This is a genomic window from Schaedlerella sp., from assembly GCF_056796775.1.
The window spans coordinates 1-43,901 of the sequence record NZ_JBQIKP010000039.1 but is presented as its reverse complement, the minus strand read 5'-3'; the positions used below and the strand labels follow the sequence as shown (position 1 = coordinate 43,901).

General features: G+C 52.1%; 40 protein-coding genes. 9 read left to right on the top strand and 31 right to left on the bottom strand.

The genetic code is table 11. From position 1 onward, the window contains the following. The 4 genes from ACTOY7_RS16040 to ACTOY7_RS16025 form a co-directional block, all read right to left on the bottom strand. The coding region (locus ACTOY7_RS16040; RefSeq protein WP_482670815.1) for a carbohydrate ABC transporter permease at positions 1-724 on the bottom strand (724 nt) is incomplete at its 3' end. Continuing rightward, positions 721-1,596 (bottom strand): carbohydrate ABC transporter permease, encoded by an 876-nt coding sequence (locus ACTOY7_RS16035; RefSeq protein ID WP_482670816.1) that lies wholly within the window; start codon positions 1,594-1,596, stop codon positions 721-723. The genes ACTOY7_RS16035 and ACTOY7_RS16040, both read right to left, overlap by 4 nt. A 158-nt stretch (positions 1,597-1,754) precedes the next feature. After that, complete coding sequence (locus ACTOY7_RS16030) at positions 1,755-3,119, bottom strand: ABC transporter substrate-binding protein (RefSeq protein WP_394684023.1); 1,365 nt, start codon at positions 3,117-3,119, stop codon at positions 1,755-1,757. A 188-nt stretch (positions 3,120-3,307) separates the two neighbouring features. Further along, positions 3,308-4,810 carry a response regulator transcription factor gene (locus ACTOY7_RS16025; protein ID WP_482670817.1) on the bottom strand — a complete coding sequence of 501 codons (1,503 nt, stop codon included), beginning with the start codon at positions 4,808-4,810 and terminating at the stop codon, positions 3,308-3,310. A 355-nt stretch (positions 4,811-5,165) separates the two neighbouring features. On the opposite strand from ACTOY7_RS16025, the gene ACTOY7_RS16020 reads away from it, so the two are divergent. Continuing rightward, entirely contained in the window at positions 5,166-6,749 is a 1,584-nt protein-coding gene (locus ACTOY7_RS16020) for an AAA-like domain-containing protein (protein WP_160283536.1), read from the top strand. Positions 6,750-6,918: 169 nt separating this feature from the next. On the opposite strand, the gene ACTOY7_RS16015 is transcribed toward ACTOY7_RS16020, so the two are convergent. From ACTOY7_RS16015 to ACTOY7_RS15975, 9 genes are all read right to left on the bottom strand, one after another. Further along, the gene (locus ACTOY7_RS16015) at positions 6,919-7,629 is read right to left on the bottom strand and encodes a PD-(D/E)XK nuclease domain-containing protein (protein WP_330690632.1); all 711 of its coding nucleotides are present in this window, start codon (positions 7,627-7,629) and stop codon (positions 6,919-6,921) included. After that, complete coding sequence (locus tag ACTOY7_RS16010) at positions 7,617-8,273, bottom strand: AAA family ATPase (RefSeq protein WP_482670818.1); 657 nt, start codon at positions 8,271-8,273, stop codon at positions 7,617-7,619. The genes ACTOY7_RS16015 and ACTOY7_RS16010 overlap by 13 nt, the downstream gene beginning before the upstream one ends. A gap of 74 nt (positions 8,274-8,347) precedes the next feature. Next, positions 8,348-9,571, bottom strand: a complete 1,224-nt coding sequence (locus tag ACTOY7_RS16005) for a peptidase U32 family protein (protein ID WP_482670819.1) — start codon at positions 9,569-9,571, stop codon at positions 8,348-8,350. A 161-nt stretch (positions 9,572-9,732) separates the two neighbouring features. Continuing rightward, positions 9,733-10,395 (bottom strand): O-methyltransferase, encoded by a 663-nt coding sequence (locus ACTOY7_RS16000; protein ID WP_482670820.1) that lies wholly within the window; start codon positions 10,393-10,395, stop codon positions 9,733-9,735. Between the two features lie 193 nt (positions 10,396-10,588). Then, positions 10,589-12,253 (bottom strand): ribonuclease J, encoded by a 1,665-nt coding sequence (locus tag ACTOY7_RS15995; protein WP_160283533.1) that lies wholly within the window; start codon positions 12,251-12,253, stop codon positions 10,589-10,591. A gap of 41 nt (positions 12,254-12,294) precedes the next feature. Then, complete coding sequence (locus ACTOY7_RS15990; RefSeq protein ID WP_160283532.1) at positions 12,295-12,555, bottom strand: DUF1292 domain-containing protein; 261 nt, start codon at positions 12,553-12,555, stop codon at positions 12,295-12,297. An 80-nt stretch (positions 12,556-12,635) separates the two neighbouring features. Then, positions 12,636-13,091, bottom strand: coding sequence for a Holliday junction resolvase RuvX (gene ruvX, locus ACTOY7_RS15985; RefSeq protein ID WP_300884886.1), 456 nt, complete (start codon positions 13,089-13,091; stop codon positions 12,636-12,638). Between the two features lie 6 nt (positions 13,092-13,097). Then, positions 13,098-13,361 (bottom strand): IreB family regulatory phosphoprotein, encoded by a 264-nt coding sequence (locus ACTOY7_RS15980; protein WP_160283530.1) that lies wholly within the window; start codon positions 13,359-13,361, stop codon positions 13,098-13,100. Positions 13,362-13,574: 213 nt separating this feature from the next. Further along, positions 13,575-14,960, bottom strand: a complete 1,386-nt coding sequence (locus ACTOY7_RS15975; RefSeq protein ID WP_394683551.1) for a MiaB/RimO family radical SAM methylthiotransferase — start codon at positions 14,958-14,960, stop codon at positions 13,575-13,577. Between the two features lie 323 nt (positions 14,961-15,283). Here ACTOY7_RS15975 and ACTOY7_RS15970 point away from each other — a divergent pair, with 323 nt between their 5' ends. Next, a complete protein-coding gene (locus ACTOY7_RS15970) occupies positions 15,284-15,517 on the top strand; it encodes an HPr family phosphocarrier protein (protein ID WP_044984597.1) in 234 nt (77 codons plus the stop codon). 161 nt (positions 15,518-15,678) lie between these two features. Here ACTOY7_RS15970 and thiI read toward each other — a convergent pair whose 3' ends face one another. The 7 genes from thiI to ACTOY7_RS15935 all read right to left on the bottom strand — a co-directional run bounded on the left by thiI (position 15,679) and on the right by ACTOY7_RS15935 (position 21,728). Then, on the bottom strand, positions 15,679-16,860 hold the full coding sequence (gene thiI, locus ACTOY7_RS15965) for a tRNA uracil 4-sulfurtransferase ThiI (protein ID WP_160283528.1): 1,182 nt from the start codon (positions 16,858-16,860) through the stop codon (positions 15,679-15,681). 94 nt (positions 16,861-16,954) lie between these two features. After that, positions 16,955-18,112, bottom strand: coding sequence for a cysteine desulfurase family protein (locus ACTOY7_RS15960; protein WP_482670821.1), 1,158 nt, complete (start codon positions 18,110-18,112; stop codon positions 16,955-16,957). A 137-nt stretch (positions 18,113-18,249) separates the two neighbouring features. After that, positions 18,250-18,984, bottom strand: coding sequence for a 16S rRNA (uracil(1498)-N(3))-methyltransferase (locus tag ACTOY7_RS15955; RefSeq protein WP_482670822.1), 735 nt, complete (start codon positions 18,982-18,984; stop codon positions 18,250-18,252). A gap of 125 nt (positions 18,985-19,109) precedes the next feature. After that, a complete protein-coding gene (gene prmA, locus ACTOY7_RS15950; RefSeq protein ID WP_482670823.1) occupies positions 19,110-20,060 on the bottom strand; it encodes a 50S ribosomal protein L11 methyltransferase in 951 nt (316 codons plus the stop codon). A 66-nt stretch (positions 20,061-20,126) separates the two neighbouring features. Beyond that, the gene (moaC, locus tag ACTOY7_RS15945) at positions 20,127-20,645 is read right to left on the bottom strand and encodes a cyclic pyranopterin monophosphate synthase MoaC (protein ID WP_160283524.1); all 519 of its coding nucleotides are present in this window, start codon (positions 20,643-20,645) and stop codon (positions 20,127-20,129) included. Positions 20,646-21,030: 385 nt separating this feature from the next. After that, complete coding sequence (locus ACTOY7_RS15940) at positions 21,031-21,213, bottom strand: (2Fe-2S)-binding protein (RefSeq protein WP_300825618.1); 183 nt, start codon at positions 21,211-21,213, stop codon at positions 21,031-21,033. A gap of 2 nt (positions 21,214-21,215) precedes the next feature. Then, the gene (locus ACTOY7_RS15935) at positions 21,216-21,728 is read right to left on the bottom strand and encodes a ferritin (protein WP_160283546.1); all 513 of its coding nucleotides are present in this window, start codon (positions 21,726-21,728) and stop codon (positions 21,216-21,218) included. A gap of 241 nt (positions 21,729-21,969) precedes the next feature. Here ACTOY7_RS15935 and ACTOY7_RS15930 point away from each other — a divergent pair, with 241 nt between their 5' ends. From ACTOY7_RS15930 to ACTOY7_RS15920, 3 genes are all read left to right on the top strand, one after another. Continuing rightward, on the top strand, positions 21,970-22,266 hold the full coding sequence (locus tag ACTOY7_RS15930) for a zinc-ribbon domain-containing protein (RefSeq protein ID WP_160283522.1): 297 nt from the start codon (positions 21,970-21,972) through the stop codon (positions 22,264-22,266). 4 nt (positions 22,267-22,270) lie between these two features. Beyond that, positions 22,271-22,636: a DUF2085 domain-containing protein gene (locus ACTOY7_RS15925; RefSeq protein ID WP_482670824.1), complete on the top strand. Its 366-nt coding sequence runs from the start codon at positions 22,271-22,273 to the stop codon at positions 22,634-22,636. Positions 22,637-22,714: 78 nt separating this feature from the next. Beyond that, the gene (locus ACTOY7_RS15920) at positions 22,715-23,566 is read left to right on the top strand and encodes an SDR family oxidoreductase (protein WP_482670825.1); all 852 of its coding nucleotides are present in this window, start codon (positions 22,715-22,717) and stop codon (positions 23,564-23,566) included. 44 nt (positions 23,567-23,610) lie between these two features. Here ACTOY7_RS15920 and ACTOY7_RS15915 read toward each other — a convergent pair whose 3' ends face one another. Together ACTOY7_RS15915 and ACTOY7_RS15910 are read right to left on the bottom strand one after the other, a co-directional pair. Beyond that, on the bottom strand, positions 23,611-26,748 hold the full coding sequence (locus ACTOY7_RS15915) for a YfhO family protein (RefSeq protein ID WP_482670826.1): 3,138 nt from the start codon (positions 26,746-26,748) through the stop codon (positions 23,611-23,613). Between the two features lie 51 nt (positions 26,749-26,799). Then, on the bottom strand, positions 26,800-27,846 hold the full coding sequence (locus ACTOY7_RS15910) for a glycosyltransferase family 2 protein (RefSeq protein WP_482670827.1): 1,047 nt from the start codon (positions 27,844-27,846) through the stop codon (positions 26,800-26,802). A 435-nt stretch (positions 27,847-28,281) separates the two neighbouring features. On the opposite strand from ACTOY7_RS15910, the gene ACTOY7_RS15905 reads away from it, so the two are divergent. Further along, complete coding sequence (locus ACTOY7_RS15905) at positions 28,282-29,151, top strand: phosphoribosylaminoimidazolesuccinocarboxamide synthase (protein ID WP_482670828.1); 870 nt, start codon at positions 28,282-28,284, stop codon at positions 29,149-29,151. Positions 29,152-29,267: 116 nt separating this feature from the next. Here the strand turns inward: ACTOY7_RS15905 and ACTOY7_RS15900 are convergent, their stop codons facing one another. The 3 genes from ACTOY7_RS15900 to ACTOY7_RS15890 all read right to left on the bottom strand — a co-directional run bounded on the left by ACTOY7_RS15900 (position 29,268) and on the right by ACTOY7_RS15890 (position 31,787). After that, positions 29,268-29,498, bottom strand: a complete 231-nt coding sequence (locus ACTOY7_RS15900; protein ID WP_160285200.1) for a hypothetical protein — start codon at positions 29,496-29,498, stop codon at positions 29,268-29,270. Positions 29,499-29,815: 317 nt separating this feature from the next. Then, on the bottom strand, positions 29,816-31,003 hold the full coding sequence (locus ACTOY7_RS15895; RefSeq protein ID WP_482670829.1) for a DUF4317 domain-containing protein: 1,188 nt from the start codon (positions 31,001-31,003) through the stop codon (positions 29,816-29,818). Between the two features lie 25 nt (positions 31,004-31,028). Beyond that, entirely contained in the window at positions 31,029-31,787 is a 759-nt protein-coding gene (locus tag ACTOY7_RS15890; RefSeq protein ID WP_482670830.1) for an alpha/beta fold hydrolase, read from the bottom strand. Positions 31,788-32,312: 525 nt separating this feature from the next. On the opposite strand from ACTOY7_RS15890, the gene ACTOY7_RS15885 reads away from it, so the two are divergent. From ACTOY7_RS15885 to ACTOY7_RS15875, 3 genes are all read left to right on the top strand, one after another. After that, a complete protein-coding gene (locus tag ACTOY7_RS15885) occupies positions 32,313-33,224 on the top strand; it encodes an AraC family transcriptional regulator (protein WP_160284039.1) in 912 nt (303 codons plus the stop codon). Positions 33,225-33,341: 117 nt separating this feature from the next. Then, positions 33,342-35,006, top strand: coding sequence for an alpha-glucosidase (locus ACTOY7_RS15880; RefSeq protein ID WP_482670831.1), 1,665 nt, complete (start codon positions 33,342-33,344; stop codon positions 35,004-35,006). Between the two features lie 286 nt (positions 35,007-35,292). Beyond that, on the top strand, positions 35,293-36,960 hold the full coding sequence (locus ACTOY7_RS15875) for a glycoside hydrolase family 13 protein (protein ID WP_160284037.1): 1,668 nt from the start codon (positions 35,293-35,295) through the stop codon (positions 36,958-36,960). Between the two features lie 72 nt (positions 36,961-37,032). Here the strand turns inward: ACTOY7_RS15875 and ACTOY7_RS15870 are convergent, their stop codons facing one another. The 6 genes from ACTOY7_RS15870 to ACTOY7_RS15845 all read right to left on the bottom strand — a co-directional run. After that, positions 37,033-38,598, bottom strand: coding sequence for an alpha-amylase family glycosyl hydrolase (locus ACTOY7_RS15870; protein ID WP_482670833.1), 1,566 nt, complete (start codon positions 38,596-38,598; stop codon positions 37,033-37,035). Positions 38,599-38,795: 197 nt separating this feature from the next. Continuing rightward, a complete protein-coding gene (locus ACTOY7_RS15865; RefSeq protein ID WP_300826073.1) occupies positions 38,796-39,896 on the bottom strand; it encodes an ABC transporter ATP-binding protein in 1,101 nt (366 codons plus the stop codon). 60 nt (positions 39,897-39,956) lie between these two features. Continuing rightward, positions 39,957-40,772, bottom strand: a complete 816-nt coding sequence (locus tag ACTOY7_RS15860; protein WP_160284035.1) for a YesL family protein — start codon at positions 40,770-40,772, stop codon at positions 39,957-39,959. 193 nt (positions 40,773-40,965) lie between these two features. Further along, positions 40,966-41,826: a carbohydrate ABC transporter permease gene (locus tag ACTOY7_RS15855; RefSeq protein WP_160284034.1), complete on the bottom strand. Its 861-nt coding sequence runs from the start codon at positions 41,824-41,826 to the stop codon at positions 40,966-40,968. Further along, the gene (locus tag ACTOY7_RS15850) at positions 41,826-42,893 is read right to left on the bottom strand and encodes a carbohydrate ABC transporter permease (RefSeq protein ID WP_160284033.1); all 1,068 of its coding nucleotides are present in this window, start codon (positions 42,891-42,893) and stop codon (positions 41,826-41,828) included. Before ACTOY7_RS15850 ends, ACTOY7_RS15855 begins: the two co-directional genes overlap by 1 nt. A gap of 93 nt (positions 42,894-42,986) precedes the next feature. Beyond that, the coding region (locus ACTOY7_RS15845) for an extracellular solute-binding protein (RefSeq protein ID WP_482672485.1) at positions 42,987-43,901 on the bottom strand (915 nt) is incomplete at its 5' end.

Below are 43,901 nucleotides of genomic sequence, written 5' to 3'. Positions count from 1 at the left end.
GATTGAAGCTGCTGGCCAGCTGTCCCTGATAGCTGTACAGCGTCAGCTGAACTGTCGTATTCTCGGAACCCGGCAGGAAATACAGCGGATTCGTAAAGTCGTTGAAGGTCTGCACGCCGACCAGGATGATGAGCGTCGCCTGGATGGGCTTGAGCAGAGGAAAGATCACCTTCCAGAAAATCTGCCATTTGCTGCAGCCGTCGATCCGGGCCGCTTCCTCCAGTTCCTTCGGGATGGAGGCCATATACCCCCGGTACAGCATGATCGCAAACGGCGTCTGCAGAGCGATCTCGATCATCACCATAGAGAACATGGTCTTGTAAATGTGCATGCTCTGCAGCAGATGGATCGTAGGCAGGATCGCCGCCGGGATCATCAGTCCCAGCATGATCATGGCCTGGATGCCTGTCATCAGTTTGTCGCGTCTTCTCTGGATCACATAAGCCGCCATGGCCGCGGTCACCAGAAGTCCCAACACGGTGAAAAATGTCAAGATCCCGCTGTTCTTGAATGCGGTCACCAGCTGGTAGTTCCCATGCTTGAACACTTCGATATAATTTTCAAAATGGAGCTCACTGGGCCAGCTGATGGACAGCTTGTTGGCCTCTGCCTTTGATTTCAGGGACTGCACCAGCATAAAATAAAACGGGACCAGGAAGATGACGCAGGTCACCAGCACGCCCAGGATATCTCCCAGGAGAAGAAGTCTTTTTTTCTTTTTCATCCCTGGATCGCCTCCTCTCTCTTATTCAGGAAATGCTGCAGCGGGAATGCGATCACGGAGATCAGGATCAGCATGACCACGTTGCCTGCCGTAGAAAGTCCATAGAATCCGGCCGCATACTGCTTGTAAATGACGGATGCCAGTACGTCCGTGGAAAATCCGGGACCGCCGCCTGTCATCGCCCAGATCAGGTCGAAGGAACGCAAGCCTCCGATCAGGGAGAGGATGATGATAGAATTCTGGGAAGGCGCCACCAGAGGAAGGGTGATGTGCTTCAGCTGCTGCCATCCTGTCGCTCCGTCGATGGAGGCCGCCTCATAATAGGTCTTGTCAATGGACTGGATCCCCGCGATATAAATGACGACGGAAATGGAAAGTCCCTTCCACACGTCCGTCAGGATGATGCTCAGAAGCGCGGTCTTGGGATCCCCCAGGAAATCAATGGGTGTCCCGCCCAATGCCTGGATCGGCATGTTTAAAAGTCCCTTGGTGGGGTGCATCATGTACGAAAAGGCAAGGCCCACCGCCATCATGGACACCAGGTTCGGGAAAAATACGGCCGAACGGATGAAGCCCTTGGATTTGATCTTGCTGGTCAGGAATATGGCGATAAAAAATGCCAGAATGACTTTTAACGCGCTGGTCCCGAACGCATAGATCAGGGTATGTATCACGGAAGAGCTCATGGAATGTTCGGAAAAGAAAAGCTTATAGTTATCAAGTCCGCAGAATTTCGCGGTCTCAAAGTTCCATACGGTCAGACTGTAATACAGGGAAGATATGATCGGCCACAGGAAAAAGACCACGAAAATGATCAGGGACGGAAGGACAAACCAGACGGGGTACATGCTCCGTTCTTTTTTTGTCTTCATAGTAAAACCTCCTAATAATTTATAACCTATTTGCACGGTTAATGGATTGCCTGCTGGATGGAATGCCCCTCCCCCGGGAGGTGACGGCATTTGCTTTTTAAAAATGGCCGCCCGGCACATCCAGGCGGCCACACTTTTTTCTCTCAGGCTATCCGGTTTTATTCCCAATCGTAGCCAAGCTGTACAGCGGACTTCTTGCAGTCATCGTCATACATCGCGGCCGCTTCCTCCCCGGACATCTGTCCAAGGCCCACTGCCGTGGTCATCTGCTCGCAGGTGGTTCCTTTGATCGGAGACTGGTATTCCAATGCCGGAACGGTCTTTCCGTCGTCAAAATATTTCTGCATGTCTACACGTACCGCGCTGCATACGGAATCCGGCAGCTCATAGCCCTTGATACAGGACGGTCCGTTTGCTCCGTAGGTTCCGAAGTACAGATCCAGCGCTTCCTCGGAATAGTAGAACTCGAAGAATGCCTTGATCGCGTCCACATTCTCGGTATCTTTGTTTACATACCAGCTCATCGGCTCCCAAACAGTCAGGCCGTGATCGTCCGCATCGTCTCCGGGAACCCCGAATACGCCGATATCGTCCGGATCTTCTACATTTTCCAGGATCAGCGGAAGCTGCTGGGTCAGGATGAACCAGTGGGTCGCTTCGCCTGTCGCGATGGCAAAGTTTCCGTCTGTAACCGTTGCCGCAGATTTGTCAGCGTTCAGATAATCTACCAGATCTTCGTACTTGGTCCAGCTTCTGGTTGCCTCGGGAACGTCCGCGTATTTTGCTTTTCCTTCTGTGTAATCATCTGCGAAAGTCGGGTTGGCCGCCGCAATGTTGTAGTAGTCGCCCAGGAACAGTACCTGTGTTGCCCAGGTCTCGCCGCCGGTGAAGTATACCGGAGTCTTGCCCGCGTCTGCCAGAGTCTTGCAGTTGTCTACAAATTCATCCCAGGTGTGGGGAACTTCCAGCTTCAGTTCTTCATAGTCCGGCTTGTAATAGATGACCGCGCCTGCCTGTGTGGAGGACTGGGGAGCACCGTATACCGCGCCGTCAATGGTAACAGAGCTTAAGAACGCGTCGTCAAATTTGTCCACAATCTCCCAGTCGGAAATGTCCATGAAGCCCCGGGACGGGTTCAGGTCATACAGCTTGGAGCCGGAATTGTAAGCCATAAAGTCCGGAAGGTCGCCGGATGCCATCCTGGTCTTGATGATATTATCGCCCTCGGATCCGCCCGGGTTGACTTCTACTTCGAATTCCATACCCAGCTTCTCGGTAGCCGCTTCCATCACCGCCTGCGTGCCCGGGTTGTTCTCCGCGTTGCCTGCCCACCATTTCAGGGTAACTCCTGCGTAGGGCTTATCTCCGCTGTCTCCGGAGCTCTCGTCGGAGCCTGCGTCCTCTGCTGCCGGAGTTCCCTCGCCGGAGCCGGATCCGCCGCCGTCAGATCCGCCGCACCCGGTCAGAGCCAGGCCCAGTGTCATCGTACCCGCAAGAATCAGTGACAAAACTTTCTTCTTCATAAATTGAATCCTCCTTGTTCGTTTTCTTGTTTCAACATGGGTTTATTTTACCCGCTGAACTTCGAAAAGTACATGGAGGATTCAAAACAATGCTCTTGAAAAATCGAAACACTTTTATCTGCCGCGCGGCAGACGGTCTTCCCCTGCTGTCTCTTGGAAACGATCGTCCGGCGCCCTGACAGGTCATTCTACTTAATATAGTCCGCCGGACTCTTCCCTGTATAGGAATGGAAGATCCTGCTGAAATAAAACTGATCCCGGTAGCCCACCATCTCCGCGATATCCTTCACAAAGAGCTCGCTGTTCTCTTCCATGAGCGCTTTTGCCCGCTCCATGCGGATCCCGGTCAGATACTGGTTGTAGGACTGCCTGGTGTACTTGCGGAACAGCTTGCTCATGTACGCCTGGGAGATGGCAAACAGGTTGGAGATGGCCTGGAGGGAGAGTGGTTCGGAAATGTGGCCGCTTAAGTAGACCTTGATCTTTTCAAAAAATTCCGGGGAGTCTACCTTTATGTTTTCCTTCTCCTTTTCTGTCAGCTGATGGATCGGCGTGTACAGATTCTGCCGCAGCATCTCCATGCTTGTGGAATAGTAAAAGGCATCCTCAAACTGGTACTCGCTCTCAATCAGGGATTCCTCGCTCTTGGTCTGCATGCGGATGAAGTTCAGTGTCCGCCTGGCCGCCTGCTCCAGCCAGATCTGCGGCCGCTTCTCCTCCTCCCACCTGGAAAATGCTTTCCCAATGCATTTCTGGATCTGATCGTATCTGCCGGTCTTGGCATACTGCTCCATCTCCTGCAGGATGCCGGAAAGCTCTGACGTATCCGGAGAGGGAACCCTTTCCATCAGGAGCCGCTTTTGATCCAGGTCCACCACCTGGGAAAGCCCCACCGTGCTGAGCGTATTCAGCCAGTAGTACAGATCCCGGATTTTTTCAGAGATCTCCGGTCCGGAAAATGCCTCCCCATAATAGAGAAGGGTGGTATAAGACCCTTCCGTCTTCTGCCGGCGCTCAACCCTGGTCATGTAGTCGATCAGGGGCTGCGCCCCCAATACCTCTTTCGGGATCAGAAACAGCTCTTCCATGTTATCCCGCCCAAAGACCATGTAGGCTTCGTCAATGGTGCCGTACAGCTCCGGCTCCCTGGCCGGGGAATACCTTCTCGGAAGTCCGTTTTCCCGCAGGAGCGCCGCGTAAAACTCTTTATATGGAAAGAACGCCTGAATCTCTTCCAGGGAAATGCTCTCCCCCACGCAGATCTTCCGGAAGATCCCGACCCGCCTGTCATAATAAAACTTCCTCAGCTTTTCTTCCACATTTTTCATGGTGCGCAGCATCTGGGAAGGAACAATGGGCTTGGTCAGGTAATCCAGCACCCCGCCCCGGAAGGCGTCCCTGGCATACTCAAAATCCTGGTAGCCGCTGATAATGCAGAAGCACAGATCCGGCCGCATCCCGCTGGCCTCCCGGACCAGCTCCAGACCGTTTTTCACCGGCATCTCCACGTCCGTCAGCACCAGATCCGGGGACGTCTTCTTGATCAGCTCCAGCGCCTCGCTCCCGTTCCCAGCAGTGCCCACCACCTCAAATTCCGGGCATTGATTTTCTATGATGCAGCAAATGGCCTTGACTGCCATGACTTCGTCGTCTACTACCACGACTTTATATCGGTTTCCGTTTGGTTTCATTATGCCGCTCCTCCCTGACATGACGCGGAAAGCCCGCCGCAGGCAGCCTTTCCGCATATGTTGATATGAATAGCACCCGCATTGCCGCCGGGTGCTATTCAAAGTCTTTCAATATATCCTTTTTCTTTTCACTATACATTACTCCATAATTTTATGCAATATTTTTGTGAAAACTTTGTGATGCACAAAGTTTGCCTGAATACCAACTTTTATGTGCATCCTCCTGGCCAATCAGCGTGGTGATTGGTCAGGAGGTGACATATAACGATTGCCTGCACGCTTTCCCTATGCTACAATAACATTACAGCTGCCATAAAAAAAGACACCAACATCATTTCACCCGGGAGGGAGCCTTATGCCAAAAAGATTTAATATCACCGGAGTCTGCATACCAGAGCTGCATTATATGGTAAATATTGAAAAACGCATTGACCGGATTGTCCGGGATTATATCACGAACGGAAGCTATTTCACGATCAACCGTGCCCGTCAGTTTGGGAAAACGACCACTCTGTATCTCCTGGAAAAACGTCTGAAAGAGCAGTACACGGTGATCCGTCTCAGCTTTGAAGCGGCAGACGAATTGTTTCGTTCTATGGATATCTTTGCCAGGGGGCTCATCCGCAATATCAGACGGGAATTGAAGCTGCAGGGAGCTGCTCCTGCGCTCATAGATGCCTGGTCCCAGCCCGTTTCCTCTGAGTTTCCTTTTCATGATCTGAGCGACCGTATCACAGATTTATGTACATCCAATGCGAAAAAGATCATTCTCATGATCGATGAAGTGGATAAAAGCTCTGATAATCAGATTTTTTTATCTTTCCTTGGTCTGCTTCGAAATAAATATCTGGATCAGCAGCAGCAAAGAGACGCCACATTTCACTCTGTCATACTCGCAGGAGTCTATGATGTCAAAAATCTGAAGCTTAAGCTCCATCCGGGGGAGGAGTCAAAATATAACAGCCCCTGGAATGTAGCCGCTGACTTTACGATGGATCTGAGCTTCCGGCCGGATGACATTGCCGGAATGCTTGCCGCATATGAGAATGACTGTCATACCGGCATGGATATCCCTGCTTTTGCCCAATGGCTCTATGATTATACGGACGGATATCCTTATATGGTATCTCGTCTCTGTATGCTGATCGATGAACAGGTCGCCGGCAGTGACGATTTTCCTCTGCAGAAGGATGCCTGGACGAAGGAAGGATTTCTGAAAGCAGTCCGAATCTTTTTGCAGGACTCCAATACACTTTTTGATGATGTGGTGAAGACATTGGAGCAATATCCGCTGCTGAAAGACCGCATGAAGGATATCCTGTTCCGTGGAACCCGGTATTCCTTTGAAAACAGCAGCCCGATCATCAATATGGGGGTCATGTTCGGATTCCTGAAAAATATGGATGGTTCTGTGGCAATTGCGAACCGGATTTTTGAGACAAAGCTGTACAACCTGTTTCTCTCAGAGGATGAGTTGGCCTCTGCCTCCCTGCCGGAAAGCTGGGACGGCAAAAACCAGTTTATTGTACATGGAATGCTCCAGATGAAGCTCGTCATGGAAAAGTTTTTTGAATATTTTGTGGAAATCTGCGGAAATGCCGATGAAAAATTCATTGAAAACGAGGGCCGCCGGATTTTTCTCATGTATCTCCGTCCGATTATCAACGGCGCCGGAAATTACTATATCGAAGCCCAGACCCGCGACCGGACGCGGACAGACGTCATCGTAGACTACAGGGGACAGCGCTTCATCGTTGAACTCAAGCTATGGCGGGGAAACGCTTATCACAAGCGCGGGGAGCGGCAGCTTCTTTCTTATCTGGATTACTATAATGAGGATACCGGGTATCTTCTGAGTTTTAATTTTAATAAGAAAAAGCAGACCGGTATGCATGAAATTTTGCTGGATGGGAAGAAGATTCTGGAAGTGGTCGTGTGATTCCAGCTTATTTTCACAAAATCCTGCTCGAAATAGGTCTGTCGGAAAATCACTGTATACCTGCAATATGCTGCTGTGATTCATCGAATCTCAAAACAATATATTGCAGATAAACCGTATGTTCCGACAGCCTCTTTCATTTACCTATGGAACATATTTTATAAATACTTCAAGGCTGTTCTGCCTCCATTTCGCATTCTTCCAGCACTTCTATTTTACAGCTGTGCTTTTTACTCCCTTTATCATATGCAATCCCGACTCCAAGGATCCGTCCCTGATACATCCGCTTTTCCGCCAGTTTTCCCTGGAAACGCAGCAGATATCTTCGGTTTTTGATCTGCTGGATCGCCTCCTCAGGGGTGTCGTTAACCTTCAGCTCCAGAATGATCCCATCCGCCTTCTTATCCTTTGGATAGAATATAAAATCCACATAACCGATCCCTGCTTTATCCTCCCGTTCAATCCGATAGGAATCCCTTGCCGAAAGATAAACCAGATTCACCACGGCTGTCAGATCTGTTTCATTGCTGTAGCTGAGCAGCGGAATCTCCGTATTGTGCGCATATTCCAAAATAGACAGCATCGTATCCGTATCCCCTGAAATGGTTGCCGCAAGCATCCGGTCTGATTCTTTCGCAAGGCGGTACACGTATCCCAGAGACGGCTCTTTTAACAGCATTTCCTCAAATTGATCCATCAGTTCCTTATTCGGGATAAATATCTTCCCCTGTTCGCTGCTCAAAAAACCATAGACCACCATCGCGGAAAATATTTCTTCCTTTGTAGTCAGGCTCATGGATGAGGCCGCATATTCCCGGATCTTTGCCCGAACCGGCACTCCGGATACCATCAGTGCAAGCGCGTCCCTCACATCGTCCACATTTTTCTCGACATAGTAAAATAAAAGGGCTGGTCCTTTAACAGACTGCTCAGGAAGGCGATATACTCTTTCTTGTCCTGATCCGTCACAAAACTTCTGTGGAAAATGAAATCCCATTCATCCAGCACAAAGATAAATTTGACCTCTTCCTCCAGTTCATAAATATTATTGAACGCATCCCAAAGCGCATCCTTTTTATCAATGCACGCATCCGGGTAGGCGCGCGTCAAATCTGCTAGAAGCCTTTTCTGAATCCTGAAAATATACTGTTCGTAAGTCCTGCATCCTCCGGGCATCTCGTTAAACGTAATATAGATCACATTATGCTGGTTCAGATGCTCTTCAAACTGCTCACAGGCCCGAATCTCCAATCCGTCAAAAATTTTATGGCCATCATACCCTTTGCCGAAATAAGCGGCTATCATATTTGCCGCAACGGTCTTTCCAAAACGGCGGGGTCTTGTAATGCAGATATACTTGTTTCCCTGGCCTGCCAGGAGTCCGTTTTCACTGCCTGTCCGCTTTCCGGGTCCAACGATCGGGATCAGTTCTTCCAGAAGCCCGGTTTTATCTACGAAATACACGGAGTTCACTGTTTCCTGAAAATTGTTCTGCGGTTTCCTGCTGTTTAAATAAATTCCCATCCTGCCATCCCCTTCCGTTACTGACATTGCATCAAAATATTCTGAGCGGCAGATTTATTCGGTTCTCAGTATGTCTATTCCGCTCTCCGCAGGATATCATACCTCTCGGCCTTCCCTTCCAGATCCACATACACGATCTGCTTCGCATGGGGGGCGCTCTCCTGCTCCTCCCCGTCCTCATTGATGATTCGGCCCACCCGGACCTCCACGTTCCTGCCGTCCGGCTTCATGATCTCGATCCGTTCTCCCACGGAAAACTTATTCCTCTGCTCGATCCGGTACAGCCCGTCCCGCGTTTCCCCCACAGTTCCCAGATAGGTGTACTCCTTCACATACGTACTCTCATCGTAGATCTGGGTATTCTCATCCGGCCTTCCGAAGAAAAATCCAGTGGTAAACTGCCGGTAGGTGCAGTTCGAGATCTGCTCCTGATACCAGGGCATCTGTTCCTGATATGTTTCCGGGCTTTCCCGGTAATCATCCAGCGCCTTCCGGTAGGTCCGGGCCACCGTAGCCACATACAGCGCCGTTTTCATGCGCCCCTCGATCTTTAAGCTGTCCATCCCCGCTTCCACCAGCTCCGGGATATGTCCGATCATACACAGGTCCTTCGAGTTAAATATATAAGTCCCCCGGTCATTCTCATAGACCGGCAGATATTCTCCCGGCCTGGACTCCTCCACCACCGCGTATTTCCAGCGGCATGGATGGGTGCAGGCCCCCTGGTTGGCGTCCCGCCCTGTAAAATAATTACTCAGCAGGCATCTTCCGGAATAGGAAATGCACATGGATCCGTGGATAAACACCTCGATCTCCAGCTCTTCTGGAATCCTCCCGCGCAGCTCCCTCAATTCCTCCAGGGAAAGCTCCCGCGCCGCCACCACCCGGCTGGCCCCCTGCCGGTGCCAGAAGCGGTACGTTCCGTAGTTCGTGTTATTGGCCTGGGTGCTGATATGCCGCTCGATCTCCGGGCAGACCTCCATGGCAATGTCATAGACCCCCGGGTCCGCAATGATCAGAGCATCCGGCCGCAGCTCCTTCAATTCCAGAAAATATTCCCGCGCCCCGTCCAGATCCCGGTTGTGCGCCAGGATATTGGCCGTTACATATACCTTGACACCGCGGGCATGCGCAAAGGCAATTCCCTCTTTCATATCCTCCATCGAGAAATTTTTCGCTTTCGCACGCAACCCAAAAGTTTCTCCGCCGATATAAACCGCATCCGCACCGAATATCACTGCCGTCTTCAAGACCTCCAGGCTGGCCGCCGGGATCAATAATTCCGGATAATCTCTCATGTCATAATTCCTTTCCCATACACCTCTTGCAACTGTTCAAACCAGCAGACCACAGACCCATGTGCCGCTCAGACGATCCGCTGCTACTATCATTTTCTGCTTCTCGCTGTTCTGAATCGTTGCTTCATTTTCTCCTGCTGTTCTGAATCACTGCTTCATTTTCATACACTTCTGTCAGCGGTCCCCGCCTTCACGCTTACCGCCACACCGTCTCCGAGCGGCAGGATGGATGTCACAAGCTCCCCATTGTGCTTGATCTCATACAGGTATTCCCGCATCCGGGCATGGATCGTCCGGTCCCGCCGTTCCACCGCAAACCGGGACTCGAACACATCCCCGCCCTGCAGCACGTTGTCCGACACCAGAACTCCGCCTTCCCTGAGGAGCCGGAGCACCTCCGGCAGATAATGGATATACTGCGCCTTCGCCGCATCCATAAACACAAAATCAAACTTCCCTTCCAGCCTCTTAAGCACCTCCAGAGCATCCCCTTCCATCAGGGTGATCTGCTGCTCCCTCCCCGCGCGGCGGAAGTTTTCTCTGGCCGCAAGGATCCGCTTTTCATAATTTTCGATCGTTACAAATCGGCAGCCCTCCGGCGCGTATTCACACATCAGCAATGCGGAAAAGCCTGCTCCCGTTCCGATTTCGAGAACTTTTTCAGGTCTTTGTAAACTTATCAGTGTCTTTAAAAAACTTTGTGTTTCTTTGCGGATGATTGGAACCCCCTCTTCCAGAGCTTCCCTCTCGATCTCCTCCAGCATCGGACACTCCTCCGTCTCCAGAGACCGGATATACGTAACCACTCTCTCCTCTGTGATCATCTTCCCATCCCCCTTTCCTGAAAAACCCATACCAATGGTCGAAAATTTCCACCTGTACGGTTGCTTATCCAAGCTCTCAGTTTCTTGCGATAAATTGCATAAAACTGAGATTCCGGATTGCAGCCGTAAAGGCGGAAAAAGTTCAGACAGACCGATATCCGGCCTGCCTGAATCCATTTCTTCCATATCCTTTTTACACATCCATAATGATCGGAATGATCATCGGCCGTCTCTTCGTCTTCTTCCAGATAAAATCATTCATGGTATCCCGGATGGATGTCTTGATCTTGTTCCAGTCTGTCCTCCGGCCTGCCAGACATTTATCCAGGCTGTCGGAGATGGCGTGTCTCGCTTCCTCCATCAGCCCTTCCGACTCCCGCACATACACGAATCCGCGGGACACGATATCAGGACCTGCCAATAAACGGTTGCTTCCCCGCTCCAGGGTGAGCACTACGATGATAATGCCGTCCTCTGCCAGATGCTGTCTGTCGCGGAGAACGATATTTCCTACGTCTCCGACGCCCAGACCGTCTACCAGGATCGCGCCCGTATGCACCTTGTCCACGACCTTCGCCGATTCACTGGTCAGCTCCAGCACATCGCCGGACTGGATGATAAAGATATTCTCCTTCGGAATCCCCAGGGAGCGCGCCACCTCCGAATTGGCCTTTAAGTGGCGGTATTCCCCATGTACCGGGATGGCATACTTCGGCTTCACCAGAGAGTAGATCAGCTTCAATTCCTCCTGGCAGGCATGTCCGGACACATGCGCCTCCTGGAAGATCACATTGGCTCCCTTTGCAGACAGCTCATTGATCACGCGGGAAACAGACTTTTCATTTCCCGGGATCGGATTGGAGCTGAAAATGATCGTGTCCGTAGGCTGGATCGTCACCTTACGGTGCACATCTGCCGCCATACGGGACAGCGCCGCCATGGATTCCCCCTGGCTTCCTGTGGTGATCAATACCATCTTTTCCGGTGGATAGTTGCGCATCTCGTCAATCTCGATCAGCGTATTTTCCGGCACATTCAGATATCCCAGCTCAGACGCGGTGGAAATGATATTCACCATACTCCGTCCTTCCACGACCACCTTCCGTCCATACTTATATGCAGAATTGATGATCTGCTGTACACGGTCCACATTGGACGCGAACGTGGCGATGATGAGCCTGCTGTTCTGATGCTCCGCGAAAATATGGTCAAAGGTAATTCCTACTGTCCGTTCCGACTGGGTAAATCCCTTCCGCTCCGCGTTCGTGCTGTCTGACATCAGCGCCAGCACGCCTTTTTTTCCGATCTCCGCAAAGCGCTGCAGGTCAATGGCATCTCCGAATACCGGTGTATAATCCACCTTAAAGTCGCCCGTATGCACCACGATCCCTGCCGGAGAATACAGCGCCAGCGCCGACGCGTCCTGGATGCTGTGATTCGTCTTAATAAACTCAATGCGGAACTGCCCCAGATTGATGGACTGTCCGTGATGGACGACCCTTCTTCTTGTCGTCCGCAGCAGATTATGCTCCTTTAACTTATTCTCTATGATTCCCATAGTCAACTTCGTCGTATAGATTGGAAGGTTCATCTCCTTCAAAATATACGGAAGCGCGCCGATATGATCCTCATGTCCATGAGTGATCACAAATCCCTTCACTTTCTCAATATGATCCTTCAGATAACTGACATCCGGTATCACCAGATCAATCCCCAGCATATCATCCTCGGGAAAGGCCAGACCGCAGTCCACCACAATAATACTGTCTTCATACTCAAAGGCAGTAATATTCATTCCGATCTGCTCCAGCCCTCCAAGAGGAATGATACGCAGCTTTCCAATATTCTCTTTTTTCAAAAACACACCTCCATCTTTATATTATGTATCATGTATTTATATCACATTGTAATATCCGTATTCTCCAGCAGTTCCTCAAACACGCCGGAAACAGCCTTCAATTCCGTGTCTTCTTCTACGATCTCATAAATACAGTCTCCGTCTTCCCCATTGCCGGACTCCCGCAGGATCAGACATTCCGCGTCGCCCTCCTCGGAATCCGTCACAAGGATATATGTAGAACCGTTGATCTTCGTCTGCTCCAATACAAAAAATTCAACCGCTTCATCCGTATCATCGAAAGTAAATTCAATCTTTTCCATTCTGCTTCCCCTTACTGCCGTAACTCCAATACTGATTCCAGTTCGCGCCCTGGCCGATAATCCGCAGGCGCGTCATCTGTTCACTCCCTCACCGATGTCTCCGCGGATGCATCTCCTGTCCGCAGAGAATCCAGGTATCCCTGCAGGATAAAGACCGCCGCGATCTTATCGATGTACTTCTTCCTGTCCTCCCGCCGAACCTGGCTCTCGATCAGCGTCCGTTCGGCAGCCACGGTCGTCAGACGCTCGTCCCACATGACCACTTCCAGGCCGGTCCGCCGAATGAGCATTTTCTGAAACTCCAGAGACTTCTCCGCCCGTTCCCCGATATCATGATTCATGTGCCTGGGCAGCCCCAGTACGATCCTGCCCACCTCATATTCCCGGATCAGCTCCTCCAGCCTTGCGCAGGTCCGTCTGAGCTTGTTCTCCTCTTTTCGTTCAATCGTCTCAATCCCCTGGGCAGTCAGAAGCAAGGCATCGCTGATCGCGACACCTACTGTCTTCTCCCCATAGTCCAATCCCATGATCCTCATAACAGATTATGCCCAGGAATTGTGCTCGATATACGCTTTTAACAATTCTTCCACCAATTCGTCCCGCTCCACCTTCATAACCAGGCTTCTGGCTCCGTTATAGCTGGTAATATATGTCGGATCGCCGGACATCACATACCCCACGATCTGATTCACTGGATTATATCCCTTTTCCTTCAATGCCTTGAACACGATCTCCAGAATGTCCTTCGCTGAGATCTGCGGTCCCGGCTCCACCTGAAAGAATTGGGTATTACTTAAATCGCTCATGTTTTTTCCCTCCATTTCACTTCTGTTCTTTCTGTCAGTCTCGAAACAAAACACTCAGCAACGCCGTACTTTTCACTTTGATTCCACTGCCGCCTGAGCAAAAGACGTCCACAGTCACTGACACTTCCTGCTGCCTATTGTAGTTTCAATCCTCCATGAGGACATATTTCAAACACACTCTATCTACTATTCTAATATAAACCCATCCAAAATTCAATGAATAATTTGTAAATCCTCATTTATCCGGATTTTTCTAATCTGATTCTGCAGATTTTCCTCTGCTTCCAGCGCAATCTTCAGATATTCCCGGGTGTGGCCCACCTGATATTCCCTGCCGCCCTCGGTCATGCCTTCCTCCACCAGAACTTCCACTTCCTTTCCCAGAAAGCTCCTCTCATACGCCGCCTGCTTCCTCTTCCCCAGTTCGATCATCCTCCGGCTTCGTTCCGCCTTCACAGGCTCCGGCACCTGGTCCGGCATGGCGGCAGCCCTGGTCCCCTCTCTCCTGGAATATTTGAAAATGTGAGTCTCATAAAAATCAACCTGATCCACAAATTCCATGGAAGCGGCAAATTCCTCCTCCGTCTCCCCCGGAAAACCTACGATAATATCCGTGGTCAGTGCCGGATTCCGAAAATATTTCCGCAGAAGGGCGCATTTTTCCAAGTACTCCGCCGTCGTATAGCGCCGGTTCATCCGTTTCAGAGTCGCGTCACAGCCACTCTGCAGCGACAGATGGAAATGCGGACACAGCTTCACAAGCCCCGCCGCCGTCCGGACAAATTCCTCCGTAATGATCCGGGGCTCCAGGGAACCCAGCCGGATCCGCAGGATCCCGTCCACCTCGTGGACCGCCCGGATCAGAGCCAGAAGGTCCGTTCCTTCCTGTCCCGCAGTGAAATGTTCCTCCCTGTTTAATATTTCCCCGGACGCTTCCGAGCCTTCGTGATTAGGAGCCTTTTCCCGGAAATCCGCCCCGTAGGAGCTCAGATGGATCCCGGTCAGCACCACTTCCCGGTAGCCGTTTCGGGCCAGCTCCCGCACCTCTTCCACGACGCTCTTCAGGCTCCGGCTTCGCACCCGCCCCCGGGCAAAAGGAATGACGCAGTAGGAGCAGAACTGGTTGCACCCGTCCTGCACCTTGATATAAGCCCGGGTATGCTCCCCCGGTTTTGTCAGATGGAGCTCCTCATATTCGCCGGTATGGTTGATATCGATCACCCGGCTCATCTGCCCGTCTTCCTCCGCGCCGTCCTGCAGATATTCTTCCAGGATCCGCGCCAGGTCTTTCTTCCGGTTATTCCCGATCACAATATCCACCGAAGGATCCATCGCGAGATGCCCCTCCTCCCGGGCCTGCACGTAGCATCCCGCCGCGACCACCACCGCGTCCGGATTCATTTTCCTGGCGCGGCGCAGCATCTGTCTGGACTTCCTGTCCGCAATATTAGTCACGGTACAGGTATTGATGATATAAACATCCGCCCGCTCCTGAAAAGGCACAATCTCATATCCCGCCCCCTCCAGCAGCTCCTGCATCGCCGCCGTCTCATATGCATTTACCTTACAACCCAGATTATGCAATGCCGCTTTTCTCATAGCTTCCCCCGAATTTTATATAGTAGCTGATTTTTACATGCCGTGAATAGTAGTTACAGGTCACACCTTGACCAGGCGTGCCCTGTAACTCAGGCCGTCATTTTAAATTGCCTACGGCAATGGACGGCCTGAATACCAGCTCTTATGTGCATCCTCCCGACCAATCAGCGTGGTGATTGGTCGGGGTGTGACATGTAACGAATAGTAACGAATAGTAACATTTTTTTCATCACTTTTCTTGACTTTTACAAGACTATCCCGTAGAATGAATGCAGGGCGTAACGGCCCTTCAAACTCATCATCCAAAGGAGGGATATATCATGATGAAAACAGTGCAGATTTCATTAAATTCAATCGACAAAGTGAAGTCATTTGTTAATGAGATCACGAAGTATGATAATGACTTTGATTTAGTATCCGGAAGATATGTTATAGATGCCAAGTCCATCATGGGCATTTTCAGTCTGGATCTGTCCAAGCCGATCGACCTCAACATCCACGCTGATGGAGAACTGGAGGACATACTGGCTGCCCTGGATGCGTACATTATCAAATAAGCTGCCCGATCACCGGCGGGCCTGGCAAGCTGATATCTGAATATAAGCTTGTCCGCCGCACCAGGCTGTCTCACATAGGAGGCAGCCTTTTTTGTTCTGTTTAATCTAAAAAGCTTCTCCGAATCTTCCTCACTTTTATTCACCCGGCTGCCGCCGGCGTCCTAACGGATCTCAATCACTTCCGTAGTCTCAACCGCTGTTTTCACAAGCTCCTCAATCTGTTCCTCCAGATTCCGCTCCGACTTTTCGATCCGCTCCAGATCCGGCCTTGTCACCGGATGCTTTGCCACAAAAATCGTACAGCAGTCCTCAAAAGGCTGGATGGATGTCTCATAGGTATCAATCTTCTGCGAGATCTCCACAATCTCCCGTTTGTCAAATCCAATCAGCGGGCGGTAGACCGGAAGACTGCACACCGCGTTGGTCGCCGCAAGGCTCTGCATGGTCTGGCTGGCAACCTGTCCGATGCTCTCTCCGGTGATCAGCCCCAGACAGCCGTCCTTCCGCGCAAAATGCTCCGCGATCTTCATCATATACCGGCGCATGATGATGGTCAGCTCCTCGTGAGGACATTTTTCATAGATATATAACTGGATATCTGTAAAATTCACCACATGCAGCCGGATGGGCCCTGCATACCGGGCCACCAGCTTTGCCAGATCCACCACCTTTTCCTTGGCGCGCTCGCTGGTATAAGGGGGCGCGTGGAAATAGGTCGCCTCCAGCGCAACACCCCGCTTCGCGATCATATACCCCGCGACCGGGCTGTCGATCCCGCCGGAAAGCAGAAGCATGGCGCTCCCATTGGTTCCCACCGGCATGCCCCCCGGTCCCGGGATGATCTCCGAATAGACATAGACCTCCTCCCGGATCTCCACATTCAGCAGGATATCCGGTGTATGCACGTCCACGCGCATCTGAGGAAATGCCTCCAGGATCGCTTCCCCCAGGGCACAGTTGATCTCCATGGAGTTAAGCGGATAATGCTTGTTGCTCCTGCGCGATTCCACTTTAAAAGTCTGATTCTTTTCCGGATACCGTTCCGCCACATAAGCGATAATATCCTCCTTGAGCTGATCAAAGCCTGCATTTGCCAGACGGACCACCGGACAGATGCCTACGATCCCGAACACCCGGCTCAGGGCATCCGCCGCGTCCTCCTGGTCATATTCCCCTTCGCAGTCCACATAGACTCTGCCGTGGGTCTTGCGGACCGCGAAGGTCCCGTCCACATCCTTTAAGGCATACCGAATCTGGCGCACCAGCGCGTCCTCAAACATATACCGGTTCTTCCCCTTGATCCCGATCTCACCGTACTTAATTAAAAATGAATGAAACTTCATGCTGTTCTCCTTTAGATTTCCAAAGGGCAGAGTTCCTCTGCCCCTGTCCATCGTTACAGGTCACTGGTGAACCAGCTTCCTGTAACGACCCATTTCAGCGCCTTGTAAACTTCCGCAGTACCGGTACACAATTATATAATGTTTCCAGCGTATAGTCAATTTCCTCTTTTGTGGTAAACTCCGACATGCTGAACCGCAGCGTGGCGTCCAGATATTCCCGGGCCGCGCCGATCCCCTTGAGCACACCGCTCACCGCGGGATGATTGGAGGCGCAGGCGGAACCGGAGGACACATAGATCCCCTTTTCCTCCAGCGCATGGAGCAGCACCTCGCCGCGGATCCCCGCAAAGCCCACGCTGATGATGTGGGGCGCGCTGTTCTCATCCGTCAGCCCGTGGATTGTCGTATTCGGAATCTTCGTGACCCCTCCCAGGAAATGCTCCTTCAATTCCCGCATCAGCGCCACCTTCATGTCCAGATCCCGGTAGATCATCTTCGATGCCAGGCCGATCCCCGCGATCCCCGGTACATTTTCCGTGCCGGAACGGATATTTTTCTGCTGCTCTCCGCCGTACACGATGGGAGTGATCTTCACTCTCTCATTGATATAGAGGAAGCCGATCCCCTTGGGTCCGTGGATCTTGTGCCCGCTGGCGGACAAAAGATCCGCGCCCAGCCGCTTCGGATAGATCCTGTATTTCCCGAAGCCCTGAACCGCGTCCGTATGAAATAAGATCGCCGGGTTATAGCTTTTTACGATCCTTGCCGCCTGTTCGACGGGCTGCACGGCTCCCACCTCGTTGTTCACATACATGACCGACACCAGGATCGTTTCCTTGCAGAGCGCTTCCCGCAGTGCCTCCAGCTTAATCTGCCCGTTGGCATCCACCGGAAGGTAGGTGACCCGGAAGCCCTCTTCCTCCTCCAGATGGCGCATTGTATTGAGGATCGCCGGATGCTCGATGGCGGACGTAATCAGATGATTGCCCGACCTGCGCGCCGCCCTTGCGGTTCCGATCAGAGCCAGGTTGTCGCTCTCCGTCCCGCCCGAAGTAAAGAAAATTTCCTTCGCATTCACCTTCAAAAGCCGGGCGAGGGTCTCTTTTGATTCCTTGACATAGTGCTCTGCCTCCACACCCTTGCGGTGCATGGAGGAGGGATTGCCATAATCCCTGCACATTACTTTATAAACCAGTTCGCCGACCTCCGGATAGCACCGGGTGGTCGCCGAATTATCCAAGTAAACTTCCATGATATCTTTCCTTTTTTTATTTCTTACTTACAAAATATGATAGAACCGGGAGAGTCGTTCCTGATTCGGTCCTGTATTGGCCGGATGCCGCGCGGCGCGTGTGCGGCACTGCGTGAGCAGTCATCTGTATATCCTTGCTACTCCAAATGATAAAGCAGCATGGACAGCATCACGAATCCGGCCGTTTCCGTCCGCAGGATCCGTCTCCCCAGCGTTACCGGCGCCGCGCCGAGAGCCACGGCCTGCTCCACCTCCGCTTCCTCGAATCCGCCCTCCGGCCCGATAAAGATCCCCACCGACTGTCCCGGACGGATCCCTTCAATGACCTGCCGGGTGGCCTCCATTCCTTCCGCTTTTTCATAGGGGATCAGGAGCACATCCAGTTCCCCGGCAGAGGCAAGCGCCTCGGAAAAGGTCATGGCCTCCCGCACCCGGGGGATCCGGCTGCGTCCCGACTGCTTGGCTGCGGATTCCGCAATGGCATTCCACCGCGCGGTCTTTTTCTGCGCCTTCTTCTCATCCAGCCTGACCACCGTCCGGCCTGTCACTACCGGCACGACCTCATACACGCCAAGCTCCGTAGCCTTCTGGATGATCAGCTCCATCTTGTCGCTCTTCGGAAGCCCCTGAAACAGGTATAACTTCGAAGAAAGCTCCCTGTTTTCCTTCCAGGTATCCACGATCTCAAACCACACCAGTCCGTCCGTGAAGGACTCCAGCGCGCAGAGATACTGCATCCCCTCCCCGTCGCTGACCATCACCTGGTCTCCGCGCTTCATGCGGAGGACATTTTTAATGTGGTTCACATCCGGGCCTTCCACATAGAGCCTGCTTCCCTGTATCTGCGAATGTTGTATAAAAAAACGATGCATTTCCTTTCTCCTGTCAAAACGCGTTCCTGCTCAGACCATGACCGGATGCGCGCGGCAACGGCATATCTCCTTATGCGGCTGTCTGCATCCTATGATACTGTGCAGCAGATGTACTAGCGCTCCGTTTATTTCCTCGCCGTCACGGACACCCACTCGCCCTGGTAAGTCACCTCCAGGACTTCCAGCCCGGCCCGCTCCACTGCTTCCACGACCGTCTGTTCCTTGTCGTCAATGATCCCGCTGGTGATGTAGATCCCGCCCGTTTTCAGCTGGGACACGATCACCGGGGTCAGCTCCACGAGCACATCCGCCAGGATATTTGCCGCCACGATGTCATACTTCTCATATCCCACCCGCTCCTGGATCTCTGGGTCGTTGATGAGGTTGCCAATCATGACCTCGTACTGGTCCGGACGGATGCCGTTTCCCTGCATGTTCTCATGGGTGGCCTCCACGGCACAAGGATCCAGATCCGTCCCCACCGAATAGGCTGCCCCGAATTTGAGCGCCAGCATCCCCAGGATCCCGCTGCCGCAGCCCACATCCAGGATCCGGGTCCGGTCGGTCACGTATTTGCGGATCTGGCGGATACAGAGCTGGGTCGTCTCATGCATCCCCGTGCCGAACGCCGTGCCCGGGTCAATGTGGATGACCATTTTCTCACTGTCCTCCGGCTTCACATCCTCCCAGGACGGAATGATCAGGATGTCATCCACATAAAACTGATGAAAATACTGCTTCCAGTTGTTCATCCAGTCCAGATCCTCGGTCTGGGATTCCTCAATGATGCCTTCTCCCACGTCCGTCCACGCGGAAAGCTCTGAAAGCCCGCCGCGCACCTCCGCGAGGATTGCCCCCGCATCCTCCTCTTCGTCCAGGTAAAAGCTTAAGTAAGCCACCCCGTCGTCCGCCCCGGTCTCCGGCAGGATATCCACAAACATCTGCTCCTTGTCGGCCGCGGTCAGAGGAACCTTATCCTCAATCTCCACCCCCTGGATGCCAAGATCCATCAGCATGCTGCTGACAATATCCTCGGCTTCGGTCGTTGTTTTCAAACGAAATTTATTCCATTTCATAATCGTTCCTCCTCGTATTCTATGAAACGCCCACTCACCTTCGTTCAGCGGCATGCCGCCTTCCTCCTACCACAGGTGCAGCTCCTTCGCCTTCCGCGCGGTATTCTGATGGTTCTCATTGCGGATCTCCCCGCTCTTGCCGCCGGTCTTCCGGCAAAGATAGATCTCCCCGATCTCCATGGACTTGTCCAATGCCTTGCACATGTCATAGATCGTCAGAAGGGCCACGCTCACCCCGGTCAGCGCCTCCATCTCCACCCCGGTCTTGCCTGTCGTCTTCACCGTGCAGTAGCAGTAGATCGTAGATTCCTCCGGCGCCATCTCAAACCGCACCCTACAGTTGGTCAAAGGCAGGATATGGCACATCGGGATCAGTTCCGACGTCCGCTTGGCTCCCATGATCCCCGCCGTGGACGCCACGCCCAGCACGTCTCCTTTCCCCACCGTCCCGTTCCGGATCGCCTCATATACCTCGGGGCTCACCTGGATCTTCCCGGTGGCCGCCGCCTCCCGGACCGTGTCCTCCTTATTCGTCACGTCTACCATGACTGCCTTTCCCTCTTCGTCAAAATGCGTCAGCCCCATATCCATCTCCCTTTCCCCCGATCTGTTTCCTGTACCCGTTTTACCTTCCCGGCTGCTTTCATCCTCTGTTCCGCAAAAAACGGCCGTTTCGCTCCGTTCATCATGGTTTCGATTATACTGAAAACTGCCGGGCCTGTCAACATTTTAGAAAATAACAGGCTGGCCGGTAGAATCATTGGTTACAGGTCACACCTTGACCAGGCGTGCCCTGTAACTCAGGCCGTCATTTTAAATTGCCTACGGCAATGGACGGCCTGAATCCCAGCTTTTATGTGCATCCTCCTGACCAATCAGCGTAGTGATTGGTCAGTGTGTGACATGTAACAATAATTGGAACTTCAAAAAAATACCCGCTGCCCAATTCCACCAGGCAGCGGGTAATCCTTTATTGTTTTGCCAAAAGCTTCTTCGTCAGCTTCTTCACCTTTTTCTTACATTTCCCGCAGCCCTTCCCGGCCCGAGTCATTTTCTTCACTTCCTTAAATGAGGAAGCCCCCTTTTCCACAGCGTCCGCCACGTCCCCCTTGGTCACCTGATAGCAGGGACAGATCACTTTCCGGCGGTTCATGGCTACAGTACCAGGGAAGGCGCGGAATAGACGCGCGCGCCCAGCTCATTGTCCAGCATATACAGGCTCTTCGGGTCATCTCCGAACAGTTCGAATTTCTTTACCAGCGTCTCCGCGTTGTTTTCCTCCTCGCCCTGCTCCTTCACGAACCAGTCCAGGAACTGCATGGTGCGGAAATCCTTTACGGAATGCGCCGCCTCATAGATCGTGTGGATCAGCTCGGTCACATACTGCTCATGCTTCAATCCCGCTTCCAGAACCGACTTCGCGTCGGTGATCTCAACAGACGGCTTGTCGATGGCCTCCAGGACCACCTTTTCCCCATTGTTCTGCAGATACTGCAGCATCAGCATCGCATGGTCGCGCTCCTCCTGGACCTGGATCCTGTACCAGTTGCCGAATCCGTCCAGTCCTTCGTCATAATAATAATTTGAAAAATCCAGATACAGGTACGCGGAATAAAATTCCTTGTTGACCTGCTGATTTAATAATTCTACCACTTTCTTGTCCAACATCTCTATATCCTCCTTCTGTACTTTCACGATCTCCTGACCGCTTTTTCCGCCCTCTATTATACACTTCTGGTTTTGTTCTGTAAATATGGAAATCTTAGTATTCATTGACAAAAAACAGCCGAAATTATATAATAAAGCAAGCGGACCGCGCGGTGATTTTGCAAGGCAGGAGCGCTGTAACAGCTTCTGTTTTCCGGACACCATACTTTACCGTCAGATGATTTTGAGGAGGGAAAATATTATGGCATACTGTAAAAAATGCGGAGCTCAGATTGATGATGAGGCCGTAATCTGCCCCCACTGTGGAGTATCACAGACTACCATGCCGCCCACCGTGGACAACGGCGGATTCCTGTGGGGCCTTCTGGGGTGCTGCATCCCCCTGGTCGGCCTGATCCTGTTTCTTGTCTGGAAGGACACAAAGCCCAGGACCAGCAAAGCCGCAGGGATCGGGGCGCTGACCGGCGTCATAATCGGAGTCGTATTTTATGTATTGATCTTCATTCTGAGCATGAGTACGGCATACTACATGCATTAACAACATGGCATGGCTTTACAAATGGCTGCCGATCTTTTTCGGCTGCCATTGCCGGCCTGACCGGTCTTTTTTTTACCGCGGCAGGCAGTTTCCCGTCTGCGCCCGCTGTACCGGAGAGCTGATCGGGATCTTGGCGCTGCTTTTTACGTACCATGCCGGCCATCCCCATGCAGGATTCTCCTGTGTCCTGCTGCTCCCGCTCATCACCGACGGACTGGTTCAGCTCTGCACGTCCTATGAGAGCAAAAATCTCCGCCGTCTCTGGACGGGGATCCTGTTTGGCTACGGTCTGACAAATCTTTTCTTCTTGTCAGTTACCGCAGTTTCCCATTTAGGATTTGCCGCAGGTCTGAAGCTGAAAGGCCTGTAACTCCTTCCGCCGCCAGGCAGATTTCCATCTGTGCGGCTGGGCAGGTCTCATCGTCCGGATTTTCAAGAGAGGTTCCCCATGAAACGATTACTGATCACAGGCGCGTCCGGCTTTCTCGGCAGACGGGCCGCGGCATTTTACAACGACACATACGAGATCTGCGCTCCCTCCCGCACGGAGCTGGACATCACTGATCCAGAAACTGTATACGCGGCATTCCGCCGTTTCAGGCCCCACTGCGTCCTCCACTGCGCCGCCGTTTCCGACCTTGGCATGTGCGAAAAGGATCCCAAAGGCTCCTGGCGGATCAACGTAGGCGGCAGCAGAAATATGGCCGCGGCCGCGGCGGAATTTTCCGCAAAATGCCTGCTCTGCGGCTCCGACCAGGTTTATTTCGGAAATGGGATCAAGGGCCCCCACAGGGAAGAGGAGCCCATCGCCCCTCCCACCGTTTACGGCAGGGAAAAGAAGGCGGCAGAGGAAGAATGCCTGGCAGTCAATCCGGACTGCGTCATCCTGCGCCTGACCTGGATGTATGACACCTGTACCCTGGCCCCGCAGGAGCATGGCGACTTTTTCCGGACACTGGCTGACCGGCTGCGGACATGGGCTCCTCTCAGCTATCCCGTTTACGACATTCGTGGGATCACCGACGTAAACGAGGTCATCCGCAATTTCGAAAGCGCCCTGGAATTAACCGGCGGGATTTATAATTTCGGTTCCCCGAATCACAGGAACACCTACGAAACCGTCCGTGCCATGTTCACAGCCCTTGGATGGGATCCGCGCTCCCTGACAAAAAATGAAGAAGCCTTCGCCGCAGATCCCCGGGATATCAGCATGGACACCGGAAAATTGAACGACAGCGGAATCACGTTTTCTTCCACCCTAGATGCACTGGCGCGAAACGGGCGGATGCTTCGATCTTAGGCACTGAATTCCTGAACGTGTCCTCCCCAAACATCACCCATTTGTCATGGGTTCCTCTGGATTGGCGCCGCTTCCCGCACGTATTTCCCGATTATCAGGAAAAGCAGCAGCACCGCCCCCAAGGCAGAGCACCAGGCTCCGGCCTTTCTCCCCGGCGCATGATAAACCAGCTTCACATCATGTCTCCCTTTCCCGATTTCAAATCCAAGAAATGCCATATTCACCTTCTTTGCTTCCACAGGCTCCCCGTCCACCTGAACCTCAAAATTCGGATCATAGGGAATAGAAGTCACAAAGTACCCTTCCCTTTCCACATCCACGGAACCCGCGGTCACCTGCCCTTTTGTCCGTTCCCAATCCGGATGAAACTCCGACTGATACAGCCTGCCGCTCCGTTCCCGGTTCGTTTGCTCCCCCCAGTCTCCCAGAAAACAGGTGAGCCCCGTGATCTCATAATCCCCCTTTCCAAATGAAAGCTCCGCCGACTGCTCCCCTTGTTCCAGCAAAACCGCAAAAGAGAATGTAGTATTTCCGTTATAGTAAAAATGATTCCCGGCCGTCAGCTTATTTTGTTCCCCTTCCAGCCGTACCGCGACATCCTGCGACGGATGATGATTCTTGACCTGAAACTGCAGGAACAAGATCTGACCTGGCTCTGCCGCATCTGCCGGGTTCGCGGCTCCACTGCCGGAATCCATCCCCCGCCTCGGCTCCTCCGCTTCCGTAGCTTCCGTTCCGGAATCCCCGCTCCGGTCCGGTTCCCGCCCATCCATTTCGCCCATCCCGGAAATCTCTGCCCGGACCGTCCCCGTCTTTTCCGCCCGAATCCGGTAACCGTCTCCCGTCTTTACAATCTGGAGCGAATCACTGCTCTCCGCCGGCAGTACAATCTCCGCCGGTTTCAATGCCTGCCGGACTTCCTCCAAGATCCGCCGCTCCATTTCTGTGCTTCCGCCGCTTGCTTCCCGGTCTTCCGTGCTTCCGCTTCCTGCTTCCCGGTCTTCCGTGCTTCCGCTTCTCGCTTCCCCGCCTTCCGTGCCTCTGGATTCCGGTTCATCCTCCTCCGCAGGCCCAACCGCCCCATAAACCAGCGCCATCTGATGATAAGGAAAATCCAGCTCCTCATATGTATTTTCCGAAATTATCCGGTCCGTCACATAAGCCGCCGGAGCCGCACATAGATTTTCATAAATATCCATCCCATCCCCCCTTCTCACAAGCTCATATCCTGGGACTTCTTCGTCTGAGATCAGATACCGCACTCCCATCATCTGCCGAAATACCGGATTTTTTGACACGGACTGCATCAGGTCATTGCGGAAGGGCTCCTCCACCTCAAACACATTTTTCCGAAACTCCTGGTATCCCTCGTTGTAGGATGACGAATATACCGATGAAATATACTGCCTCATATCCCAGACCCGGTTCAGATCCGCCGCGTTTTCCGACTCGCTTCCTGCCTGCTCCAGCCGGTAAAATCCTTTGTCTCTCTCCAGGATTTCCTCTACTGCCTGTCCAATCGCCGGATCCGTCACTGCTTCATAAAACTCCCGGCTTTCCACCCGCCCTGCCTTCTCGTGAAATACACTTCCATACAGGATCAGAAATACCACCGGAGAAGCCATCAAAAGCATCAGCCTTTTTCTCCGCCAGAACAGCAGAAAGCATCCCGTCATGATGGCTCCATCCGTCAAAAACAATGCTCCGTACTGTGAAAATTCCGAATGTCTCTGCCCCAGAGCCAGAAGCCAGAGCGTCACCAAAAACGGAATCATTCCCGCCACAAACGAAACCTCTCTGTTTTCCAGCTTTTTTAAATAGCATGCTATCAGATAGCAGAGCAGAGGCAGGCACGGGATCAACGCCTTGTCCCTGACGTAGAGCCCTCCGTTCAGCGCCCATGCGAAAAAGGGAATTGTCAGAATGGCAGCGCATCCCCAGAACAGCACACGTTCCTCCGCCTTTTTATAAGTAAATCCCGTAATCAGAACTGTGATCATCAGAGTCGGCAGCCCGATCCCATAGGGGGTATAGATCAGCCTGTCCACCTGCAGGTTCGGAATCCATACAGAAGCCAGGCTGACCCCGGCCTTCGCTCCTTCCCGTCCGGTCAGCGCCGCAGCTGTGGGAATCAGCAGAATCCCGCTCAGCAGGACAGCAATCAGCATGGGCCATAAAAACCGGATCCCGTCCCGTAAAAATCCCGTGATCGTGATCCTCTGCCTCTCCCCATCCTGCATCCTGTAAATCATATTCTTTCCTGCGGACTCGCTTATGATCTCCTCACTTTTCACATTGCATGCTATACTTTCCGAACAAAGACATTCTTTTATTTCTTCTGCCCTGCCTTCTGGATCTGTATCACATGCTGTCTTTTTCTCAAATGATTCTTTTTTGTTTCTTTGTAAAATCACATAGCATACTATCTTTTCAAAAAATAATCGTTTTCCATTTCCTCTTCCTTTTGTATCGCATGCTATGTTTTTACCAGAAAAATAATTCTCCGCTTCTCTTCCGCTTCGCCCTTTTCCTTCCACATACCGGTATATCCCATACAGTACCAATACCAGCATTCCCCCGATGCTGAAATAAAAGCTGGTCAGGATCATCAGAAACACACTGACCGTATAAAGCAGCTTCCCGCCCTTTTCAAAGTAATTGTCCACTCCCCAAAATGCCATACACAAAAAAGGCATATAATTGACAAACATGATCTGACAATAGGAATGAAAGATCATGGGGCCCGACAGAAGATACATCAGCGCCGTCATGAAGCTGATCCTGCCGGAAAATCCCCGTCTCAAAAGCCACCCGTAAAGCAGCTCCGCAGACGCCGTCAGGCTCACGATCGAAGCCCCCATCAGATAATCCCCCATTTTCACGGAGGGAAACAGATACGAGATCAGGATCACCGGACTGAACAGCCCATAATAAGAAAAATGATAGATATTCTGCCCGCCTCCGATATTTGCCGCGAATTCCGGAAACAATTCCCCCGTTTCGTAGAACTGCTTCCGAAAATAATCCGGAATCACACTGTGCTGACTGATCCAGTCCACATTTGAGCCAAAAATCCCAAATCTCCCGACGAAGCACCAGCAGAAGAACACCGACGCCAGCCCCAGCAGAAGGAAAGGCAAAACCCGCATGCAGCGCCAACTGTATTTCTGTCCGTACCTCATAGATCCGCTCCTCCTCTTTCCTGATTTCTCCACTACTTCTCTCTTATCTTTTCACTGCCTGTAGCCACTCAAGACTCCGCCCGATACCTTCTTTTCCTCCCGGCTGTTCTGCATCGGGATCACATTCTTATCCTCCCGGCCTCTCTTTTTCAATGCAGACGCCGCTTCCTCCCGGCTGTCTTCCTTTAAAATAAATACCGGTCTGCGCTTCGTCTCCAGATACGTCTTCGACAGGTACTGCCCCACGATCCCCGTACAGAACAGCTGGATCCCGCTGACCAGAAAAATGATGCACACCAGAGACGGCCACCCGGACACCGGATCTCCCCACACGATCGTTCGCACGATGATGAACAGGATCATGAAAAAGGACAGCCCGCAGAACACCATTCCCATGACCGACGCCAGAGAAAGAGGCGCCACCGAAAATCCCGTGATCCCCTCCAGGGAATACAGGAAAAGCTTGCGCACAGACCATTTCGTCTCCCCCGCGGCCCGCTCCACATTTTCATATTCCAGCCATTTCGTCTCAAAGCCGACCCATTCAAAGATCCCTTTCGAAAAACGGTTATATTCGCTCATTTCCAGCACCGCATCCACCATCCTGCGGCTCATCAGACGGTAATCCCTGGCCCCGCTCTCAAACCGGATCTTGGAAATGCGATTGACAAGGTCATAGAATTTTTCCGACAGGAAGGAGCGGATCCTCGGCTCCCCGGTCCTCGTCGAGCGCTTCGCTGCCACGCACTCATATCCCTCCTCCGTTACGATCCGGTACATTTGAGGCAAAAGCTCCGGCGGATCCTGCAGGTCCGCATCCATAACCGCCGCAAAATCCCCTGTCACATGTTTGAGTCCCGCATAGATTGCGGCCTCTTTTCCGAAATTTCTGGAAAATGACAGGAAACAGCAGCGTCCATCCTGTTCACTCATCTTTCGCATCACCCCAAGCGTTCCGTCCGTCGAACCGTCGTCCACAAACAGCAGCTCAAATTCCACCTCCGGCATTCCATCCATCACAGCCGACATTTTTTCATAATATACCGGCAAAGCCTCCTCTTCATTCAGACAAGGAACTATAATGCTGATCTTCTTCATGTCTTTTCCTCTCCTTTACTATTCTCTGCCCTTCGTATACCTGCTCTCTCGAACAACTATACTTTATCCCTAATTTATTAAAAACCAGGCAAAAAATATCTTAAAATTTCTTAAGGACAAACCAAAATTTTCTTAATGCCTCCCTTTTGATACTTTATAGTATACCCAGAAAAAATCACAAACCATTCACGATCCGTAATTATCACGAAATTGTGATAAAAATTCAGCGCGCAAAAAAAACATATTGATTTTTACTGCAAAAAATGGTTATCTATATATAGGGTTGTCCTGCCGGACCGGCGCTTTTTCGTTCCCGGCTTTTCCATCCCGGATAACTAATATAAGTCAAAACCGCGCGGCAAGCCGCAGGGTATCTGCCCTTCGCGGCATCCGTTAAGTATCCATGCATTGCTTCGCGGAAATAAAAAGAGTGAGGTGCACAAGATGAAACCGATAAAAGAAGGAAAGGTCCGTGAGATCTACGACAACGGCGACAGCCTGATCATGGTTGCCACAGACCGAATCAGCTGCTTTGACGTGATCCTGAAAAATGACGTGACCAAAAAAGGAACCGTATTGACACAAATGTCCCGTTTCTGGTTTGATATGACTAAGGATATTCTGCCCAACCACATGATCTCCACCGATGTGGCCGACATGCCCGAATTTTTCCGTCAGCCTCAGTTTGACGGAAACAGTATGATGTGCCGGAAGCTCAACATGCTCCCCATCGAATGTATTGTCCGGGGATACATCACCGGAAGCGGCTGGGCCAGCTACCAGAAGGACGGCACGGTATGCGGCATTGCGCTGCCGGAAGGGCTTCAGGAATCCGACCAGCTTCCAGAGCCGATCTACACCCCTTCCACCAAGGCCGAGATCGGGGACCATGACGAAAACATTTCCTACGAGCAGAGCATTGCCCATCTGGAAAAATATTTCCCGGGCAAGGGCGAGGAATACGCGTCCAAGCTCCGCAATCATACCATCGCGCTCTATAAGAAATGTGCGGATTACGCAAGAAGCCGCGGCATCATCATTGCGGATACCAAATTCGAGTTCGGCCTGGATGAGGACGGCAATCTCGTCCTCGGCGATGAGATGCTCACACCCGACAGCTCCCGTTTCTGGCCCGCTGACGAGTACGAGCCGGGGCACGGCCAGCCCTCCTTCGACAAGCAGTTTGCCCGTGACTGGCTCAAGGCAAACCCGGGCAATGACTGGACGCTTCCGGAGGATATCGTAGAAAAGACGATCGGCAAATACCTGCAGGGATATGAGATGCTGACCGGTGAGAAGCTCTGAGCCGCGTAAGGAACACCCACTGACGAAATATGTTCTGCATTCAGACAAAAGAAGACACCAGCTCCATAAAGTACATGGGGCGGTGTCTTTTTCTTCACTGGCACAGATCTATATATTTATTCATCAAATTCCAACACAACGATATCGAACTTATCCGTGGACTTAATCTCCTTCACGATCCCCTTCCGGGATTTCAGCCGCTCATAACTCCGGAAGTTCGCGCTCATCCCAAGCATATGCTCCAGTATATAATAATAGGAAGAAGGGAGCACCCCTTCCGTAATATTCATCTCCTGCCCGATCTGAAAAGCATCCTTATCCTCAATCGTAAATTCCATCCGTCTCATGACATCCCTCCTCCTTGCCGCTGCCCTGCCGTCACTCATCTGCCTTCCTCAAAAGCCGCTCTTCCCGGCATCTGCCGCATGGCCGCTCCCGGTGATTCTCCGGCATCTGTCACGCATCCGCCTCCTAGTACAGCATTGCGTATATAATGGTGAATAATGTGCCTGATATTTTTGTCAGGACAAGGCGGAGGAAAGAGACGATGCGGTGGCATCGTTGATTGACGACAACGCAGAACTGGCAGAAATAGCAGGTGCAGAATTCACCGTTAATTACGCAATGCTGTACTGGTACAACCCGCAATAATTCTCCACACCTTTCACATGTCTAAATTTTCATCTGCTGCGTCTGCTTCCATCGACGACGCTACCGGCTCCGGCCTCCTGATCGTCCGCACATGGATTCCGTTCACCTCAATATGGTCGTCCACCGCGATCACCAGACACTGCCTGCCATCGATTACCCTGGTCTCCACCAGGTCCGCACGGTCGGGGTTTACCTTAATCACCACATCCGGAGTCTCAATATTAAACTTCCGTGTCTCCGCGATATTTTCCGCCAGAAGCAAGTTCTTCTCCCCTGCCGCGGCATCATAGTTCTGCTCGAACAGTTCCATATTTTCCGCGGGAACCCCGCTGTTCTCGAACACCTTTTTCATGTCCGTCCTGTCCAGCGCCAGCGGCTCCGGCTCCTCCTTGTGCTCCGCGATCATGTCATTGAGTGTATCATGGATATTCCGGATGATCTCATAATTGCCTTCCTCCCCCAGCGTGTCCTCAATCAACAGCTGAAACGCCTCCTTCTGGGTGTCCGCAGACATGGGGCTTGTCGCCCCCAGCACCTGGTCGATCAGCTCCGGCTGGAGATCCTGGGTTTTCTTCGTATAATACAGGATTCCGTGAAGGTCCGTATTCCGGTCATTGAACGCCGGGAACAAGAATCCCTTGTCCGGCATTTCCACAATCCAGTCGCGGATTCGGTCCTGAATCCGGTTATCCTCCGCATTGTAGGACAGCCCCGCCTTGGAAAGCGTCACCGGGCAGATACTGCACATCAGATATTCATACACATAATCCGACGAGTCATACATTTCCAGATTGTCCGATGCCTTTCCCGGGATATCATACATGGCATGGATCAGGATAATATAATAATTTCCCTCATATATGTAATTCTCAATGATTTTGTCATAAAATTCCTCCAGGAGCATGTCGTCTTCCAGCTTGCTGTTCTTCAGCTTCATCAAAAATTCCTGGGTCCCGCCGGGCATCTCCTGATCCAGCGGGAACTCCATATTGAGCATATTCCGCCCGATCCCTCCGGACAGCGTTTTTTTGAAAATATCAAAATACTTAAACGCCTCCTCCTCCGGCAGTGAAAGAAATGCCTCCCTCGTCTCCATCTGCTTGTTCTTCTCATGGTCCACGTAGCACCCGCAGATCCGCGTGATTGCACAGTTCGCTGGGGTGAACTGCTTCCTGATCTCTAAAACTTCCTTCTTATTCATTTATCTTCCCTCTCTTCCTGTACCATTACCGCCCTCCTGCCAGAAATCCTTTCACCGCCTCCGCAATTTCCTCCGCCCGTGAAGCAATCAGCGGATGCGCGCCGGTGTCGTAGATTTTATAGCTGATATCCGGATTTGCGGCATGCAGCCGCGCGCATTCCGCATCCATGTCATTTGCAAGCATTTCATCCTCCCTGCTGACCGTGATGAACAGCGGAACCCGGATGGTTTCTATGGGCCTGCCAAAAATCCGCGCCTGGCTGCGCTCATAATTGACAAGCACCTCTGTATCCTGATCCACCACCGTTTCCCAGTCCTCCCCCTGGCACCATTCGTAAAAGCCGCGGGCCTGCACGTCTTTTTTGGCGGACCGCCTTTCCCGAATGATGGCGTCCGCAAATCCCTCCGGCAGGACGCTGCCGTCAAAGCTGTCCGCCACGACCCTGGAAAAAAGCTCCGGCATTTCCAGCGCTGCGTTGATGGCGGCATAGGCTCCGCCGCTGGTGCCGACCAGATTGACCTTTCCGCGGTTCAGCGCTTTACACAGCTCCACAATCTGATGCCCCTGGTCAATCCACAATTCATCGGGTAATTTCGCAACCCGTTCCGATTTTCCGTTTCCCAAAAAATCAATCAGGATCACTTTTACATCGGCTGTATACAACGGAAGGATAAACTCGAACATCTTCGAGGAAGCCGTGTTTCCATGAAGAAAGACGCAGGGCTCACCCTCACCGGTCTCCGTGTAAAAAATCTGTTTCCCATTGTAATCAAAATATGCCATACATGCCTCCTTATCCTTTCGTCCAGAGCCGCACATTCCCGTTCACACCACCGCGGCGAACCCGTCCTGTTTAAAATATGTTTTATGCGGCACGGCGGAACAGGTTCACATAATCGTCATATTCCGCTCTGTCAAATATCCCTGTTCCATTTCATCTTTTAGTATTATCATAACCTTGTCAACCAAGGCTGTCAATTCATTTCTTGTCAAAGGAAACTTCCTTTCCGGATTTAACCGGGGACGCAGCCGGAGAAGAACATCCGGAATCCGGCCAATTCAGTGATGGGGCAGGGTTACATGTCACACCTTGACCAGGCGTGCCCTGTAACTCTTTATTGACTTTTCCTCAAAACAATGTTAGGTTGTTATATATGGAAAATCCGCCGCCGGCATTTTTTCTTCATTCAGAGCTGTACAGTCATCCCACTGCAGCCGGCAGCCGTTCTATACACAGTGGTATCCAAAAAGGCCATTCCGTACCATGCCTTACCAACGAATTTCTGAAAAAAACAGAGGAGGATCTACATGCAGCCGCAATTATCCAATCTGAAAGAAATCCGTCCCCACGGCACAAAAGCGTTCCCATGCGCCATCTACCAGACCCGGTCCGTAGGCAAAGGAGTACTCGTCAAGCACCATTGGCATGACGAGGTCGAAATCTTATATTTTTCCGGCGGCCAGTTCCGTCTGGAGATCAACATGGAGCAATTTCCGATCCGCTCCGAATGCCTGTATTTCATCAATCCCGGTGAGCTCCACAGCATCGCCACAGAGCAGTCTGGCAGCCTGACAGAGGAAGCGGTCGTCTTTTCCCCCGGCATCTTAAGCTTCGATTCCTATGATGCCGCGCAGATGCAGCTGCTCCAGCCCATGCAGAACGGGAAAATACGCTTCCCCCGGTTTCTCCTTCCCGGCCATCCTGCATTCGCTCCGATTCACGCCGCATTTACAGAGATCATGCAGTCCTTCGGCCCTTTCGTCGAAGACCTGTCCCTCTGCGACGGCGCCGTCACCGACGACCTGACCAGCCAGCTGTATATAAAGTCCTCTTTGCTCCGCATCCTCGCGGTGCTTTCCAGCCACCGTCTCTTCACCCCCATGGAGAAAAACCATGACAAGCGGGTCGAAGTGATCAAGAAAACACTGACCTATATCCGGGAAAATTATAAAGAAAAGATCTACATCCACGATCTGGCGAAGCAGGCATGCATGAACGAGCAGTATTTCTGCCGCTTTTTTAAAAAAGCGATCGGCCGCTCTCCGATCGAATACGTCAATGAATACCGCGTCAAGCAGTCCCTCCGCCTTCTCGAGGAGACGGACCTTCCCATCACAGAGGTCTGCCTGGAAAGCGGCTACAACAATCTGGGCAATTTTCTCCGGGAATTTCGGAAATATACGGGCACCACTCCGCTGCAGTACCGTAAAAAATCCTAAAAGTCAAAATAACGTATTTTTTAATCAGATAAATGAAAGACAAATCCATTTTTAGATATTATAATACAGCTATAAGGGTTATCCGAAAATCTGAACGAACAACATGGAGGTATCATTATGACGAAAAAATGGTGGCATGACAAGGTAGCATATCAGATTTATCCAAAGAGCTTTTATGATTCCAACGGAGACGGCATCGGCGACCTCCCAGGCATCATCGGCAAGCTGGATTACCTGCAGGACCTGGGCGTGGACATTATCTGGCTCTCCCCCTGCTATCCCTCCCCCCTTGCGGACGAAGGCTACGACATCTCCGATTATTATGATATCGATCCCCGTTTCGGCACCATGGAGGACATGGATCGTCTCCTGGCCGAGGCAAAAAAACGTAATATGTACATCCTCATGGACCTGGTAGTCAACCACTGCTCCGATGAACACGAGTGGTTCAAAAAAGCCTGCCAGGATCCGGAAGGAAAATACGGCAACTTCTTCTATTTAAGAGATAAAAAAGAAGGGGAACTCCCCACCAACTGGCGTTCCTATTTCGGCGGCCCGGTATGGGAGGATCTTCCCGGAACCAACAAGCAGTATCTGCACGTGTTCCACAAAAAGCAGCCCGACCTGAACTGGGAAAATCCCGAAGTCCGGGAGGAGGTCTACAAGAACATCAACTGGTGGCTGGACAAGGGCTTGGGCGGCTTCCGCATCGACGCCATCATCAACATCAAGAAGGCGCTTCCCTTCCGTGACTACGAGCCCGACCGGGAGGACGGCCTGTGCACCATCAAGGCCATGCTCAGCGAAGCAAAGGGGATCGGCGAATTTTTAGGAGAAATGCGGGACCGCACCTTTAAGAAATACGACGCCTTCTCCGTGGGAGAGGTCTTTGACGAAAAGCCCGAAGAGATCCCGGATTTCATTGGAGACAACGGCTATTTTTCCAGTATGTTCGACTTCAACGAGACGATTTTCGGGGAAAGCGACAAGGGCTGGTACGATATGCGGCAGATTACGCCGGACGACTACAAAAAATGCTGCTTTGAAGCCCAGGCAAAAGTCGGCGATATGGGATTTTTATCCAACATCATCGAAAACCACGATGAGCCCCGCGGCGTCAGCCGTTATATCCCCGAAGGCGACTGCTGCCCGGAAAGCAAAAAGATGCTGGCGGCCCTCAATTTCATGCTCCGCGGCCTTCCGTTCATTTACCAGGGACAGGAGCTGGGTATGGAAAACGTCCCCATCTCTTCTATAGAAGAAGTGGATGACATCTCCGCCATCAACGAATACCAGGTTGCGCTGGACGCAGGGCTTTCTGCGGAAGAAGCGGTGAAGGTCGTTTCCAAATACAGCCGCGACAACGCCCGCACCCCCATGCAGTGGACCGGCGGGGAAAATGCCGGGTTCACCACAGGAATGCCCTGGCTGAAGGTCAATCCGAACTATACCTCCATCAATGCGGCCGCACAGCAGGACGACCCGGATTCCGTGAGAAGCTTTTACAAGCAGCTGATCGCCCTGCGCAAGAATCCGGAATACAAGGAAACCGTAGTATACGGAGCGCTGGAACCGGCATGGGAGGATCAGCACAACCTGATGGCATATTACCGCAAGGGCGATAAGACGCTGCTGGTGATCGGCAATTATCAGAAGGAAGAGCAGGCAGTGACATTACCGTCCGAGCGCAAAAAGGTACTGCTGAACAACTATCCGGATCTTGCTCAGGATAACAATACGATCCGGCTGCGCGGATACCAGGTACTAATCCTGGAAATGTAATATCCGCCCCCCTGAACTACGATTTATGCACACACATACGAGCCTGGTAAGCAAGACACAAAACACAGGCTCCTATTACTCACACAGCGATACATTATACATAGCATGCTACTGTTCACACCCTGACCGGGCGCTCACAGTAACGGCATCCGGCTCATTGGAAAGTCGCCTGAAGGCGAGGAGCCGGATTCCCGTTCCATCACTGTATTGGCCGGCTGCCGTGCAGTGAGCGCGCGGCACCGTGTGAACAGTAATCATAGCATGCTACAGAAAGGAGCTTACGATTATGAACAGAACATGGTGGAAAGAAGCAGTCATTTATCAGATTTACCCCCGCAGCTTTATGGACAGCGACGGAGACGGCATCGGCGATCTGCAGGGAATCATCAGCCGTCTCGATTACCTCAAATACTTAGGCATCGATGTCATCTGGATGTCCCCGGTCTACAAGTCTCCCAACGATGACAACGGCTATGACATCAGCGATTATCAGGCGATCATGGATGAATTCGGGACCATGGAGGATTTCGATGAGCTACTGGCCGCTGCCCATGAGAGAGGCATCAAGATCGTCATGGACCTGGTGGTGAACCACACCTCCGACGAGCACAAATGGTTCGTGGAAAGCCGCAAATCCGCAGACAACCCGTACCGCGACTACTACATCTGGCGGGAAGGGAAGGACGCCCAGACCCCGCCCAACAACTGGGGCTCCTGCTTCAGCGGTTCCGCATGGGAATACGACGAAGCAACCTCCATGTACTACCTGCACCTGTTTTCCAAAAAACAGCCTGACCTGAACTGGGATAACCCGAAGGTACGCCAGGAGGTCTTTGACATGATGACCTGGTGGTGTGACAAAGGCATCGATGGCTTCCGCATGGATGTGATCAGCATGATCTCCAAGGTAAAAGAACTGCCCGACGGCGAGATCAAGGGTCTGTACGGCGACTACGGCCCCTATGCGGTAAACGGCCCCAACGTCCACAGATACCTCCAGGAAATGAATGAAAAGGTATTGTCAAAATACGATATCATGACCGTAGGCGAGACCCCCGAGGTCACCACGGAGCTTGCAAAGCAGTACGCAGGGGAGGACACCCGCGAGCTGAACATGGTCTTCCAGTTCGAACACGTAGATTCCAAGGGAAAATACGCAAAGTGGACGGACGAAAAAATGCCCCTCACCACCCTGAAAAATATCTTCACCCGCTGGCAGACCGAGCTCTATGGAAAGGCATGGAACAGCCTGTTCCTGGATAACCACGACCAGCCGAGAGCCGTCTCCCGCTTCGGAAATGACAGCCCTGAGTACCGGGAAACTTCCGCGAAAATGCTGGCTACCTGCCTTCACATGATGCAGGGCTCCCCCTACGTGTACCAGGGGGAAGAGCTGGGTATGACCAACTACCCATTCCAGAGCCCCTCCGATTTTCGGGATATCGAGAGCGTCAACGCATATAAGGAATGGTGCGAGAGCGGCCTTGTCTCCCACGAGGAATTCTGGCCCTGCCTGCTCTGGCTCAGCCGCGACAATGCCAGGACCCCCATGCAGTGGGACGACAGCAGCCAGGCCGGCTTCACCACCGGCACCCCCTGGATCGCGGTCAATCCGAACTATAAGGAAATCAACGCCAAGGCGGAGACCGCAGACCCCAATTCCGTATTCCACTATTATAAGAAGCTGATCGCCCTGCGCAAACAGACCCCGATCATGGTCTACGGAAAATACGAGCCTCTGTTCGAAGACAGCGAGGATTGGTTCGTCTACACCCGGACCCTGGATCAGGAAAAACTGCTGGTAGTCTGCAGCTTCACCGACCGGGAGACCGCATTTACCATCCCCGAAGAATTTGCAGGCGCGGACCTCCTCATCTCCAACATGGAGCCTGCAGGCAATCAGGGTACGGTGACCCTTCGGCCCTACGAAGCCTTTGTACTGTGGAAAAAATAATGAGCATGAAAAAAAGCCCCTCGGCACACTTCTGAGGGGCTTTTCTTCGTATTCAATATCAAGCGCTTTCTCTTACTTCTCTTCCTTCACAAACACCGCCGCAGCCGCCGGAACCACGATCCTCCCGGCTTCCGCTTTCAAGTCCCCGCCGTTCTGGTACACCACCTCGCCCAGCTTCCCGCTGTACTCAAAGCTTGCTTCCTTCCCGGACGGATTGATCACCACCAGGATGGACTCCTTCCCGTCCGTCCTGCGGTACACCAGGGGATACGCATGCTCCTCACAGTACAGGAACTCGATCTTCGCCTCACTCTGCAGCACCGGATTGGCCTGCCGGATTTCGATCAGCTTCTTCACCTCATGGTATACCGACGCCGGGTCCGCCATCTGCTTCTCTGCCGTGGGCCGGTTCCTGTCCGGGTCAATGGGGATATACAGCAGCTCCGCCGCTCCTGCCGAGAAGCCTGCGTTCAGGCCGCTGTCCCACTGCATCGGGGAGCGGGAACCCGTCCGGTGATATCCGCCCTCCACAGACACTACATCCGGGAGATACTTCATCCCCAGCTCATCCCCGTAATAGATGAACGGCGCCCCCGGCAGCGACAGCACAAACGCGAACACGATCTTGATCTCCTCCGCGTCCAGCCACTTGGAGAGCCTGTCCATATCATGATTTCCCGACGGCACGCAGATCATGCCCTTGCCGTTGGTGGGCTCATAGCACATCTTATAGTAGTCGATAAACTCCATCGCGTTCCCCTTGCCCTCCCGGGAAAAATAGGGATCATCCCCATGGAACAGATCCGTATAATGACTGGGCCCGAAATGCAGCATAAAATCCATATGGAATCCGGACCGTAAGCTCCGGTCCGGCTGTCCCCATTCCGAGATCATGGCCGCCTCCGGAAATTCCGTTTTCAAAAAGTCCATGAAATCCTGCCACAGAAGGATCGTCCCCTCCTGCTCCGGGTCATTTTTCACAAGGGAGCCTGCCATATCCACGCGAAAGCCGTCGCAGCCCATTTCCAGCCAAAACCGCATGATATCCTTGATCGCTTCCCGGGTAGCCAGCGCGTCCTCCGAATCCATCGGCTGTTGCCACTCCGGCTCATCCACCTCATAGAAGCCGTAATTCAGGCAGGGCTGGTGGGAATAAAAATTCACCGCGACACAGCCGTCCCGCTGGCTTAAGCCCCGCAGAAAGCCCCGGATGCTGCCCACGCCCTCGAAGCTCTTCCATGCTTCATCCGTCCACACATACCGCCCCGAATACGCATTGCTCTCCGGCTTCAGAGACTCCTGGAACCAGGGGTGATCCCAGGAGGTATGCCCGGGAACCAGATCCAACATCACATGCATGTCCCTCCGATGCACTTCCTCAAACAAACGCTTCAGGTCCGCGTTCGTCCCGTACCGGGGCGCCACCTTCATGTAGTCGGACACATCATATCCCGCGTCCAAAAACGGAGATTCGAAGCAGGGGTTCAGCCAGACGGCATTGCAGCCCAGCTCCTGAATATAATCCAGATGGTCGATGATCCCCTGGATATCTCCGATCCCGTCCCCGTTCGTATCCGCAAAGGACTGGGGATAAATCTCATAAAACACCGCATTTTTCAGCCAATTCACCATCATCATTTCCTCCTCTTTCTACAAAGAAAGCCCTGAAAGAACGTATCCGGTCCGCACACTGTCCGAACCATCACAAATGCTTCTCTTTCAGAGCTTAATCCTTTTTATTACAGTCACTCAAAGCGGCACAGAGCTTCCGATTCATATCTGCCGCGGCTCATACGCGTAAACCGCCGGCAAAGCTGTCTGCCGGTGCTTCACCATTAATGACAGATCGCCTTTTCCGTTTCCTTGTCAAAGAAATGCGCATGATCCATATTTGCCGCGATCCGGTACGCGCCTCTCTCAGGCTGCTTTCCGGCTGCCGGAATCTTCACGATGATCCGGATATCACTTACGGTCATATACAGGTTATAGTCCGCGCCCAGCAGTTCGCTGAAATTCATCTCCGCATCCATCGCATTGTCCTCGGTCAGCATATTCTGTCCCAGGAAGTCCTCCGGACGCAGTCCCATGATCACCCGTTTGCCGGCATACTTCGCCAGGGCGTCGCACTTAAATTCCGGAACAGCCAGCTTGTTCTTGCCGAGCACCGCATAGAGCCTGCCGCCTTCCTTCGCAATCTCCACATCCAGGAAGTTCATCTGCGGGCTGCCGATAAATCCTGCCACAAACAGGTTCACAGGCTGCTCATACAATGTCTGGGGCGTATCAAACTGCTGCACGATCCCGTCCTTCATGACCACGATGCGGTCGCCCATGGTCATAGCCTCTGTCTGGTCATGGGTTACATATACGAAAGTAATGTTCAGTCTCTGGTGCAGCTTCGCAATCTCCGTTCTCATGGAAGCACGGAGCTTCGCGTCCAGATTGGAAAGCGGTTCATCCAGCAAAAATACCGCGGGATTCCGGACCATGGCGCGGCCCAGGGCCACACGCTGTCTCTGACCGCCGGAAAGCTCTTTGGGCTTCCGGGTCAGCAGATGCTCCAGATCCAGGATCTTCGCCGCCTCATGCACGCGCTTGTCGATCTCCGCCGGGTCCTCCTTGCGGAGCTTTAAGCCAAACGCAATATTCTTATATACATTCATATGCGGATACAACGCATAATTCTGGAATACCATCGCAATATCACGGTCCTTGGACGGCACCTTATTCATCAGCCGGTCTCCGATATACATCTCCCCTTCCGTTATGGACTCCAGCCCCGCGATCATTCGCAGAGTCGTGGATTTTCCACAACCAGACGGCCCGACCAGAATAATAAATTCTTTATCTTTTATCTCTAAGTTCAAATTCGGGACAACCGGAGAGGTCGCGCCCTCATAAGTCTTTGTCACGTTTTCAAAACGAATCGAAGCCATAATCATTTCCTCCAATTGTTAAAGTTTCAGCAGCAGTCCGCTTTGCGCGCCGCACTTCTGCTATCTCCTTTTCTTTGCGCCCTTTGCGGCGCTTCCCCCGGCCGCCGAACTGTTTCCCTTACCGGGATACGCCTGCCGGTTCCAGTCCGGGTTCGAATAACTGCTCTCCTGGAAGAACACCTCCGCATTCCGGTGCTCCTCGTCAATAAACACAGCCTCCTTCGGAGCCTCATGCTTCACTTCCAGCATTTCCGGGTCGATCCTCTGGAATGCCTTCCGGAAAAAGAAGCTGTTCAGATAGGCCACGATCCCGAATCCCATCATTCCCCACAGAAAAACAGCCAGATTCAAGCCGTCCGGATTCATAAAGAAAGATATATAAATCGCCGCTATGACAAGCAAAATGCTGAGTATTGTCCAAGGCAGCGCCGCGATACTGAGCAGCCATGCATTTTTCAGCGTGTTCTTCACATGGTTTTCATATCTTGCCTGCAGCGGAAACAGATACTGAAACCCGAACAGGAACAGGATGCACATCATGAAAAAGCTGATCCGGTATACCCTTCCCATCGCGCCGCCCATACTGGACACGATCAGATAGTAGATTCCCAAAAATGCAAATGCCGCCAGGCACAGCAGCCAGATCACGGTTGCCTGCTTAAAATTCCGCCGGAACGCGTCCCAATACTGCTTGACGATGATGTCGTCCTCATCATCCGTCAGTATCGCCTGCATGCAGGCGTACAATGCCGTCAGCGCCGCCCCCACCGTAAACAGCGGAAGCGAAAGAAGACAGAACGCAATGTTGCACAGAATGATGTTCGCCAGCTTCCTCAGCGCGTTCATCAGCGGTCCGTTCATATCAAATAAATTCATAGCGGGCTCCTTTCCGAAAAGAAGCGGGTATCTGTACAGTTACAGAAGCCGTATATCTGCTCAGTGCCTTCGCAGATACGCCGCAATCCCATGAAAATTGGCTTCGCCAATGGGGATTGCTCCTGCAGATGATGCGTTTTCGTACGAACAACGCAGTAAATGCGCTGTCCTGTGCTGAGCAATTACGAAACTGTTACTTGATCGCGCCTTCTACCATACCGTTCATGATCTGCTTCTGAGCGATCAGGAAAATGATGACCATCGGGATGATCGCCAGCAATGCCGCTGTCAGGATCAGGTCCCACTGTTTTACATAGGAACCTACGAAAGCCTGCACCGCAACCGGAAGCGTCTTGACCTTGCCGTTCTGTCCCAGCATCAGGGACGGCAGGAGGTAGTCGTTCCAGATCCACATTCCGTTCAGGATCGTAACGGTGGTAATAACCGGTGTCAGCAGCGGGAAGATGATACGGAAGAACGTACCCTCCGGGGAACATCCGTCGATGGATGCCGCCTCCTCCAGCTCATAAGGGATACCCTTGATAAAACCGGTCAGGATAAATACAGTCATAGCGCCGCCGAATCCGCAGTACGCAAACACGATACCCGGGATGGACTGCAACAGGGAGATCCCTACGAAGTTGCCTACGTCACGGAAGGTAGAGATCAGCGGCAGCATAACAACCTGGAACGGAATGATCATGGACGCGATAAAGATCATGTAGATCGCCGTGGACCATTTCGTCTTATTCCGGCAGATGACCCATGCAGCCATACCGCCGAACAGAGCCAGTACGACCAGTGAGATCACGGTAATGATCACGGAAGTGCCGAACGCGTACCAGAAGTTAAAGTTCGAGTTATTGACTACAGAGGAGAGGTTCGTCATCAGCTGTGAAAAGCTGACGCCCTCAAAGCCAACCGGGCTTGCAACGATACTGTTCGCGTTCTTGAACGTATTCATCACTACCAGATAGAATGGAAACAGAGTATATATCGCAACGATGATACCGATAACGGTCAGGATGATCTTTCTCGATTTCTTCATTTCCATTACATCTCCACCTCCTTCTTGTTAGAGATCCGTACCTGAATAATGGATACACAGGCCAGGATGATAAAGAACAGAACTGCCTTCGCCTGTCCAAGCGCATAGTTGTTCTTGGAAATTGCCGTATTGTAAATGTTCAGGGCCAACATCTGGGTACCATTGGTCAGATAGCTTCCGAAGAAGTCTGTCACGGAGCCTGTACCGTTTGTCAAAGCCATATTCACGTCAAACTGCTTGAACGCGGAGGTCAGTGTCAGGAAGGTACAGATCGTGATCGTGGATGCGATCATCGGAACCTTGATCTTCATCAGAGTGGTCCATGCGTTGGCGCCGTCAATCTGAGAAGCCTCCAGCACATCCTTCGGCACAGTGGTCAGACCTGTTACGTAGATCAGCATGATATATCCTGCATACTGCCAGATATATACAACGATGATCGCCATAAACGCGGTCTTGGTATTGGCAAGGACAGAATTCTGATGGCCGCTGATGGCCGCGGTGATCTGGACAAGCACATTGTTGAACGCGAACTGCCAGATATAACCCAGTACGATACCTCCGATCAGGTTCGGGAGGAAATACGCCGCACGGAAGAAATTCACGCCTTTCAGCTTGCTGGTACACAAAAGAGCCAATGAAAAGCCTACCAGGTTCACCAATACCATATTAAATACCACAAACAGGAAGGTCAATAATACAGACCAGATAAATGCCGGATCCTTAAACATCGTAGTATAATTCGTCAGCCCGATAAATCCTGTAAATTTGATGCCGTTCCAATCTGTGAAGGAATAGAAAATACCCAGAAGCAACGGGATGATCACTGTCACTGCAAATGTGAACAATAGTGGAAACAAAAATATAAAATTAATGATGCCGCGATGATGTTCTACTGTCGGGAATAAATACAGTCCGATCAAAAACGCGATCGCCCCGATGATCAGCAATGGTCCCCTGACCGGACTTCCGCCGCCGGAAAAGTCCATCACTAAGGAAACTACCATACCAGCCACTCCTGCGGCCAGAAGAACAAGAGACAGCATTTTTCTGCTTGATGAGTTCTCAGACATTTTATAGCTCCTCTCTATTGGTTCTTATTTTGTAATGGAGACAGGAGAACATGTCCCCTGTCTCCTTTCATTTAGAGAAAATAAATCTTTAAGTTAGTTTGCGTAGCAAGCCTGAATTACCTGCTCCATTGTCTGTACAAATTTATCTGTATCCAGATTGCCTGCCGCGTAATCAGAGAATACCTGGCCAGTGTAGTTCTGCGCAAGTCCTTCCTTCATGCCCAGCCAATGCCATCCGGAAGTCTTTCCTGCTGTCTGGTAGTCTACGATCGTCTGCGCGAACGGATCATTTGCGACATACTTGCAGGAATTGTACGGGCTGATAAATCCAGCTTCCTCTACCAGTACCTGCTGTGCCTTGTCTTCGGAGCACCACTGCAGGAATGCCTTAGCCGCCTCTGCGTTTCCATCAGAGAATACAGACCACCAGGAAGGTGAATTTGTCAGGATCGTGTCCATGCCGTCTTCAAACGCATATGGAACCATTCCAACCTTGAAGTTGCCTGCCGCTTCATAAGCTTCCGCGTCATCGCCTGTTATGGTAGCGCCGATCCAGGAACCCTGGGTAACAAACGCATACTTGCCTGACGCAAAGTTCAGGATCTGCTGATCATATGTACCGGAAACCAACAGCGCCGGATCGGAGTACTGATTCAAAAGACCTACAAACTCCGCAAAATCTGTCAGACGGTCTTTGTCTACTTTTCCGCCGTCATTGAGCATATCAATATAGGTTGTATCATCACGGTCCAGACCGCCGTCAAGGTAATTTGCAAACAAGTGGTTTCCTGTTGACCAGTACAGGTTTGTAGCCTCTGCGCAATAGCCTACAACAGCATCCAGGCCAAGGTCAGCTTTTTTGGAATCCAGTGTCTTAAAAGCCTCTTCGATCTTATCCGGGGAGGTCAATGTTGCCGGATCAATCTCAGCCTTCTCCAGAATGTCCGCATTGTATGCCAGGCCGACCGCTTCTACCGTATACGGGAATCCGATGGTGCCGTATTCCTC

Excerpts from the sequence above, each read along its gene's own strand:
- ACTOY7_RS16035 (WP_482670816.1), bottom strand. The coding sequence starts at position 1,596 with ATGAAGACAAAAAAAGAACGGAGCATGTACCCCGTCTGGTTTGTCCTT.
- ACTOY7_RS16030 (WP_394684023.1), bottom strand. The coding sequence starts at position 3,119 with ATGAAGAAGAAAGTTTTGTCACTGATTCTTGCGGGTACGATGACACTG.
- ACTOY7_RS16025 (WP_482670817.1), bottom strand. The coding sequence starts at position 4,810 with ATGAAACCAAACGGAAACCGATATAAAGTCGTGGTAGTAGACGACGAA.
- ACTOY7_RS16020 (WP_160283536.1), top strand. The coding sequence starts at position 5,166 with ATGCCAAAAAGATTTAATATCACCGGAGTCTGCATACCAGAGCTGCAT.
- ACTOY7_RS16010 (WP_482670818.1), bottom strand. The coding sequence starts at position 8,273 with ATGGGAATTTATTTAAACAGCAGGAAACCGCAGAACAATTTTCAGGAA.
- ACTOY7_RS16005 (WP_482670819.1), bottom strand. The coding sequence starts at position 9,571 with ATGAGAGATTATCCGGAATTATTGATCCCGGCGGCCAGCCTGGAGGTC.
- ACTOY7_RS16000 (WP_482670820.1), bottom strand. The coding sequence starts at position 10,395 with ATGATCACAGAGGAGAGAGTGGTTACGTATATCCGGTCTCTGGAGACG.
- ACTOY7_RS15990 (WP_160283532.1), bottom strand. The coding sequence starts at position 12,555 with ATGGAAAAGATTGAATTTACTTTCGATGATACGGATGAAGCGGTTGAA.
- ruvX (WP_300884886.1), bottom strand. The coding sequence starts at position 13,091 with ATGAGGATCATGGGATTGGACTATGGGGAGAAGACAGTAGGTGTCGCG.
- ACTOY7_RS15980 (WP_160283530.1), bottom strand. The coding sequence starts at position 13,361 with ATGAGCGATTTAAGTAATACCCAATTCTTTCAGGTGGAGCCGGGACCG.
- ACTOY7_RS15975 (WP_394683551.1), bottom strand. The coding sequence starts at position 14,960 with ATGAGAAAAGCGGCATTGCATAATCTGGGTTGTAAGGTAAATGCATAT.
- ACTOY7_RS15970 (WP_044984597.1), top strand. The coding sequence starts at position 15,284 with ATGAAAACAGTGCAGATTTCATTAAATTCAATCGACAAAGTGAAGTCA.
- thiI (WP_160283528.1), bottom strand. The coding sequence starts at position 16,860 with ATGAAGTTTCATTCATTTTTAATTAAGTACGGTGAGATCGGGATCAAG.
- ACTOY7_RS15960 (WP_482670821.1), bottom strand. The coding sequence starts at position 18,112 with ATGGAAGTTTACTTGGATAATTCGGCGACCACCCGGTGCTATCCGGAG.
- ACTOY7_RS15955 (WP_482670822.1), bottom strand. The coding sequence starts at position 18,984 with ATGCATCGTTTTTTTATACAACATTCGCAGATACAGGGAAGCAGGCTC.
- prmA (WP_482670823.1), bottom strand. The coding sequence starts at position 20,060 with ATGAAATGGAATAAATTTCGTTTGAAAACAACGACCGAAGCCGAGGAT.
- moaC (WP_160283524.1), bottom strand. The coding sequence starts at position 20,645 with ATGGGGCTGACGCATTTTGACGAAGAGGGAAAGGCAGTCATGGTAGAC.
- ACTOY7_RS15940 (WP_300825618.1), bottom strand. The coding sequence starts at position 21,213 with ATGAACCGCCGGAAAGTGATCTGTCCCTGCTATCAGGTGACCAAGGGG.
- ACTOY7_RS15935 (WP_160283546.1), bottom strand. The coding sequence starts at position 21,728 with ATGTTGGACAAGAAAGTGGTAGAATTATTAAATCAGCAGGTCAACAAG.
- ACTOY7_RS15930 (WP_160283522.1), top strand. The coding sequence starts at position 21,970 with ATGGCATACTGTAAAAAATGCGGAGCTCAGATTGATGATGAGGCCGTA.
- ACTOY7_RS15925 (WP_482670824.1), top strand. The coding sequence starts at position 22,271 with ATGGCATGGCTTTACAAATGGCTGCCGATCTTTTTCGGCTGCCATTGC.
- ACTOY7_RS15920 (WP_482670825.1), top strand. The coding sequence starts at position 22,715 with ATGAAACGATTACTGATCACAGGCGCGTCCGGCTTTCTCGGCAGACGG.
- ACTOY7_RS15915 (WP_482670826.1), bottom strand. The coding sequence starts at position 26,748 with ATGAGGTACGGACAGAAATACAGTTGGCGCTGCATGCGGGTTTTGCCT.
- ACTOY7_RS15910 (WP_482670827.1), bottom strand. The coding sequence starts at position 27,846 with ATGAAGAAGATCAGCATTATAGTTCCTTGTCTGAATGAAGAGGAGGCT.
- ACTOY7_RS15900 (WP_160285200.1), bottom strand. The coding sequence starts at position 29,498 with ATGAGACGGATGGAATTTACGATTGAGGATAAGGATGCTTTTCAGATC.
- ACTOY7_RS15895 (WP_482670829.1), bottom strand. The coding sequence starts at position 31,003 with ATGAATAAGAAGGAAGTTTTAGAGATCAGGAAGCAGTTCACCCCAGCG.
- ACTOY7_RS15890 (WP_482670830.1), bottom strand. The coding sequence starts at position 31,787 with ATGGCATATTTTGATTACAATGGGAAACAGATTTTTTACACGGAGACC.
- ACTOY7_RS15885 (WP_160284039.1), top strand. The coding sequence starts at position 32,313 with ATGCAGCCGCAATTATCCAATCTGAAAGAAATCCGTCCCCACGGCACA.
- ACTOY7_RS15880 (WP_482670831.1), top strand. The coding sequence starts at position 33,342 with ATGACGAAAAAATGGTGGCATGACAAGGTAGCATATCAGATTTATCCA.
- ACTOY7_RS15875 (WP_160284037.1), top strand. The coding sequence starts at position 35,293 with ATGAACAGAACATGGTGGAAAGAAGCAGTCATTTATCAGATTTACCCC.
- ACTOY7_RS15870 (WP_482670833.1), bottom strand. The coding sequence starts at position 38,598 with ATGATGATGGTGAATTGGCTGAAAAATGCGGTGTTTTATGAGATTTAT.
- ACTOY7_RS15865 (WP_300826073.1), bottom strand. The coding sequence starts at position 39,896 with ATGGCTTCGATTCGTTTTGAAAACGTGACAAAGACTTATGAGGGCGCG.
- ACTOY7_RS15860 (WP_160284035.1), bottom strand. The coding sequence starts at position 40,772 with ATGAATTTATTTGATATGAACGGACCGCTGATGAACGCGCTGAGGAAG.
- ACTOY7_RS15855 (WP_160284034.1), bottom strand. The coding sequence starts at position 41,826 with ATGGAAATGAAGAAATCGAGAAAGATCATCCTGACCGTTATCGGTATC.
- ACTOY7_RS15850 (WP_160284033.1), bottom strand. The coding sequence starts at position 42,893 with ATGTCTGAGAACTCATCAAGCAGAAAAATGCTGTCTCTTGTTCTTCTG.